The organism is Dactylosporangium sp. NPDC050588, assembly GCF_040654975.1.
GTDB classification, from domain to species: domain Bacteria; phylum Actinomycetota; class Actinomycetes; order Mycobacteriales; family Micromonosporaceae; genus Dactylosporangium; species Dactylosporangium maewongense.
Genome location: NZ_JBFAJA010000030.1, coordinates 1 through 57017 on the forward strand (window position 1 = coordinate 1; position 57017 = coordinate 57017).

Sequence of the window (57017 nt, forward strand, 5' to 3'; positions counted from 1 at the left end):
CTTGCTGTGGAACCTCCTCACCCGATGTGGGCTGTCCCAGCCGCGTAGATCGCCCCTGTCGCCTTGAGTCCGACTACGCCATGAAGATCCTTAGACGCAGCCACGGCGGCCGCAGCAGCGGCGTCTTCCAGCCGGTCGAGAAGTGGCTGCGGGCGCGGCTGCGGCACCCCCGCTACCAGCACGTCTTCCGCGGGCACGTGGTGCGCAAGCCACACGGGCTGCGCGGCTCCGGCTACCACCACCGGCACAACGGCTGGAACCCGCCCGGCGCGCGGGTCCGCCGCGACGCGGACGGCATGGAGATCATCCTGGAGCGCAACCCGTCCGGCACCTACCGCGCCCGGGTCGACGTCCAGGCGGCCGACGGGACCTGGCACCCGAAGGACGGCTCCAGCACGTTCTTCCCCGACAACTGGCACCCCCAGCGCGTCGAGGACGCGATCAAGGACGCCTTCGCCAACCGCACGCCGCACCCCACCAACCCGCGCCGGTGGCGAGGGCAGTCCGACGGCCTGACGATCGAGGGCAGCTACGATAACTTCCCGACGACCAGCTCATGGAACTCGGCCTGGCCGCTCAATTAGGCCGATCGACGAAGACGGGTGTTTGTGCGATGCGCGACCGGGTCACCTTCAGCACCGGCGAATACGGGGTCCCGTCGGCGAAGACCGAGACCGGCCACTTCAACCTCCTCGCCGGCCAGCTGATCAGCGACATCATCCGGTACGCGCCAGACCTGCTGATGCTCCTGGACAAGATCGACCGGGTCCGCGCCGGCGAGTCGCCCGCCGAGGAGTACGAGGGCAACTCCTCGCTCTTCCTCGCCACCCCTGACGGCGTGCAGGTCTCCGACCTCGAGGAGGACGGCGACTCGGCCCTCTACACGTTCGACGAGACGCGCGCCGTGATCCTGCAGTACCTGGACTTCCTCGCCCCCTCGCCCGCGCAGAAGCAGGACGCCGTGTCCCGCTGGGAGGCCGAGGCGGGCCGCCCGTTCCCGGCCCGCGGCGAGCTCGGCCTGTCCTGAGCCACCCCGCCTGTGCACGTCGGACGGTGACCACGCCGTCGCGGGGAGTCGGCGTGTAACGCGGCGCGGGCCTCATCCGCATCTTCCGAAGCATTGATCGTTCGCTCCGGAAGGATCTCCCGTGCTCGATTCCACGCCCTTCCGGTGCGCCGTCGCGCCCGCCGACGGCGCCTGACGTTGCTCACCCCCCGGAAACGCCGGGCCGGCAGAGGTGCCACTGCCGGCCCGGCGCCGGAGCACGGCGACCCCGGTCCAGGACCGGCGAGGAGAGGTGCGGTGACCGACCCCGACATCCGATGGGTGCTGCTGTACCGGACGGCCGCCGAGTGGCGGTTCTCGGTGGGCGAGTCGCCTGAGAACGTGGCCAGCGGCGTCCTGCCGGACACCCCGCTGGACGCCCCGGTCGAGGCCGCCCAGCGCGACGTGCGGGCCCGTCTCGCGCACGGCTGGCCGTCCCCGGACACCCTGACCTGGCGGCAGACCAGCGCCGACTCCTGGGCGGCGGTGCCTTTGTCAGGCCCGTGATCCGGCGCCGCTCTTGGGTGCGCCGCCGTCCGGCATGGTGCCGTCGGGTGCTGTGGTATCGCCTGCGGTGCCGTCGGGTGTGGTCGCGAGGAAGCCGCCGGACTGGCGGGTCCACAGGTCGGCGTAGAGGCCGCCGCTGGCCAGGAGGTCCGCGTGGGTGCCCTGCTCGGCGACGCGGCCCTCGTCGAGGACCACGATCCGGTCCAGGTGGGCGATCGTCGACAGCCGGTGGGCGATCGCGATCACGGTGCGGCCGGCCATGACGGCGGCGAGGGTGTCGTGGATGGCGGCCTCGGCCTCGGAGTCCAGGGCGGACGTCGCCTCGTCCAGGACCAGGACCGGGGCGTCCCGGTAGAACGCGCGGGCCAGCGCGATCCGCTGCCGCTGGCCGCCGGACAGCCGCACGCCCCGCTCGCCGACGTGCGCGTCCAGGCCGGTCCGGCCGTCCGCGTCGCGGAGCGCGGCGACGAACGCGGTGGCGGCGGCGCGCCGTACCGCTGCCGCGATCCGCTCCTCGTCGCACGGGCCGGGTCCGGCGATGTTCTCCCGGACGGAGCGGTGCAGCAGCGTCGCCTCCTGGGCCACCATCGCGATCTGGTCCCGCAGGCTCTCCTGGGTGACGGCGGTGATGTCGGTGCCGTCGATCGTGATCGTGCCGGACTCCGCGTCGTGGAAGCGCAGCAGCAGCCCGACGAGCGTGGACTTGCCGGCGCCGGACCGGCCGACGACGCCGACCCGCTCGCCGGCCGCGATGTCGAGGCTGATCCGGTCGAGCCCGCCCGCTCCCCGGCCGTAGTGGTGGCTGACGTCGGTGAAGGCGATCGCGCCGCCGCGCACCTCGAGCCGGCCCGCGCCGGGCCGGTCGGCGACGGCCAGGGGCTGCGCCACCGTCCGCAGCGCCCGGCGCAGCACGCCGACCGCGCCGAAGAGCGCCGACACGGCGTCCAGCAGCCACTCGCCCATCGCGGTGATCCGGAAGCTGAGCGCCAGCGCCGCCGCGACCAGGCCGATGGGCGCGGCGCCGGTCCGCCACAGCGCGATGCCGTAGCCGGTGAGGCCGACCAGCAGCGCGCCGCCGAGCGCCAGCATGGTGCAGTTCATGGTGACCTCGACCCGCTGCAGGTCCAGGTGCGCCCGGCGGGCCCGCGCGAACACCCGGCGGTCGTGCTCGGTGCGGGCGCCCCGGCCGCCGAGCAGCGCGAGCGTGTCGACGTTGGCGTAGGAGTCGACGAGCAGCCCGGTCAGCTCCGACTCGGCGTCCTGGAGGCGCTCCGACGCGCGCCGGAACCGCGGCACCGCCCAGCGCATGAGCAGCGCGTACGCGACGATCCAGCCGGTAAGCGGCAGCAGCAGCCGGGCGTCGGTGCCGGCCATCAGCCACACCGAGCCCACGACGTACGCGACGACGTGCAGGAGGGTGTGGATCACCGAGTACGCGGCGGTGCTCGCCGCGTCGCCGCCGTCGCGGACCCAGGTGGCGATCCGCCCGGCGAGGTCGTCGCGGAACCAGCCGACCGACTGCCGCGACACGTGCCGGTGTGCCCGCCAGCGGGCGAGCGGCCGCGCGTTGGCCCGGAACGCGATGTCGTCCAGAGCCTCGCTGACGACGGTGAGCAGCGGCCAGACGACGAGCACGAACGCGGCGACGGCGAGCAGCTCCCCGCCGTGCGTGGCCCAGAACGTGTCCGGGCTGCCGGTGGCGAGCAGGTCGACCAGGCGCCCGGCGTAGCCGATGAGCCACACCTCGATCGCCGCGGACAGCAGCGTGCCGGCGGCGGCCGCGGCCACCACCGGTCGCAGCGGACGGAACTCCTCGAGGAGGAACCGCCGTACCCCGGCGGCGGGGGCGCGGTCGTCAAGCGGGAACGGGTCCGTGGGGTTCTCGAACAGACGGAACACGAAGCGCCTTTCGGGCGGGGGAGACGGACGGGAGGCCGGGGTGAGCGCCGGATGCCTGCATGACCGTTCTCCTCTTCGTGTGCCTGTGCCTGTCGGCCGAACCTATCGGTGCCCGCGCGGCACCGCACCTGATTATTCGTTCTGAAGGCACGCCGGAATGGCCCGCAGCGATGCGCGGCGGACCATTCCTTGCATTTCACGGAATTGCTACGTCATTCCAATGTTCAGATGGAGATGGAATAGACGTACACGCCGACTGTTCGGTCAGCGGACGCTGAATATCAGGGCCCGGCCGGTGGCAGGCTGCCGCGCGCCACCAGGAATTCGCGCAGCGACTGCTGCTGCTCGGCGGTCATGAACTGCTGGGGGATCACCGTGTAGGGGAGCCGGCCGGTGAACAGCACCCAGAAGCCGCGGTCCTCGGTGACCTTGGTGACGTCGTCCCAGTCGAGGCTGCCGCGCTCGGTGCCGCTGCGCATCGTCACCGTGTCGTCGTTGATGTCGTAGCCGCCGTCGACCGCGAGGCCGTCGAGGCGCCGGCGGGCGGAGCGGCGCGCCCAGAACGGAAACAGCATCGACAGCACGCCGACGATCAGGATGACGGTGAAGAACGGGCTCGCGTCGAAGTCCCGGCCGCCGATCGGCACCCACAGGCCGACCAGCCCGAAGGCGATCAGCCCGAAGCCGATGTAGCGGTACTTGCGCAGGTAGACGTCGCTGAGCACGGTGGCGACCCGGGCCGCGTACGCGGGGTCTGCCGGGACGTCGAATCGGATGTGCACCCGCGGAACGATACCGCGCTGCAACGCGCGTGCCGGCTTCGGCGTTCACGGGTGTCCACCGGTGTCCACCGGTGGCGCGGACATCGAGCGTGGGGCGGACACCTCAACGGCAACCGGTGGCGAACCGGGGGCGCTCCGCCCGCCCCGGAATCTTGTTCTGGTCAGGCCGCAGGGGCCCGGCGCAAGTACCTGGGGAGATCTTTTGACGTTCGCCACGCTGAACTCCGACCGTGTCCGTCGCGTCGTTCGCCGCCTGCTGCCGATCGGAGTGCTCGCCGCGGGTGTCCTCGCCGGCGCCGGCACCGGCACCGCCGCGTTCGCCGCGGACGCCACGGCCGCGGGCCCGCAGTGCACGGTGGACGCCAAGCTCGTCCCGACCTGCGGCGTGCTGTGGGGCGCGGCCGCCGGCGGCTTCTCCGACGTGCCCCGCGACCAGGCGCTGAAGACCTTCGAGCAGAAGACCGGCCGGACCGCCGCGATCTACCACACCTACCACAAGGGCAACGAGCTCTTCCCGACCAAGGACGAGGTCGCGATGACCGCCGACCCGGCACGGCCGCGCACCCTCATGCTCAACTGGAAGGTCGCGTACGGCTCGACGTGGGCGAAGGTCGCGGCCGGCGCGCAGGACGCCCGGATCGACCGCGAGGCCGCCTACCTGAAGGCCAACTTCACCAAGCCGTTCTTCCTGGTGCTGCACCACGAGCCGGAGAACGACGTCAACCCGAAGGCCGGCTCGGGCATGACCGCGAAGGACTTCGCCGCCATGTACCGGCACACGATCCTGCGGCTGCGCGCCGCCGGCGTCACCAACGCCGTCTCGACGATCGCCTACATGAACTACGAGAAGTGGAACAACTCCCCGTGGTGGGGCGACCTGTACCCGGGCGACGACGTGATCGACTGGATCGGCGTCGACTCGTACCTCAACGCGCAGCCGAACGGCTTCCACAGCGGCGACTTCACCTCGCTGATGAACCGCACCACCGGCAACCAGAAGTCGAAGTACCCCGGCTTCTACACCTGGGCCACCACGAAGCACCCCGGCAAGCCCGTCATGGTCGCCGAGTGGGGCGTGTACGACTCGTCCGCGAAGGTCAACGGCGCCAACAAGGCCAAGACGTTCGACACCGTGCTGAAGAACCTCGCGGCGATGCCGGCGATCAAGGGCCTCGTGTACTTCGAGACCGCCCGCGACCAGTCCGGCCACGACATCCGCGTCGACGACACCCCGCAGGCGCTGACCGCGTTCAAGCGCGTCGCCGCCGACCCGCGCTTCGACGTCAAGCTCTAGGTTTTCCACAACCGCCACGTTTTCCACAGCCGCCCCGGGCCTTCGGTCCGGGGCGGCCGGCGTTTTGGCAGACTGCCCCCATGAGCGACATGCCCAGCGGGATCGTCATCCCCACCGTCGACGGTGCGCCCAGCACGTCCGCACTCGGGCGGGGCGTCGTCGCCGACGCGCTGCGGTCGGTGGCGCCCGACTGGGCCCGCGAGGCGGAGACGACGAAGAACTGGCGCGGTGAATACCTGCGCCACTTCCACCGGCTCGTCGAGGCCGGGCTGCCGTCCCGCGAGGCCGCGCTGGCCATCGCCGGCGACGGGCTCTCGTCGTTGCGGTCGCGGATGCGGTACCGGGCTGCGCCGGACGCCGACGAGCAGCCCCTGGACAGCGCGTTCGACACGCCGGCCGGCGAGCCCCTGCGGACCGCCACCGTCGCCGGGACGGGCGAGGCACGGCGCTCGCTCGTCGTGCCGTATCGCGGCGAGCGGCTCGAAGGCGACCGCCTGCTCCGGCAGCTCGACGCGTGGGTGGCCGGCGGCGTCATCGAGCCGTCGTGCGCGGAGGCGGTGCGGACCGTCGCCGCCAACCCGTCGTGGCTCACCCTCGAAGGGCGACCCGTCGTGGTGCTGGGCGCCGGGGCGGAGATGGGGCCGCTGACGGCGCTGCTGCGCTGGGGCGCCGACGTCGTCGCCGTCGACCTGCCCCGCCCCGCGATCTGGCAGCGGCTCCTGGAGACCGCGCACCGCTCCGGCGGGCGCCTGCACGTGCCCGTCGCCCAGGAGGGCGCCGACCTGGCCCAGCACGCGGGCGCGGACCTCCTGCACGACCTGCGGCGGGTCGCGGACTGGCTCGGCGAGGTCGACGGCGCGCCCGTGCTCGGCAACTACGTCTACGCCGACGGCCCGCTGAATGTCCGGGTCGCGGTCGCCGTGGACGCGCTGACCGTGCGCCTGCGGCAGGCGCGGCCCGACCTCGCGCTCGCGTTCCTCGCCACGCCGACGGACGTGTTCGCCGTGCCGGACGACGCGGTCGACGAGTCCGGCCGGCGGTATGCGACAGCCAAGGGCATCGGGCGGCTGCGCGGGCCGCTGCGGGTCCTCAGCGGCGGGCGGCTGCTCGCGCCCAACTACCCGGGCACCCTCCCGGGCATCAACGACAGCCTGGTGCCGCAGCAGGGCCCCAACTACGCCCTCGCGAAGCGGCTCCAGCGGTGGCGGGCCGCGCACGCCCGGGCGGACGGCGCCACGGTGTCGCTGACCGTCGCGCCCGCGACCCGGACCCGCAGCGTCCTGAAGAACCGCCTGCTCGCCGCCGCCTACGCGGGCGCGCACCGCTTCGGCATCGAGATCTTCGAACCGGCGACGAGCAACACCCTCATGGCCGCGCTGCTCGTCCACGACCTGCACGTCCCGCCGTCGCCGGGGACACACCCGTGGCAGGACGAGGCGTTCGCGGCGGCGCACGGCGGGCTGTGGCGGCAGCCGTACGCACCGCGCAGCGCCCTCGGCATCGCCGTCCTCTTCGGCTTCGGCACCGCCCGCGGCTGAGACCGGCGCGCGGCGACCTGCCTTGTATCCGCCCGGTATGACGACGCGGCGGTTGTAGCCTGGTTGTCCGGGCTTTCGTACGTTTGGGTGGTGGCAGGGTGTCCGACCTCGAGCGGATCGCCGCCGCCGCGGCGGGCGACGCGGGCGGGCTGGACCCGTCGCTGCTCGGCGGGTTCCTGACCGCGGTCGTCGCCGCGACCGCCGACGGCCGGCGGCTGCGCCGCCGTGAGCTGGAGGCGTGCGCGGCGTCCGGGCGACGCGCGGCCGTGCAGGGCGTGGCGCTGCGCGCGCTGGTGGACCTGTACCTGTCGGCGGCGTGGCGGCTGTGGCGCGACGCGCCGGACGTGGCCGGCGGGGACGCCGCACGGGTCCGGGGCTCCGCCCTCGCCGTGCTGCGGGCCGCCGACGACGGCGTGGCCGCGCTGGTCGAGGGGTTCCAGCTCGCCCGGGCCGACGTCATCCGGCTCCAGGAGGCCGTCAAGCACGACGTCATGGAGGCGCTCCTCGCCGGCGGCCAGCAGGCGATCGAGGCGACCGGCCCCGCCGCCGACATCGGGCTCACGCTGTCCGGGCCGGTCGCGGTGCTGGTGGTCCGCCGGCCCTCGGGCTTCGGCGGGCCGGACACGGCCGCCATCCCCGGCCGCCTCGAGCGGGCGCTGCAGGGCCGCCACGGCGACGCGCAGCCGCTCGTGCTGATCCGCTCCGGCGAAGTGGTGTGCGTGTTCGCCGCGCCCGACGCCGCGGCGGTCGCCACGGTCCGTGACGTCGTCACCCGCGAGCTGGACCGGGCCGTCCGGGGCCCGGGGCGCGCCTGGCGGGGCGCGGTCAGCAGCCCCCGGATCGGGGCCTCGGCGGTGCGGACCAGCCACGACGAGGCGCGGTATGCCCTGGACCTCGCCGACCGGCTCCGCCTGGAGCAGCCCCTCGTCGACGCGCGGGACCTCACCATCTACCGGGTGCTGCTGCAGGACCTGCCGGCCGTCCACGACCTGGTCCGCAGCACCCTCACCCCGCTCACCCGGGCCCGCGGCGGCGCCGGCCACCTGGTCGAGACCCTCGACGCGTACTACTCGACCGGGTGCGTCGCGACCGAGACGGCGGCCCGGCTGAACCTGTCGGTGCGGGCCGTCACGTACCGGCTGGCGCGCGTGGCGGAGTTGATCGGGAGGGACCCGGCCGATCCCGCCGAGCGGCTCACCCTCCACGCGGCGGTCACGGCCGCGAGACTGCTCGACTGGCCGTCGACACCCCTCGACTAGCGGTCCTCAAGCCGCTCTTTCTTGCCGGTCGTCGGCAACGTTCACCCGGCCGAATGTCCTGCGGCCGACGCAGCGGGAGGCCCGGGTCGCGGGTGACGCTTGAACCCGGACAGCTTGCTATCTGGAGGGATGGTTCATGCTCGACGTACCGATCTGGCTGTGGGCGACGTTCGGCATCGGTGTCGTCGTCATGCTCGCGGTCGACCTGCTCGCCCACCGCAAGGAACACGTGATCGGCTTCCGCGAGGCCGCCAAGTGGAGCGCGGTGTGGGTGGCGCTGTCGCTGGCCTTCGCCGGCCTCGTCTGGGCCACCCTCGGCGCGGAGGCGGGCGTGGAGTTCACGACCGCGTGGCTGCTGGAGAAGAGCCTGTCGGTCGACAACCTCTTCGTGTTCGCGCTGATCTTCGGCTACTTCGCGGTGCCCAAGCAGTACCAGCACCGCGTCCTCTTCTACGGCGTCATCGGCGCCCTCATCTTCCGGGCGATCTTCATCGCGGCCGGCGTCGCGATCATCAGCAAGTTCACGGTCGTGCTGTTCGTCTTCGCGGCGATCCTGCTGTGGAGCGCGTACAAGCTGATGAAGGACGACGAGGACGACTACGACCCGAGCACCAACATCGCCGTGCGCCTGGTGCGCAAGGTGCTGCCGGTCCAGGACGAGTACTCCGGTGCGAAGTTCTTCGTCAAGCAGGGCGTGAAGTGGGTCGCCACCCCGATGCTCGTCGTCGTGGTCGCGATCGAGGCCGCCGACCTGGTCTTCGCCGTCGACAGCGTGCCGGCGGTGCTCGCGGTCAGCGACGACACGTTCATCGTCTACTCCTCCAACGCCTTCGCGATCCTCGGCCTGCGGGCGCTGTACTTCCTGCTCGCCGGGATGCTGGACCGCTTCCGGTACCTGTCGAAGGGGCTGGCGATCATCCTCGCCTTCATCGGCGTGAAGCTGGTCCTGCAGGCCGCGCACAAGACGATCAGCACCTCCGTGCCGGAGATCCCGTCACTGGTGAGCCTGGCGGTGGTCGTGACCGTGCTGGCGGGGTCGGTGCTGCTGAGCCTGCGTCACGCGCCGGAGCCGTCCGCTTCGCCTTCGGAGCCTTCTCTGGAGGGCGGGCCGGAGGGGCCGTCGCTGGAGAAGCCGTCGGACGCCAGGAGCGACCAGATCTCGAGGTCGTGACGGATCCCCTTGTACGGGTGAACCTCCCGCAGCACGCCGTCCCGGCGCATACCGAGGCGGCGTGCTACGGCGCTGCTGGCCGTGTTGTCCGTCCGGCAGCGCCACTCGACGCGGTGGATGCCGCGGGTGTGCACCGCCCAGTCGATGAGCACCCGCACCGCCATCGTGATGAGCCCCCGCTTCTGCCCGGCCGGCTCCAGCCAGCAGCCGATCTCGCAGGTGCCGGCCTGCGCGTCGAACGCGACGAACATCGTCCCGCCGACGAGCGTCCCGTCGAGCCAGATGCCGAACAGCCGGCCGGCGTCACGTGCGGCGAGGTCCGCGTACCGCTGCAGCGTCGCCCGTGCCGTCTCAAGATCCGTGCTGACCCCGGCCCACGGGATCCACGGGTCGACGGTCTGCCTGGCGCGGTCCATGTGGGCGAGGAACTCCCCGGCCTGCCACGGCTCCAGCGGCCGTAGCTGCGCTGCTTCGGTGAGGGCGACGCTGAACATGATCCCTACGCTATCGTCCCCCGATTTTTTGTCGGGGGGTGGCGTTATGGTGACGGCGTCGGGGGGTGCTTGATGTCTGTTCGCCAGTTGCTCGATGAAGCGTTGCCCGCGGTGCTCGGGCACGTCGAGACGCCTCCGGAGATCGCCGCCGCTCCCGCGTCCTCGCCGCTCAGGCTCGCGGTCGCCGTCGCCGTGCTCGCGCGGCGGCTCGACCGGTTTCCCGAGTCCGAGTTCGACGCCCTCGTCGACACCTGGGTGGCGGCCCACGGGGCCCGGCACGTGGCACGGGCGGTGGCCGAGCTCGCCGGCCTCTACGCCGGCGCGGGCCGCACGGGCGCGACGGCGTTCGTCACCTGGTCCACGCCCGCCGGCCCGCGCCAGGCGTTCCTCCGCGACGCCTGGGCACGGTTCGCCCTGCGGCTGCGGCCACACCTTCCCGCGCCACTCACGACCACCTCCACGCCGGCGGCGCCGCTCACGGCCGAGGCTGCGGCGGTGGTGGTGGATCTCGTCGCGCTGCGGTCCGATCCGCGGCCGCTGCGGCGGGTGACGGCCTCACTGCTCGCGCCGGCCGTGACGGCCTGGGTCGACGAGGACTGCGCGACCTTCGCCGCGGCCGGCGACGAGACGATGTGCCGGCTGCTGCTGCCGTCGGTCCGCAGCCTCGACCAGCTCGACGTGCTCCTGCGGGTCGTCGCGCCGCACTGGCTGTTCTGGGACGAGCCGACGATCTCCGGCCTGGCCGCGGCGATCGGCCCCGCCATCGAGCCGCACCTCACGCACTGGCTGCGCACCGAGCCGCTGACCGCCGACGCCGTCGCGTGGACGGCGGGGATTCTCGCCACGTTCCCGACCGATTCCGCGTTCGACACTCTGGTCTCGTGCTCCGGCGAGCGCCGGGTGCGTCCGGCCCTCGCCAAGGCGATCCAGCGCTTCCCCGACCGGGCCCTGCACCGCCTCGCCGAGGCCCCCGCCACACCGACGATCGACGTGCTGCTCGCCGCGCACGTCCGCGCCGACCCCGCCCGCGCCGCCCGCCTGCTGCCGGCCCTCAGCCCACCCGCCGCCGCCCGCGTCGGGGCGATGCTGCGCGTGGAGTCCGCACCGCCGGCCGCCGTCCCGCCGATCCTGGCCACCCCACCCTGGACCACCACCGCGCCTGCGGCCCCCGTCGTCCCCGGCCTGGTCTGCCCCGACCTGCCGGCCGTCCCCGGCGGCGGCCCCTGGGCCGCGGCGAGCGCCGACGCACTGCTGGACCGGGTCGGCCCCGACGTCGCGGCATGGATGGCAGGCTGGTTCGCCCGCTCGACACAGACCCGGCCCGTCGCCGAGCAGTGGCTGCGCCGCCACCCGGCCGAGGCCGCGTCCGCGCTGATCCCACCGGCGCTGGCCCGCCCCGGCACGGCCCGCCGCGCCGCCTCCGCCGCCCTGCGGTTCCTCGTCCGAAGTGGACACACCGCCACCGTCCTCGCCGCAGCCGACCGCTACGGCCCAGCCGCCCTCGCCGGCGTCCAGGCCCTGCTCGCCGCCGACCCGCTGCACCTGCTCCCCGCCCGCATCCCCACCACCCCCGCCTGGGCCGACGCGCTGCTCCTGCCCGCCCTCCGAGTCCGCTCCACCCAGCCCGCCGCCCCGCCCCACCCCGCTGATGCGGCCCTGCCCACCGATTCGGCCAGGCCCGTCGACGCGGTCGTGCCCACCGATTCGGCCAGGCCCGTCGACGCGGTCCTGCCTGCTGATCCGGTCCTGCCGGCCGATCCGGCTCCGCCTGCCAGTTCGGCACGGTCTGTCGACGCGGTTCTGCCCGTCGACCCGGCACGGTCCGACAACTCGATCCCGCCAGCCGCCCCGGCGCGGCCTGCCGACGCGGTGCTGCCTGCCGACGCGACCCGGCACTTCGTGACGATGCTGGCCATGTCGACCCTCGACGACCCGTACGCGGGGGTTGCCGTCGTCCGGCAGGTCTGCGACCCGGGGAGCCTGGCCGAGTTCGGCTGGTCGCTCTACCAGGGCTGGCGCGCCGCTGGCAGCCCCGCGTCGCAGCGGTGGGCGTTTACGGCGCTCGGACTCATCGGCGACGACTCGACGGCGGCGCGGCTGGCCCCGCTCGCGCTCGCCTGGCCCGCCGCGGGTGAGCTGACCAACGCCCGGGTCGCCGTCGACATCCTCACCTCCCTGAGCACCGCGCCCCCCGACCTCGACTCTCCAGCGGCCGGTCCGCCGACGGCCGGCGCGCCGAGCCTTGCCGGTCCGCCGACGGCCGGCCCGCCGAGCCTTGCCGGTCCGCCGGCGGGTGTCGGGGCGCTCGGCGCGCTGCGGCAGTTGGTTCGCATCGCGGGGAGCGCTCGCGGCAAGCTGAAGGAGCACGCCGTCCGCCGGGCCGCTGAGGCCGCGGCCACCGTCGGGCTCGGTGCGGAGGAGCTCGCGGACCGCCTTGTGCCGGATCTCGACCTCCCCGCCGACGGCGCACTGACCCTCGACTACGGCCCCCGGCGCTTCACCGTCCGTCTTGACGAACAACTCCGCCCGTATGTCCTCGAAGACGCCACCCACCACCGCGGCGACCAGAGCCGTGGCGAGCCGCGTCGCCGGGAGCTGCCGAAGCCCGGGGCGCACGATGATCCGATGCTGGCGCAGGCGGCGTACGCCCGGTTCGCCGAGCTGCGCAGGGACGCCCGCACCGTCGCCGCCGAGCAGACCCGCCGCCTGGAAGTCGCCATGGTCGATCAGCGGCGGTGGTCTGCCGCCGGCTTCCGCGACAGCATCGTCGCCCACCCGTTGCTGCGTGAGCTGGCCCGCCGCCTTGTCTGGGCGACGTTCTCCGCCACCGGCGACGGCCCGGGCGGGGCGTTCCTCGCCGCGTTCCGTATCGCTGAGGACCTCACGTTCGCCGGCGTCGGCGACGAGCCCTTCGCTCTTGCCGGTGACGCTGTGGTGGGGATCGTGCACCCGGTCACCCTGGGGGAAAGGCTGGGTGACTGGGCGCGGATGTTCGCCGACTACGAGATCGTTCAGCCGTTCGCTCAGCTGGGCCGCGCCGTACACCAGCCATCCGCCGAAACGGGAGCACGGGGCGATGGGGTCGCGGTCCTTCCCGGGGAGGACCTTGCCGTGCGGCTCGGTGTGGACGGGCGGACGACCGATGCGCGCCGGCTGTACGTCCTCGACAGGCGTGGCTGGGTCCGCGCACAGGCAGGCGACGGCGGGCGCATCCGGTCGGTGACGCGGCGGGTGCCAGGCGGCTGGCTGGTGGTGGTCGACCTGGAACCTGGCGTGTTCGTCGGCCGGTCCGACGGCAGCGGCGAGCAGACCGTGACGGTCCGTGTCTTGCACGACCATCCCGGAGGGCGGCGGCCGCCGGACGGGGGCGTCGCGCGCGCCGGGAATGCTGCCGGTGTGGCCTGCGCCGCGTGTGCGGCACCGGTCGGGTTCGACGCCGTCACGTACTCGGAAGTCGCCCGCGACCTGCAGGACCTCGTGACATGACCGCAAACCCGCGACCGCCGCGGTCGGGTGTCGTGCCGGTGGGCCGGCAGGTGGATCACGCGCCGCGCAAGGCCCGCTCAGGGCTCGGGCAGGGACCTCCGTATGTGCCGCGGCGGGGTAGGGGAGACTTCAGGGCATGAACGACACCACCTTGCGCGTCGGGCTGGTCGGGTACGGCACGGCCGGCGCGGCGTTCCACGCACCACTGATCAGCACGACGCCCGGGCTGGCCCTGAGCGCGGTCGTCACCGCCAACCCGGAGCGCCGCCGCGCCGCGGCTGAGGCGTACCCCGGAGCGACGCTGCTGGCGGCGGCCGAGGAGCTGTGGGCGGCGGCCGGCGAGCTCGACGTGGTGGTGGTCGCCTCGCCGAACCGGACCCACGCACCGCTGGCCCGGGCGGCGCTGGAGGCAGGGCTGCCCGTGGTGGTCGACAAGCCGCTGACCGCGACCGCCGCTGAGGGTGAGGCGCTGGTGCGGCTCGCGGCCGAGCGGGGGCTGCTGCTCAGCGTGTACCAGAACCGGCGCTGGGACGGGGACTTCCTCACGGCCCGGCGGCTGGTGGAGTCCGGGGCGCTCGGCAGGGTGCTGCGGTTCGAGTCGAGGTTCGAGCGGTGGCGGCCGGTGCCGAAGGGTGGCTGGCGGGAGAGCGCCGACCCCGCCGAGGCCGGTGGGCTCCTGTACGACCTCGGCAGCCACCTCGTCGACCAGGCCCTGCAGCTGCTGGGTCCGGCGACCGAGGTGTACGCGGAGGTGCACACCCGCCGCGCCGGCATCGAGGTCGACGACGACGTGTTCGTGGCGCTGCGGCACGAGGGCGACGCCCGGTCGCACCTGTGGATGAGCGCGCTCGCCGCTTCGCCGGGGCCGCGGCTGCGGGTGCTGGGTGACCGCGGGGCGTACACGAAACACGGCATGGACGTGCAGGAGGACGCGCTGCGGGCGGGCCGTCTGCCGACGGAACCCGGCTGGGGCGAGGACGACCCCGCCCGCCACGGCGTGCTCACCGTCGACGGGCAGGACCAGCCGGTGGCGACCGAGCCGGGCGCGTACCAGCGCTTCTACGAGGGCCTCGTCCTCGCCCTCCGCGACGGCGCGCCGCCGCCGGTCGACCCCGCCGGCTCGATCGCGACACTCGCCGTGCTGGAGGCCGCCCGCCGCTCCGCCGACGACCGCCAGGTGGTGAAGCTGGCCTGACCCGCCCCGTGCCGCTTCTCCGTGGCGACCCTGACGCAGGCCGGCACCGCACCCAGCCTGCGGTCCGCGGACGCCACGAAGGCGGGGTGGGCTGGAGGGTGCGGTCCGTGGGCGGTGGGTTGCAGGGGTGCGGTCCGCGGACGCCACGAAGGCGGGGTGGGCTGGAGGGTGCGGTCCGTGGGCGGTGGGTTGCAGGGGTGCGGTCCGCGGACGCCACGAAGGCGGGGTGGGCTGAAGGGTGCGGTCCATGGGCGGTGAGTTGCAGGGGTGCGTCCGTGGGCGCCACGGAGTGCCGGATGGGTTGCAGGGTGTGGCCCGTGGGCGCCGCGAAGGGCCGGGTCCGTTGAAGGGTGCGGTCCGCGGCGGCGGGCGTCAGGTCGCGGCGGGGCCCGCCGGTCCCGGTCGGACGGGTCGCGGGGGTGCCGCCGTCGTGAGCGGGCCGGTGGTGGACTCGCGCTGGCGAGGCACGGCGGAGCGGCCGCCCGGGTTCCAGGGCACGGTCTTGTCGAGGATGCCGCGGGCCATGATGTACAGGCAGGCCGCCCCGTTGACGAACGACGCGACGACGTCACTCGGGTGGTGCATCCCGCGGTACATCCGCGTCAACGCCACACCGAGCGGGATGGCGACCAGCGCCCACGCGGCGGCCCGGGTGAAGGGGCGGGTGGCGGCGCGGGCCAGCAGGAACGCCAGTCCACAGTAGAGCGCGACGGCGGCGGACGTGTGCCCCGACGGGAAGCTCGACGTGGGCAGCGAGCCGTCCATGCGCTCCACCGCCGGCCGCTGCCGGTGGATCGCGAGGGTCGTGAACAGGAACACCGCCGCCTGGGCGCTCACGGCCGCGCACAGGAACAGTGGCTCGCGCCAGCGGCGCAGGAGAAGGACCAGGACGGTCGCGGCGACCGCCGTGACGGCGATGATGGCCGGTGTACTGGCGATGGTGCTGAACACGAGCGAGACGTCCGTGCGCGGGCCGGTGCGCTCCGCCGCCAAGGCACGGTTGACGCCGTCCTCGACGGTCAGCGGCCACACGCCGGGTAGCGCTCTCGTCACGAGGAGTCCGAGTCCGACGAGCAACCCGTACAGGAGCAGCACCGGCAACAGGAGACGGACGGCGACGAGTGACGCGAGGCGCATGCCGGTGCTGGTACCCGTCGATGCCGCCCGCTACTCGCTGAGCATGACGACCAGGCCGATCAGGCCTGCGATCGTGACGACGGCACCGAGGACGGCGCTGAGCATGTTCAGGCCTTTGCCGGTGCCCAGGTTCGCCTCGAGCTTGGCGACGTGCGGGGCCTTGGGGTCGTAGAGGACGGCGACCGGTGTGCCGGGCCGGAAGCGGGGCGGGTTCGCCCCGACCGGGTCCGTCGCGCGCATGGGCCGGCCTTCGCGGGTGTGGTACTGGAAGACGGGCATCCCCAGCTGGACCCCGCTGGCGGTGAGGACGGACTCCCAGCTGACGTCGACGACGACGCCGGGCACGCGGACCGCACGGGCCAGGAACCGCCGGTCGCTGCCCGAGGAGCGGACCCCCTTGACGAGGTGCACCACCCCGACGAGCAGCATCACCACGAACCCCACCATCACCATGTGCGACCACCCTCGGACCGGGCCCCGCTCGACGAGGGCAGCGTGACCCGGGCCGCGTGCAGTTCTCGTGCAAGCGCCTATCGGCGCTGCGGCGGGGTGATCCGGACCCGCTCCTGCTCCGGGCGGCGCTCGATGTCGTCCAGCTGGGCGCTGACCGTGGCGCGCAGCTCGTCGTAGTCGTCGAACGAGTAGTCGCCGAACAGCGTGTAGCCGGCCCACATCAGGTTGGCGCACACCTGCGGCGGCACCTTGCCCGTGGCCGCGCCCATGCCGACGAGCGCTACCGACGTGATGCTGCCGGGCTCGGCCGCGTTCTGCATGTGGATCGCCTGGAACGCCGCCGCGCACGCGAGGGCCACGTTGAGCGTCTCGCGGACGTTCTGCACCGACTGCGTCATCGTCGGGGTGGAGATGAGGAACCTGGGGGTGGCGGCGCCGGACGGGACACACACCGCGCTGCCGATCGGCAACGTGCCGGCGAACCCGTCGCGGATGGCCCGCTGCACCCGCAGCTGGATGCCGGCGCCGAGGTGCCGCTTGACGACGGCGTCGACGCCGCCGTCCATACTGCCCTGCGAGTTTGTCGGGCTGACCCAGGCGTCGACCCGCTGGTTGAGGATCGAGCCCTTGACGATCTCGACTTCGGGATTGTCCTGGAACGCCGACCGCCAGGCCTGCACGACCTTGGCGTTGACGTCGCTGAGGACCACCTTGAGCTGCGTGTTGGTGGCGCTTTCGGGCATGGCTCGCTCCGATCGGACTTCGGCTGTGGCTTCGGTTTCCGCCGGGACCGTACCGGGTGCGCTTCGGCGGAAAAAATGTCAGAGGTCGGTGTTAGTCTCCGGGCGTTTTCGGGGCCTGGCCCCATCGACGGCGACCTGGGGGCATCATGAGCGACGACGAGTTGGGCCTTGCCGAGCTGTTCAGCGGCGGCGGCGAGCCGTGGCTGCCGCTGCTGAAGCCGGTCATCGAGGCGCAGCCGGCCGCGGCCTCGTTCATCGGCCCGGGCCGCAGCCCGAAGGTCGTGCCCGTGCGGGAGCTGACGTTCCAGGCGCTGAAGCCCAACCCTCCGCACAAGTGGAAGGTCGTCGTCTTCGGGCAGAATCCTTACCCACGGCCGGAGAGCGCCACCGGCATCGCCATGTTCGACAACACGTTCCACGACTGGGACGACAGCCAGTTCGGCAAGGTCATCTCCATCCGCTGCATCATCAAGGCAGCGGCGATGTGGAAGCACGGCATCCCGAAGAAGACCCCGATCGCCGACATCCGCAAGCTGCTGCGCGAGCACGACACCGTGCAGCCGCCCGAGTGGTTCCAGGCGATGCTCACCCAGGGCGTCCTGCTGCTCAACGCGTCCCTGACCGCGAGCAGCGACGGCGCGATGGCCACCGACCAGCACACCGCGTTCTGGCGTCCCGTCGTCGAGCGGCTCGTCGAGGAGATCCTCAAGGCCAAGCAGGACGCCGACGAGCCCGACCGCAGCGTCGTCTTCGCCTGGTGGGGCGCGCACGCCCGCAGCCTGAAGAGCGTCGTGCAGCGCCTCGAGAAGCGCTACCCGGGCGTGCGGGTCCGCCACATCGACCACGCCAACCCGGCCGCCCAGGGCGACATCTTCTGCGACGGCGAGCACTTCGCCACCGTCAACGCGGCGCTCGACGACCTCGGCGCCGACGAGGTCGACTGGCTGCCGAGCAAGGGGTGGAATGCGTCGGCCGCCGCCGCCGACCGCATGGGTGCCTTCATCGCGTCCACAATGGAGCTGCACCAGCTCTACCTGGAGCGGCTCGCCAGCGTCAAGGACGAGGGCCTCGCCCTCCCCGCCATCACCGGCGTCTTCGACACGCCGCTCATGGACTTCCGCGAGGCGATCGCCCCCGCCGCGAAGGTCCTCGCCGGCCTCGACTGGCACGTCGAGCAGTCGCACCAGTTCGGCACGTCCCGCGCCGACACCGACGGCCTGTCCGCCGACGAGGTCGCCGCCCTCTACCTGTACACCTGCGAGTCCGCCTTCTACCGGCAGATCAACGCCAGCCTGCGCAGCCCCGACCGCTCCCGTGTCGTGCCCTACCTGCCGTATCTGCGCCTGCTGTTCTCCGCCGTCTCGCGCCTGCCCGCCCGCACCGAGCCCCTGTGGCGCGGCGTGTCGATGGACCTGCGCGCGCAGTACCCGGCCGGCCAGACCGTCACCTGGTGGGGCGTCTCCTCATGTACGTCGAAGCTCAGCGTCGCCGAGTCGTTCCTGGGCCGCCGCGGCAAGCGCACCCTCTTCGAGGTCCACCCCACCCGCGCCGTCGGCATCCGCCGGTTCTCCGCCTTCACCGGCGAGGAGGAGTTCATCCTGACCCCGGGCACGCAACTCCAGGTGACCGACGTGCACGCGGACCGCGGCGGCCTGTGCACCATCCGCCTGACCGAGCTCGCAAACCAGCACCAGGTCAGCTGACCCCCGGGCCCTCCCGCCCCACGCGACTCGGGCGGCGCGGCCTGGGGTGTGGCTTGAGCGGCACGACTTGAGCGGTGCGGCACGGCGTGAGCGGGTGCGGCCTGCGCGGCGGGGTGTGCCTTGAAGGGAGGCGGTCTGCGCGGCACGACTTGAGCGGTGCGACTTGAGCGGTGCGACCTGAGCGGTGCGGCATTGGCGGCGCGGTGCGGCTTGGGTCAGCGCGGCGCATTGCGGTCCTGAGCGGTGTTGTTCCTGGACGGTGCGGCTTGAGCGGTGCGGGGCGGTCTGGTCGGTGTGGCCTGGGCGGCACGGTCCTGAGTGTTGTGGCTGGGGCAGTGTGGCCTGGGTGGTGTGGTTTGGGCGGCGTGGCTTGGGTGGCGCGGTTCTGAGTGGTGTCGCCTGGGCGGGTCCGGTCTGGGCGATGTAGCCAGGGACGGCGGGCGCATGGTTCGGGTCGCGTCTGCTGTCCCTGGCGCCGCGCTGGGTGTGAGGTTCGCGCACGACACCGGACCGGCCAAGTTCCCCCGGAGCGGCGCCGGACATTCGCGGGGATGGTCATGAGGTGGCCATGTCGGGGCTTGGCTGGAACGTCGATCGCAGCGAGTCGACGCTGCGGGCGGCGGGGTGGTTCGGAACGTGTGGCTGGCGTTCGTCCGGTGTTTCGGAAGGCGTTGGCGGGGTGGCGCAGAGTGGGGCGACGGGCGGATCCAACTCTGGGGAGGGTTCATGGTCACTCGGCGTCAGGTGCTCACCACGACGGCGGTCTCGGCCGGGGCGGTGGTGTTGCCGTTGACGGCGGCGGACCCGGCCGTGGCGCACGGTGGGTCGTTGCCGGGGCACGCGGGGGTGTTCGCGCTGGGGGTGGCGAGCGGCGATCCGCTGCCCGACGGGGTGATCCTGTGGACCCGGCTGCTGCGGGCGGCAGGGCCGCCGGCGGCGCGGCCGGTCAGGGTCGACTGGCAGGTGGCGTCGGACGAGCGGTTCCGTGATGTGGTGCGGTCGGGGCACACGGTCGCCGTGCCGCAGTTGGGGCATTCGGTGCACGTGGACGCCCGGGGGTTGCGGCCGGGGCGTGAGTACTTCTACCGGTTCCGGGCGCTGGGGGAGCTGAGCCCGGTCGGGCGGACGAAGACCGCGCCGGCGCCGTCGGCGGACCGGGGTGGGCTGCGGTTCGGGATCGTCAACTGCCAGGACTTCCAGAACGGCTACTGGCCGGCCTACGCGGGGCTGGCCGCCGAGGACTTCGACGTGGTGCTGCACCTCGGGGACTACATCTATGAGTACGACCCGCACAGCGCGTACGCGGACCGGCAGCACACGACGCCGGCCACGCCCGGGCTCGACCAGCTGCGGACGCTCGACGACTACCGGGCCCGGCACGCGCAGTACAAGAGTGACCCGCTGCTGCAGGCGGCGCATGCCGCGTTCCCGTGGATCGTGACGTGGGACGACCACGAGACGGAGAACAACTACGCGTCGCTGACGGACGAGATCGACGACACGGGCGGGCAGCACCAGTCGCCGGAGGTGTTCGCGCGGCAGCGGGCGGCGGCGTACCAGGCGTACTACGAGCACATGCCGATCCGGGCGAACCTGAAGCCCGGCAGCGCCGACCTGCGGATCTTCCGGCGGTTCGACTTCGGGCGGCTGGCGCGGATCAACGTGCTCGACACGCGGCAGTACCGCACGGACCAGCCGGGCGGGTTCCCGGGCGACTTCGGGCTGCCGGGGGCGGGGACCGCGAACACGGGCGGGACGCTGACGGGTGAGGACCAGGAGCGGTGGCTGGCCAGGGGGCTGGACCACTCGCCGGCGCGGTGGAACGTCATCGCCCAGCAGGTCATGATGAGCCGCGTCAAGTTCCCGAACCCGACCGGCGGGGTGCCGCCGATCGTGGCGAACCTCGACCAGTGGGACGGGTACGCCCCGCAGCGCGACCGGCTGCTGCGGCACCTCGTCGACGCGAAGGTCGCCAACCCGGTCGTGCTCGCCGGTGACATCCACTCGACCTGGCTCAGCGAGCTCAAGCTGGACTTCGACCGGCCCGAGCAGCCGTCGGTGGCGGTCGAGCTGACCGCGACGTCGATCAGCTCGGACTTCCCGATCGCGTTCGACGGGCCGCTCAAGGCGGTCAACCCGGCGCTCAACCCGCACGTGCGCTACTTCGACGGTTCGAAGCGTGGCTACCTGCGGTGTGAGCTCGACCGGTACGGCTGGCGCACCGACGCCCGCACGGTGGACACGATCGCGAGCCGGACGGCACCGGTGAGCACCAGCGCGTCGTACGTCATCGAGGCCGGCACCTCGACCCTGCAGAAGGCCTGACCCGAGGGCCTGTCATGGAGGCCTGACCCGAGGGCCTGTCATGGAGGCCTGACGCAAATGGGCCACAAGGCATGGCGCGTGACCGGGAGGACCGGTCACGCGCCGTGGTAGAAGAAGCCGCCCAGGCCGACGGTGAAGGTGAGCAGGGCGTAGGCGGCGTGCTCGACGGAGACCACGAACAGGGAGCGGGTCTGCTGGTAGCGGCGGGCGAACAGCCAGCCACCCGCCAGGGTCAGCACGACCGCGAGGACGTTGCCGAAGATGATGTGCGCGAAGCCGAACGCGAGCGCGCCGGCGAGCGCGGCGGCGGCCGGTGAGGGGAACAGCGGTGCGTACCGGTGCAGCAGGAACGCCCGGTAGAGCAGCTCCTGCGGGTAGACGGAGGCGAGCGGGTAGAACACGACGATCGCGGCCCACAGCAGCGGCCGCTCGCGGGGCAGGTCGAACAGCCGGTCCGGGGCGAGCCACGCGACCAGGCCGGTCATCGCCACGGCGGTCGCGCACCAGAGCGCCAGCATCGGCCGCCAGACGTCCCGGGCCGGCAGCGCGCCGGGGCGCCACAGGTCGCGGCGGTCGAAGCCGGGCTGCCGCCGCAGGTAGAGCACGGCGACGACGGCGAGCAGCACCAGGACGGGGATCGGGCCGCCGGGCGGTGCCGCCACGGCGTACACCGCGATGAGCACGAAGAACACGAGCCCGAACTCGGCGGCGAGCCGGACCCGCATCAGGCGGCGCCAGGGGCACGGCGGACGCTCCAGTCGAAGGTGCCCTGGCACACCACGACGCCGGCCTCGTCGGTGATGTCGGCGGTGGTGGCGATCCGGACCCGGTTGGCGACGCCGATGAACACCTCGGCGAGGGTCTCGCGGGCGTCGGGGTCGAGCCGGCAGGTGGCGGTCAGGTGCCCGCGGGCCGGCGCGAGGAAGCGCATGGTCGCGGCGGCGCCGAGCGGGAGGACGCCCTGGACCGCGTCGGGGGTCGGGCACGCGGAGATGATCGCGGCGAGGCCGGCCGCGTCGGCAAGGGTGACGAGGCCGCTGGAGTGCAGCGAGCCGATGACGTTGGCGAGGGCCGGCGGCGCCGTCACCGTGACCACGCCGACGCCGTTGACGGCGCGCACGACCTCGAGTCCCACGGTGCGGTGCGCCGGGATGGGGTCCAGCAGCGACCTGGCCAGCGCGGTGGCGTCCATTCCGCGACGGTGCGACGTCAAGATGACGGCCGTGTCACGCCCGCACCACGGCCGGGTGACGGTCAGCAGGCCGTGTCGCGCGGGAACGGCCAGAACCGGATCGCGGCCTCCACCAAGGTGGCGCTGGTGGGGTGCAGCTCGAACGCGACCACCCGGCCGGACGCCGGTCGCGTGGCGCAGAGCGGCTCGGCGGTGGCGACGGTCCAGCCGTTCGCGGCCAGCAGGTCGGCGTGCCGGGCCCGGACGTCGGCCCAGCCGGTGCCGGCGGCGAGGGCGCGCTCGACCGTCACCGACCCGCGCGTCTCCTCGCCGGGGTCGCACGGGTTGCTCCGGTGCCGGGTGGTGATCTCGGTGCCCGGCACGTCGGCGGTCAGGACCGGGTCGCCGGCGAGCAGGTCGAGCAGCTCCGGCGGCGCCGTCCGGCAGCCGGCCCCGGGCGAGTAGGTGGGGACCGCGCAGGCGGCACACAGGACGCCCAGCACGATCAGCCGGCGACCCAAGGGCTGACCCCCATCTTGCCGGTGTTGCCGGGGTCGGTCGACAGCGTCAGCGTGTGCCGCGCCTGACCCGGGGCGGCCGCCACGGAGATGTACTCGCCCTTGGCGACGGTCGCCGCGTCGGTGGTGAGGTTGCGCCACACCAGGACCGCGACGGCGGTCCCGCCGGGCGGCACGTCGAGGCGCTTCGGGCGGACGCCGTCGTAGCGCTCGATCGTCGCGACGTTGGCGGTGCCGTCGAGCACCGCGACGTCGAGCGGCCGCTGCCCGGCGTCGAGGACGGCGATGTCGGGGTAGCCGTTCAGGGTGTACACGGTCGTGCCGCAGTTGCGCAGCGTCACCCCGACCGCGCGCAGCCCCATCGCCGCGTCGACCTCCCCGACGGACAGCGCCACCCCGGCGGCGTCGCACGTCGGCGCGGGTGTCGGCACCGGCGTCGGCGTCAGGGATGGCGACGCCGACCCGATCGCCGGGATCGACACGTCGGGCCGGGCCGCGGGCGGGTGGGCCGGCGTCGTGCCGCACCCGGCCAGCGCCGCCACCGTCACCGCCACCGTCGTCAGCCGTCGTGCGCTCATCCCGCCGATCATGCCGTACCGCCGCGACCGCCGCCGACCCGCGCCGGTCCCTGCACAAGGCCCTCACAAGGCCCTCACAAAGGCCCTTGCGCCGGCATGGAACGATCCGGCCCGTGACCGACGACGACCTCTTCAGCCGCCACGACGCGGCATCCGCCCTGGTCCCCGCGGTGTTCGGCGACGGCGACGGGGCGAAGGCCCGCGCCCGTGTCCGGGCGGTCCTGAAGGCGCTCGGCGCCAAGATCAAGGGCGACCCGCCGCAGGCCGGGGACGGCCCGCCGTACCTCCTCGTCGTGCACACCAGCGACTACAACTACGAGAGCACGGTCTACGCGGTGCCGGACGACGCGGTCCCGCCGGCCGTGCGCGAGGCGCTGCGGGTGGTGCCGGAGTGCTTCGCCGCCCCCGACGACGCGTACCTGGCGTGCTGGGGCGGCATCCTGCGGCTCCTGGCGGTGTGGGGGCTCGACGGCCTCACCGCGGCCGCGTTCCACGACGTGATGGTCGAGGACTTCGGCGCCGCGCACGGGCACCGCGACCTGCCGGACCTGGCGGAGATCACCGCGCTCGGCGGCTCCTGGCGGGCGCACGAGGTGGCCCGCCTCGACCAGGGCGGCACGACACGCGTCGACGCGTCGGCGCCCTGGCTCGGGCACCGCTACCGGGAGTTGTACCTGTTCCGCCAGAGCATGTGAGTCACCGGCCGTTCAAGGAGGCGCCGGCGGCCACGCTCATCGCCGACCGGACGAACGCCGCCACGGCCGGTGAACGGGAGTCCCGCGGCCACGCCACCACCAGGGTGTTGGGCCCGAGGCCGTCGACGGGCCGGTACGCGATCTCGGGCCGCGGGTGCCGGCGGGCCACCGACTCCGGCGGGAACCACACCATGCCGCCCAGCGCGACCAGGTTGAAGATCTGCGCCAGATCCAACCTGGACGCAGGAAGCGCGCCGGGTGCGCAGCGGGCCGGCTGGTCGCCGCCGAGGTCGGCCGGCGCGCCGTCGGGCAGGACCCGGCCGGCCAGATCCGCCAGGCACAGCCGCGACCGGGCCGCCAGGGGGTCGTCCGCCGGCAGCGCGACGAGCCGGGGCTCGGTCAGCAGCGGCTCGCGGTCCAGACCCCGGTCGTCGAACGGCAGCGGCAGCAGCGCCACGTCCGCGCTGCCCTCCCGGAGCGCCGGCGCCTGCTCGCCCTTGCCGCCCATCAGCAGCTCGACGGGCGGCGCCACCGCCCCGTCCCCGAACGACGCCTGGAACGCGGCGAGGATCCCCGGCAGCAGCCCGGCGTCGTAGTCGGCCTTCAGCGCGACCCGCAGCCCCGGCTCCGGCTGCCCCGCGTGCCGGGCCTGCCGTCGTTCATGGACAACCTGCTCGACCAGGCCGCGTCGCTGCGCGACCAGGGTGTGCTGCGCTCCACGCTCGCCGGGGACCTGGCCGTCCCGACCTGTGCGACCCGCGACATCGCCGCCGTCGCCGCCCGCCTGCTGCTCGACCGCGCCTGGACCGGCACCGGCAGCGTCGCCGTCCTGGGCCCCGAGGACCTGTCGTTCACCGACATGGCCCGGATCCTGTCCGACGTCCTCGGCCGCCCCGTCCGCTACGAGCGCACCCCACCGGACGCGTTCAAGGCCGTCCTCCTCGGCCACGGCGCGTCGGAGCCGATGGCCCAGGCGATGGTCGACATGTTCCTCGCCAAGGACGCCGGCCTCGACAACGCCGAACCCCGCACCCCGGCCACCGCCACCCCGACCACCTTCCGCCAGTGGTGCGAGGAGGTCCTGAAGCCTGCCCTGGAGAGCTGAGCGGTCACTGGGCGGCGGCGGTGGCCGGGGCGTGCGCGAGGACGGCGGCCGCCGCGACGGTGGCGGTGACGGCGGTGACGGCGACCGGCGCCCAGCCGGTGCGGACGTCGTCGCCGAAGAGGAGGACGCCGGCGGCGGAGGGGACGATGACCTCGACGATCCAGAGCAGGGCGGTGACGGGCCCGACCTGGCCGTGTTCGAGGGCGTGGGCGTACAGGAGCATGCCCGTCACCCCGAAGACGGCCAGGGCCCACACGAGCGGCTCCAGCAGGAACGCGCCGGAGAAGCCGACGGCCCGGGCGCAGAGGGCGGCGCCGCCGAAGGCGAGGCCGGCGACGGCGCCGGCGAGGTTCGGGGCACCGCGCCGGGCGGCGGCCCAGCCGGCGAGGGCGACGGGGACCGTGGCCAGGGCCAGGGCGAGCCGGATGGCGGTGGGCGGCGCCGCCGGGACCTGCGGGCCGGCCGCGGCCGCGAGGGCGGCGAGCGCCACGACGGTGACCGCGACCGCCGCCACGTCCCGCCCGCGGAGGCGGGCCTTGAGCATGACCCGGGCCGCGACGACCGTGACGGCGAGCGAACCGGCGAGCACCGCCTGCACCTGGTACACCGGCAGCACCCGCAACGCGGCGAGGGACAGCAGCCAGGAGACGAGGTCCAGGCAGATGCCGGTCAGGTAGGCCGGGGCGCGCAGGGTCTGCAGCATGCCCGGGGAGCGCCGGGCGCCGGAGGCCTGCAGCACCGACGCGACGCCGTAGCCGAAGGCCGCGGCGAGCGCCAGGAGCAGGCTCATGAGCGGTTGAGCAGACGGCCGATCACGGGCAGCTCGGAGACGCCTTCCGCCCCGGCGACCGCGACGCCCTGCGCGGCCAGCTCGGTGCCGCTGAGCAGCAGGTACCTGGGGCGCCACAGCGGCTGGTACTTCTCGTTGAAGTGCCACAGCGACTCGATCTGCATGCTGCCGGAGAAGCGGTGCAGCAGCCGGCGCTGCAGGTCGTTGAGGTGCCCCTCGCCGCGCTCGCCGGCCAGCACCTGGCGCATGACGGCGAAGTTGAGGCCGAGGCCCCACGAGCCCAGCGAGCGGAGCCGCTCGATGGTCTCGACGATGATGAAGTCGGTGAGGCCGTTGGGCAGGTCCGGGTCGGTGCCGCGGCGCATCACGTCCAGGGACCAGCCGGCGATGTCGGCGGCCGGGATCCAGTGGCAGAAGCCGGCGGCGCGGCCGTCGGGGCCGTAGGCGACGGCGAGGAGCAGCCCGGTGTCCCGCGGGTCGAACAGCCGCGACAGCGTCATCGAGAAGCCGCGCTCGACGTCGCCGCGGCGGCTCTGCGTCATCAGCGCCCGCAGCTCCTCGCGCAGGCCGTCGGGGAGCGCGGCGGGGTCGTGGAAGCGGACGGTGAAGCCGGCCCGGCGGACCCGGTTGCAGGCGCCGCGCAGCCCCTTCATCGCCCGCCCGTCGAGGGTGAACGCGCCGCAGTCGACGATCGCCTCGTCGCCCAGGTAGACGGGGCGCAGGCCGGCGCAGCGGTAGACCGGCAGCCAGCCCTCGGCGGCGCCGACGACGCTCACCGGCCAGCCGTGCCCGTCGGCGAACGCCGTGAACTCCGCCCACGCCGCCGTCCACTGCTCGGGCGGCCCGATCGGGTCGGGGGAGACGAGGCACACGCCGTCGCGGACCGCGTAGGCGACGACGCAGTCGCCGGTGAAGAACCACGACTTGTCGTCGCGCAGCGCGAAGTAGGCGAGCGTGTCGCCGCCGTGCTCGGCCACGATCCGGCGGGCCCGTTCCAGGTCCGCCCGGTGCTCCGCGGCGCTCGGCGGCCGGTGCAGCCGGGGTTGTACGAGCATCCACCCCACCAGCAGGAGCAGGCTGAGCCCGGCCGCGTACAGGGCGGGCGCCAGCAACGGCACGGCCGCCGGCAGCGGCACGACCCGGTCGCCGACGAGCCGGTCGGCGACGGCGCGGGCGGTCAGCCCGGCGTCGTGCCCGGGCCCGGCGCGGCCCCGCTCACCGGCGGCGAGGACCAGCGCCGCCGACACCGCCGCGACGAGCAGCCCGCCGGCGAGCAGCGCCACCGTGGCCCGCCGGACCTGCCGGCTCCCGGGCCGGGACGGGAACGCGCCCCGGTGCCACACCAGCCACCCGGCGACCACCACGGCGAGGGCCGCCTCCTCGACGTCGATGCCCTTCACCACGTGCAGGACCGCGGTCGCCGCGAGCAGCAGCACGGTGGCCGTCCAGGCGAGCCGCCGCCCGCGCCGCAGGCCCCAGGCGAGCAGCAGCAGCGCGGTGCCGGAGAAGACGACCGTTGCCGCCGCCGCCTGCGGTACCTCCACCGGCAGCCGCTCCAGGAGCGCCGCGAGCCGCCCCCGCAGGGGTGTCGTCAGCGCCGACACCAGGCTCAGCACCGCGACGGCGGCGACCGCCCACGCGGCCACGCGCCGGGTCCGCTCGTCCCTGACCCGCTGGTCGAGCCCGGTGTGGTGCAGCGGCCAGCCCGCCGCGCCCGGCAGGCTCGCCACGACCCTCGGCGTGCCCGGCGGCACGCCGGTGGCGGGCCGGCGGCGGGCGGCGAGCCGCTCGAGGCGGGCCTGCCCGCCGCCGTCGGACTCGCCGACGACCAGGTCGACCTGGATGTCGCGCCCGGCGGTCACCTCGACCCAGGAGCGGCGCAGGACCGGGGCGAAGACCGGCGGCAGGAACCACCGGGCCGGCCGGGCCTCGACGCACCGCACGCCGCAGCCGCTGTTGGCGTAGAACCCGCCGGGGACCGCGGCCAGCTCCGGCTGGTGGGTGTGGCCGGTGACGAGCCCGGCGAGCCCGTCGGCGCACAGCGACGCCGCGACCGCCCGCGGCGTGCCGTTGAGGTGCATGCCGCGGGGGCCGAGCCGGCTGCCGGCCATGGCCGTGTAGAGGACCCGGGACGTCAGGACGGCGAGCAGCACCAGCAGCGCCGCCTGCGCGATCAGTCCCGCGCCGGCCAGCGCCGTCCATCTGGGCAGCCGCCCCAGCACGCTGGAGTGCGTCAGCAGCTCCGGTACGCGCAGCAGCACCGCCGCGAGCAGCGGCAGCAGCAGCCACCAGGCACGCGGGCCGAGCCTGCGGTACACGAGCCGCGACGCGACGTACTGCCCGATGGCGTTGGGATCGGCGATCGCGGTGAGGTCCGCGAGCAGCGGGGTGTGCCGGACCTCGGGCAGCACCTCCTGCACGATGTGCTGCCCGAGGGGCGAGTCGAGCGGGTTGCGCGGGTCGCGCAGCGCGTTGGCGGGGTCGTAGGCGTGGCCGTGCTCGACCCGCACGACCCTGCGCCCGGCGGGCGTCTCGACGTCCAGCTCCACGGCCAGGGCGCAGCGGGCGCCGGCCTGCCGGGCGAACGTCTTCGCGGACACGCCGTCCCAGGCGATCGCCGCGTCGTGGTTGCCGACGACCACGACCACCTGCCGGCCGGGCGCCGCCGCGAACGCCCGCAGCGCCCCGGTCAGCCGCGGGTGCGCGTCCAGGGCGGCCTCGACGGTGCCGCCGGGCTCGCCCCACAGCTCGATCACGTCGCCGTTGAGCACGACCGCGCCCGGGCCGTCACCCCATCCGTCGAGACGGTCCGCGAGGTCGCGCTCGATCTGGGCGGACGCGTCGGTCGGGTGCGGCGCGAGGTGCAGGTCGCCGCAGACGAGCGCCTTCGCCCCCGGCGGCAGCGGCACCGTGATCAGGTCCGGCACCGCGTCGTCGGCCGCCTCGACACCGTCGGCCGCCTCGACGAACTCCGCGCCGGCCGACCCGTCGTCGAACTCCTGATCAGGCGACTCGTCAGCGTCGGGCGCGGCGGCGTCGGGCGCGGCGGCGGTCACGCCGGCAGGGTCAGGCAGGCGACCCGGGGCCCGGCGTCGCCGGCCTGCCCGTCAGCGGTCTTCGTCGCCGTCGCGTGGATGACCAGGGACCTCGGCGCCGGGTCGAACGTCCACGGGTGGGTGGCGACCGCCGACCCCCGGCCGTCGGCGCGGGTCGTCACGTCGAGCCACACCTCGTTCTGCGGGTTCGCGTACGAGGGGTCGGCCTTCATCGGGGTGGCCGGCGTCTCCGGTGGCGTCACCGGCGGCGACGCCGTTTGCGGCGGCGACACCGGCCCGGGCGGCGACGGTGCGTTGGGCTTCGAGCCCGGCGGGTGCTGGTGCTCGTAGTGCGGCCCGGCGGCGTCGGGTGTCGCGCCGCACGGGTTCGTGTGCAGGTGGACGCCGTAGGTGCGGTTCGGCAGCAGCCCGGCGACGGTGAACCAGACCCGACTGTCCGACGACGTCTCGGTGATGCTGAGGGTGGCGACCGCCCCGTCCGGGACGAGCGCCGGGTCGTACGTGATGGCGGTCGCGCCCGGTGTGTAGGGGGCGAACGTGCCGGTCGCCGACGACACCCGCGGCGACGGGGCCGGCGCGGCGCCGCCGGCGGAGCTGGTGCACCCGCCCGCGAGGGCGACGCACACGAACGGCAGGATCTTGGTGACGCTGTGCATGGCCTCAGCGTCGTCCGGGCCGGGGTGCCGGATATGCCAACTGCGCCCGTTTCACCCCATCAGTCAGTATTGGCCGGGAGGCGTACCTCCACGGGCGGACCGCCACCTCGCCGGTCGGTGGCGGTCATGATGCCCGGGTGCGGACGATGGGCCTGGGGCCTACTTGACGGCCATCGCGCCGTACATGGAGACCTCGGCGGGCGTCGGGTGCCCGGCGGCCTCGGGGCGCCACTCGCTGATCGGCACGATGCCCGGCTCGACCAGCCGCAGCCCGTCGAAGAACCGCGCGAACGTGTCCCGGTCCCGCGGCCAGGCATCCACCAGGCCCCGCGCGAGGAGCTGGTCGTACATGGCGGCGACGGACGGCTCGACGAAGTCCTTCGTGGAGTTCGTCGCGACGAGGTAGCTGCCCGCCGGGACGGCCGCGAGCAGCTCCGTCACGACCTTCCGCGCGTGCTCGTCGTCGCGGATGAAGTGCAGCACCGCGTACAGCAGGATCCCCACCGGCTCGCCGAGGTCGAGCGTCGCGGCCACCTCGGGCGAGCCGAGGATCGCGGCCGGTTCGTTGAGGTCCGCGTCGACGTAGTTGGTGATGCCCTCCGCGGAGCCGATCAGCAGCGCGCGGGCGTGGGCGAGCACCATCGGGTCGTTGTCGACGTAGACGACCCGGGTCTCCGGCGCGATCGCCTGCGCGACCTCGTGCGTGTTGTGCGGCGCGGGCAGGCCGGTGCCGATGTCCAGGAACTGCCGGATCCCGGCCTCGCGGGCGAGGAAGCGGATCGTGCGGTTGTGGAACGCGCGGCCCTCCTGCGCGGCGGTGCGGATCGCGGGGTATGCGCCGGCGATCCGGTCGCCGGAGTCCCGGTCGACCTGGAAGTGGTCCTTGCCGCCGAGCCAGTAGTTCCACCGGCGAGCGGGCGACACGGCGCCGGCGTCGAGGCGCGGGTCGGGCTGTGGCTGGTCGGGGTGCACGGCGGGAGCCTCCAGACGGCAGTCGATACGGCGGCATCGTAGCGGGCTTGACACCGATCGCGCATCGCCCGGCTGCTCGCCGAGCGGGGCATGACGCTGACCGACCTCGCGACGAAGGTGGGCATCACGCTCGCGAACCTGTCGGTGCTGAAGAACGGGCACGCGAAGGCGATCCGCTTCACCACGCTGACCGCACTCTGCGAGGTCCTGTCGTGCCAGCCGAGTGATCTGTCCACCGTGCGGATCAGTGAGCAAAGCGAATGATAAGGAAACCGAACGGTGCCCTTGAGGTGCGGAGAGTGACCCTGAGAGCGCTCTCTCCATAGCGTGGTCGGTGATCAGTCCCCAGACCTTTCGGGAGCATCTGTGCGCACCTCCACCCGGCGCCGGCTGACGGTGATCGCGACCGCCCTCGCGCTCGCCGTCGCCGGTCTGGTCGCCACCACCCTGCACGACACACCCGAGGCGTCCGCCGGCATCGGCAACCTCACGTGGTCGGACGAGTTCAGCGGCCCTTCGGGCGCCGCGCCGGACGCGTCGAAGTGGAAGCACGACGTCGGCGGCGGCGGCTTCGGCAACAACGAGCTGCAGTACTACACCGACGGCGCGGCCAACTCGGCGCTCGACGGCGCCGGCCACCTCGTCATCACCGCCCGCAAGGAGAACCCCGGCAACTACAGCTGCTGGTACGGGCGCTGCACGTACACCTCCTCCCGGCTGCTGACCGCGGGCAAGTTCACGCAGAAGTACGGCCGCTTCGAGGCGCGCATCAAGATCCCGCGCGGCCAGGGCCTGTGGCCGGCGTTCTGGATGCTGGGCGACGACATCGGCACCAACCCCGTGGCCCAACAGCGGCGAGATCGACATCATGGAGAACGTCGGCAAGGAGCCCGGCACCGTCCACGGCACGCTGCACGGCCCCGGCTACTCCGGCGGCAACCCGCTCACCGGCTCCACCGTGCTGTCCGGCGGCCGCGCGCTCGCCGACGACTTCCACACCTTCTCCGTCGACTGGGCGCCCGACTCGGTCACCTGGTACCTCGACGGGGCCCAGTACTTCCGCCAGACCCCGGCCGACACCCGCGGCAACAAGTGGGTCTACGACCACCCGTTCTTCATGCTGCTCAACGTCGCCGTCGGCGGCAACTGGCCCGGCTCGCCCGACGGCGGCACCACCTTCCCGCAGACGATGACGGTCGACTACGTGCGGGTTTACGCGTACACCACCGGCGGCGGCACCACGACCCCGCCGCCCGCCACCGGCAACCGCATCACGGGCATCGGCGGCAAGTGCGTCGACGTCAACGCGGCCAACACCGCCAACGGCACGCAGGTCCAGCTCTGGGACTGCAACGGCACCGGCGCGCAGAAGTGGTCCCGCCCCGGTGACGGCACGATCCGCGCCCTCGGCAAGTGCCTGGACGTCAACGCGGCCAGCTCCGCCAACGGCACCAAGGTCCAGCTGTGGGACTGCAACGGCACCGCCGCGCAGAAGTGGACCGCGAACGCCGACGGCACGGTCCGCGCCCTCGGCAAGTGCCTGGACGCCAAGGACGTCTCCTCGGCCAACGGCACCCCGCTGCAGATCTGGGACTGCGCCGCCAGCACCAATCAGCGGTGGACCTTCGCGTAACGCCCGCCCGCCTCAGGCCGCCCGGTCCCCGGGCCGGGCGGCCTGCCCGTGTCCGAGGGTCTCGAAGGCGGCGAGCGCGGCGTCCGGGTCGTCGGCGAAGCAGCGGACCGTCCGGACCTCGCAGGTCGCGCCGAGCGGGCGGACGGCCGTGACCGGGCCGGTCAGCTCCAGCTGCAGGTTGGCCTGGGACGACACCGCCACGGTGAGGGTGCCGCCGTCGACGCGGACGCTGCCTTTCTCGTTGTACGCGCGGATCCGGCGCACCGAAGCGACCTGCTCGCGGGGGACGCTCAGGTCGAAGAACGCGCCGGAGCGGATGCGGACCTCGGTCGCGGAGACGACGTGCGGCCGGGTCACGTAGGCGGCGATGACCGCCAGTGCCAGCATGATCGAGTACCCGTCGAGCGCGAGCAGGACCGCGCGGACGGCGAAGGGCGCGCCGAGGGAGCGCAGGACGACCTCGACGACGAAAAATTCGACCACCATCGCGCCAAGGAAGACCAGCAGCGCGGGGGCCTGGGCGCCGAAGTACGGCACGGGCACGGCGCCGGCGGGCACGCCGTGCCGGCGGCCGGTCAGCCACAGCGCCAGGCTCACCGCACCCTTGGCGTCGAAGCCGATGATCCGCCGCAGCCGCAGCGGCACGAGACGTTCGTACGCGGCGCGCATCAGCCACGCTCCCGCAGCAGGTCCAGCAGCCGGCGGAACACCTCGGCCTGCGCGGCGGACATCTCCGCGGTGATGGTGTCCATCCAGTGGCCGGGCCCGGCGCCGGTCATCGCGGCCGCCATCCGCGGCGGCAGGTAGTCGGCGAGCTCCTCGGCGAGCGCGCCGACCCGCGGGTCGGCGACGTCGGCGGCCGCGAGCTCGTCCATCCTCGCGTAGAGGGACGCGCCCCGGGCCTGCGCCTCCGGTGAGGTCAGCGGGCGCAGGAGGTCGGCGAGGTCCGAGCCGGCGTTCGTGTCGATCATCGCCAGCAGCTCGCGGTCGAGGGCGCCGAACGCCGACGCGCCGGCCGGCAGGTCCCGCAGCACCGCGGCCATCTCCGGCGACACGGTCGAGTCGGGGCCGAGGTCGGGGGAGGCCAGCAGGGCCGCGAGGCGCTCCCGGCGGGCGGCGAGGGCGGCCTGCTGCCGGGCCAGGTCGTCGTCCAGCTCCCGCAGCACCTCCCGCAGCTCGCGGCCCTGGTCGTCGGCGAGCACGTCGCGGATCTCGTCGAGGGACAGGCCGAGCTCGGCGAGGCGTCGCACGCGGGCGAGGGCGACGGCGTCGCGCAGCCGGTACTCGCGGTAGCCGTTGACGAGCCGCTCGGGCTCGGGCAGCAGGCCCAGGTGGTGGTAGTGCCGCACGGTACGGGTGGACACCCCGACCAGCGCGGCGAGCTCGCCGATCCGCATGCCCCAAGTAGAAACGTTGACGCTGCGGCAAGGTCAAGCCCGGTCAGGCGCCGTCCAGCCAGGTGCGCAGGGCCCACCAGACGCGCACGGTGTCGAGGACCCCCTCCACGGGCGGCAGCCCGGTGACCTCCTGGAGCCTGCGCAGCCGGTACCGCACGGTGTTGGGGTGCACGTGCAGCGCCGACGCCGCCTGGTCCAGCCGCTGCCCGTGATCGAGGTACGCCAGGGCGGTGCAGGCCAGCTCCCGGTGGAACTCGTCGTCCTGGCGCAGCCCGCCGAGCAGGGTGTCGCTGAGCATCGCCGCCAGCCGGGGCTGCATGGCCAGCGCGGTCCCGGCGGCGAGCCCGGTGACGTCGTGCACCCCGCGCCGCCCGTCCCGGACGGCGGTGGGCAGCGCGTCGAGACACAGCGCGTACGCGGCGGCGGCCTCGGCGAGCGGCACGGCGGGGGACACCACGACCAGTGTCCGCGGACCGACCTCGGCGTCGGCGGGGCGCCGCGGCGTCAGCCCGGAGGGCCGCCCGTCGACGGACCCGAAGAGCCCGCCGCGCTGGTCGATCGCGCAGGACGCCACGAGGCAGTGGTAGCGGCCGGCCGGGTGCAGCCGGAAGCGGGCGAGGTCCGCGCTGTCGGCGGGCTCGCCGGCCAGGAGCCGGCGCAGCAGCGCGGCGCGCTCGTCGTGCCCGTCGCGGCGCAGCTCGAGCTCGGCGGTGCGGTAGCCGGCGATGACGTGGCGTTCGAGGGCGCCGGCGTACCGGTCGAACTCCAGCGCCGCGGTGAGGAGGACCTCGTCGCGGATGCCGGCGGCCCGGCCGCGCACCACCGCGATCTCGAACGCCCGGGTGCGGCCGGCCTGCACGGCGCTGAGCAGCGCGCTGAGCGGCACGCCCTGCGCGGCCCGGTCCGCGCCGAGCCGGGTCGCCTCCGCGAAGTCGTCGGCGCTGGGGTCGGTGAGCCGCTCGAACGCGGCGAGCCCGGCCATGAGCAGCACCGCGATGTGGCGCCGGTTCTCCTCCTCGGGCAGCCGCGCCACCTCCGCCGAGCACGCCCGGGCCGCGGCGACGAGCTCCTCGACGATGCCGGGGTCCCCGGCCATGTCCCGCAGCAGCGGCCCCAGCGACACCGTCCCGCCCCCCGCCGTTGTGGCCCGCGCACAATCCACCCGCCGGGCGTTGCACTCTGACGACTATCGATGCGTTTGTACCGCGGCTTTCCTGTTACCGCAAGGTAACAACGCCCCCGTCGTCAGGAGAGCCCCGTGACACTCCAGCGAGCCCGCCGCGCGCTCGTCGCCGGTCTCGTCGCCGCCGCCACCCTCGTGCCGATCACCGCCCCCGTCACCGCCGCCGTACCCGCCGCCGCTGCCGCCCTGCAGCAGGTGATGTTCGTCGGCAACAACTGGGACGGCACGGTCGACGTGATCCGGCCCAGCGGCGCGTACACCAGACTCGGCCGGGTCAACGTCGTGCCGGACAAGACCCAGCGCCTGTGGGAGATCTACCTCAACCCCGTCAAGCTCGCCTTCTACCTCGGCGTCCAGCAGGGCCCGGGCGAGGGCCACGACCAGCTCGTCGACGACATGTACACCACGCCCGACGGCTCCGCGCTCGTCGTGTCCCGGCCGAGCTTCGCCGACGTGGTCTCGATCGACCTGCGCACCGGCGCGCTGCGGTGGCGCTTCCCCGTGTCGGGGTTCCGCTCCGACCACATGGCCGTCTCGCCCGACGGCACCCGGGTCGCCGTGTCGGCCTCCACCTCCAACACCGTGCACGTGCTGGACATCGTGACCGGGCGGCAGGTCGGGTCCTTCGGTACCGGCGACAAACCCCACGAGAACGTCTACACCGCCGGCGGCAGGTTCCTGTGGAACATGTCGATCGGTGAGGTCAACACCGCGCTGGACGACCCGTGGCTGGACTGGACGAAGGGCGACCGGCACATCACGGTCGTGGACACCGCGACCTTCCAGACCGCGAAGGTGATCGACATGCGGCAGCGGCTCGACGCGTACGGCCGCACGGACCTGTCCGACGCGGTGCGCCCGGCCGTGTTCACGCCGGACGAGTCGACCCTGTACTTCCAGGTGTCGTTCTTCAACGGGTTCGTCGAGTACGACGTCGCCGCCGACCGCATCACCCGGATCGCGACGCTGCCGAAGAACCCCGCCACCAGCGAGGACCGCACCACGTGGGTGAACGACTCCCGCCACCACGGCCTCTCGATGAGCCCCGACGGCGGCAGGGTCTGCGTCGCCGGCACGATGGACGACTACGCCACCGTCGTGGACCGCTCGACGCTCACGCCGGGCCCGCTCGTGACGGCGAGCAAGCCGTACTGGGCGACCGTCAGCGCCGACGGCCGCGACTGCGTCATCTCCGAGTCCGGCGCCGACCAGGTCACCGCGATCAGCTTCGCCACGGGGCAGAAGGTCGCCTCGGTCGCCGTCGGTGACCACCCGCAGCGGGTCCGGCTGGGCCGCGTCGCCACCGACTGGACCGCCCCGCGCTAATGGTCGCTCGTGCCCCCGGCGTTAGGGTCGGGGGCATGATCCTTGTTCTGGGCGGGGCGGGGGTGGACACGGTGGTGTCCGTGCCGAGCCTGCCGCTGCCGTTCGCCGACAGCTACCTGGTGCCGGCGATCCAGACCCGCGCCGGGCAGACCGGCGACGGCGTCGCCCTCGGGCTGCACGCGCTGGGGCTGCCCACCACCCACCTCGACGTGCTCGGCGACGACCCCGAGGGCCGGCTGGTGCGGGACCTGCACGAGCGGCGCGGCGTGCGGTTCGTGGCGGTGCCGACGCCCGCCGGCACGAAGCGCGCCGTGAACCTCGTCGACCCGCTCGGCCGGCGCCTGTCGCTCTACGACGGCAGCCGCCAGGACGACGCCGCCCTCTTCCCCGGCGAGCTGCTGCTGTCGCTGGCCCGATCCGCCCGGCACGTGCACGTGTCGATCACCCACCCGTGCCAGCACGCCGTCGAGGTGCTCGCCGGGCTGCCCGTGACCGTCTCCACCGATCTGCACGACTGGGACGGGGTCAACGCGTATCACGAGCAGTTCGCCCGCGGCGCGGACATCGTCTTCATGTCGGCGGCGGCGCTGCCGGACGTGCCGGGCACCCTGCGGCGGGTCCTCGCGATGGGCCGCCCGCGGATCGCGGTCGCGACGGCCGGCGCGGACGGGGCGTACCTGCTCGAGCGGGGCGCGCCGGACGTGGTCCACGTGCCCGTCGCCGAGCTGCCCGCGCCCGCCGTGGACTCCAACGGCGCCGGCGACGCGTTCGTGTCCGGGTTCCTGTACGGCCACCTCGCCGCCGCCCCGGCCGCGACCTGCGCCCGGTACGGCGCGGTCGCCGGCGCGCACGCGTGCACCGTCCCCAGCACCCGGGTCGACCCGATCACCACCGCCGACCTGCTCCGGCGCGCGTCCGGGCCCGCCTGACCGCCCCGGCGCGCCCGGTCCCGCCCGACCGCTCCGGCGGGGTCTTGCGCCCGCCCGGCGGCTTGACACCCGCCGGGGTGCGCGACTTCGATGGTCGGACGGCACAGGGGAGGAGCGGGGTCAGCGGTGGAGCTCGGCGTCGACCTCGGCACGTCCAGCACCGTGGCCTTCCTGCGCCGCGACGGCGGGCCGCCCGAGCCGGTCCTCTTCGACGGCGCGCCGCTGCTGCCGTCCGCGGTCCTCGCCGGCGACGCCGGGGACCTCCTCGTCGGCCGGGACGCCGTGTACGCGGCCCGCGCCCGCCCCGAACGCTTCGAAGGCAACCCGAAGCGCCGCATCGACGACGGTGTCGTGCTGCTCGGCGCCGAGGTGACGGTCGAGGCGCTGCTCGGCGCGCTACTGCACCGCGTCGTCACCGAGGCGCGGCGCATCGGCGGCACGGGCGTCACCGGCGCCACCATCTGCCACCCCGCCGCGTGGGGTCCCGGCCGCCGCGCCACGCTCCTGCGGGCCGCCGCCACCGCGGGCCTCGACCCCGCCCGCGTCAGGCTGGTCCCGGAGCCGGTCGCCGCGGCCGCGTTCCACCTGCGGCGGCACGGCCCCGCGCCCGCCGACCTCCTCGTGTACGACCTCGGCGCCGGCACCTTCGACGTCGCCGTCGTCCGCCACGGCCCGGTGAGCGGCAGCCCGGGCACCGGCGGGATGGAGGTGCTGTGCAGCGCGGGCCTCGACGAGACCGGCGGCCAGGACGTCGACGCCGCGATCGTCGACCTGCTGCGCCGCCGGTCCGGGGCGCCGGAGCTGTGGGCCCGTCTGGACAACCCGGCGACCGTCGCCGACCGCGCCGCCCGCCGGCAGCTGTGGGACGACGTCCGCAACGCCAAGGAGATGCTGTCCCGGACCAGCTCGGCGCTGCTCTACCTGCCGCTGCTGGACACCGACCAGATCCTCACCCGCGAGGAGCTGGACGGCCTCGCGGCGCCGCTGATCCAGCGGACGGTCGCCGCGGTCGCCGCCACCCTCGCCGAGTGCCCGGTGCCGCTGCGCCCGCTCGGCGCGGTCATCCTCGTCGGCGGCGCGAGCCGGATGCCGCTCGTCGCCACGATGCTGCACCGCGCGCTGGGCATCGCGCCGACCGTCATCGACCAGCCCGAGCTGGTGGTCGCCGCCGGCAGCATCGACCCGATGGTGACCGGCCTGCCGCCTTTGGGCCCGCCGGTGGGTCAGCGCCCGATCGGCTGGACCGGCCCCGTCCCGATCTCCGGCGGCGACACCTCGGGCGCGGTGCCCCAGTTCCCGCAGGCGCCGGCGGCCTGGCAGCACCCGGCGCCGACGTCCGGCCCGCCGCAGCCGCTGCCCACGTCCGGTCCGCCGGTGCCGGGCCAGGTCCAGCCGGGGCCCGTGCCGCCCGGACAGCCGCAGCCGGCCGGATGGCAGCAGCCCGCGGGATGGCCGCACCACCAGGCCGCACCGCAGCAGTTCCCACCGCAGCAGTTCCCACCGCAGCAGCCGCCCGCCCCGCAGCAGCCCGCGGGGTGGCCACCGCATCCGCCCGCTCCCGTACAGCCCGCTCCCGTACAGCCCGCTCCCGTACAGCCCGCTCCCGCACAGGCCGCTCCCGCACAGCCCGCGGGATGGCCGCCCCAGCAGCCCGTCCCGCCGCAGCAGGCGCCCGTCGCGTCGCGGCCGCAGTGGGTGCCGCCGCAGCACCAGTGGCCGGCGCCGCCCGTACACCTGCCGCAGCCGCCACAAGGGCAGCCTCCGGCGTGGCAGGGGGAGCGGTCTTGGCAGGTCCCGCGGCCGGACGGGCCGGTCTGGACGGCGCCGCCGGGGTCCGACGGCACCGTGCTCGTCAACGTCGAGCTGATCGAGCTCGTCACCCCGCGCCTGCAGGGCGTCACGCTGCGCGGGCAGCTGCACGGCGGTGACGCGTTCGAGCACGTGTTCGCCGCCGACCCCGACGGCCGCCTGCTGCTCTTCCCCGACACGGCCGCGCTCGCCAGGCACGCCGCCGCCGACCCGTCCGACCGGCTCATCGCGACGCCGCCGTGGCAGGTGCGCACCGACGGCGGCGACGAGCTGCACTTCGACCTCGAGCTGCTCGTCGAGCACCTCAGCGGCCCGCCGCAGCGCTGGCTGCCGTCCTTCGTCTGCCGCTGCCGCGACCTGTGCGCCCAGCTCGTCGTGTACCTGGACCTCGACGACGCCGAGGACCTGCTCGGCGAGCACTCCACCATCGACCAGGTCGACGACGTCCTGCGCCGGCACCTCTCCGACGCCACCGCCGGCCGCGGCGCGCAGCGCCGCCTCGCCCGCATCGACCAGGCGCAGCTGATCGAGGACTGGACCGACCTCATCGCACTGATCGAAGAGAGCTCGGTCAGCGCACCGTAGCTGTCAAGGGCTTTCGAAAGCTTCCGAAATTCATTCCCGGGCCGGGAATCGGCGGATATCAACGAAGCACCCCGCCGCCAACCCGCCACCCGGAGGGCCCGTGACCCATGTGGACAGCCGCGCCGCCGACGGCTACGTCGCCCTGACGTATGACGACGGGCCGAACCCGGCGACGACGGGCGCGCTGCTGGACGCCCTGCGGTCGGCCGGGGTGCGGGCCACGTGCTTCAACGTCGGCCGGCACGTCCAGGCCGAGCCGGCGCTCGCCCGGGCGCAGCGGGCGGCCGGCATGTGGGTCGCCAACCACAGCTGGACGCACGCGCACCTGACCCGGCTCGACACCGCGCGGATGACCTCGGAGCTGGCGCGGACCCAGCGGGCCGTGCGCCGGGCGACCGGCACCACGCCGAGGCTGTTCCGGCCACCGTACGGCGAGACGAACGCCGCCCTGCAGGCAGTCGCATCCGGGCTCGGGCTGACCGAGGTCCTGTGGAGCGTCGACTCGCAGGACTGGAACGGCGCGAGCCCGGACCGGATCGTGCGGGCCGCCGCGACGCTCCGGCCGGGCGGGGTGCTGCTCATGCACGACGGCCACCAGGCCACGATCGACGCCGTGCCGCAGATCGTCGCGGACCTCACCGCCCGCGGCCTGCGCGCCGGCATGATCTCCACCGCCACCGGCCGGGCGGTCGCGCCCGACGGTTCACCCTGAAACGGAGCATGCATGCGATTGCGAAGACTGGTGCACGCGGGCGTCCTCGCCGTCGTGGCGGTCGGCTCGCTGGGCACCGTCGCGGCGTCGGCGCACGACGCCACGCCGGCGAAGCCGCAGGAGCAGACGCTGCGCTCGCTCGCCGCGCGGCACGGGCTGTACTTCGGCACGGCCGTCGACCCCGCCGCGTACGCGGCCGACGCCACCTACAAGACGATGGTCGACACCCAGTTCTCGACCGTCACCGCCGAGAACGCGATGAAGTGGGAGAGCCTGGAGCCGACCCGCGGCACGTACAACTGGGGGCCGGCCGACGCGCTGATCGACAACGCCGTGCGCAACCGGCAGCTGGTCCGCGGGCACGTGCTGGTCTGGCACAGCCAGGTGCCGGGCTGGCTGAGCGCCGGCATCAACGACGGCTCGATCGACGGCCCGCAGCTGCGCGCGCTGCTGAAGCAGCACATCACCGCCGTGGTGACGCACTTCAAGGGCCGGATCTGGCAGTGGGACGTCGTCAACGAGGCCGTCAGCGACCCGTGGGAGACACCCAGCGCCATCCACCTGGGCGGCAGCGCCGGGTCGTTCAAGCAGAAGTGGGCCGACCTGCTCGGCCCCGACTACCTGGCCGAGGCGTTCCGGGCGGCGCGGGCCGCCGACCCGAAGGCGCTGCTGTTCTACAACGACTACAACATCGAGGCGTTCGGCGACGGCGGGGCCGGCGACAAGACGCAGTTCGTCTACGACATGGTCAAGCGGCTGCGGGCCGGCGGCGTGCCGATCGACGGCGTGGGCAGCCAGGGGCACCTGGCGACCCAGTACGGCAACTACGACGTCTTCCAGGTCGCCGACGCGCTGCGGCGCTTCACGGACCTGGGCCTCGCGGTCGCGCTCACCGAGGTCGACGCGCGCAGCCTCACCCAGAACGCCGACGACCAGACGCTGCCCGCCAACAGCGCCGACGTCGCCGCCCGGGACCAGGCGGCCGCGTACAACTACCACGTGCTGCTCCAGGCGTGCCTGATGAACCGGCACTGCCTGTCGTTCACGGTGTGGGGCTTCACCGACAGGTACTCGTGGATCCCGGGCTGGTTCAAGAACCCGCCGGAGGGTCTCGGGTGCCTGTGGGACGCCTCGTACAACCCGAAGAAGTCGCTGCGGACGGTGCAGGGTGACCTGGTGGCGGCCGGGCCGCCGCTCGTCCAGCCGCGCATCCCGCAGGCGCCGCGGCAGCTGCCACGGCGGTAACCCCGGGACCGCTGTCCGGCGTTGCGGCGGCGACGCCGGACAGTGCGGCCCCCTCCGGAAGGTACGCCGGAGAGCGCTCTCTCAAGTTTGGCTTAGACTTTGATGAAGTCGGGTTCTCCGGCTTGACGTGCCCGAACGCATCGGCGAGCTTGAGCGCATGAAGCTCCATCGGACCGTCCGCCGACGGACCCTCGCGCTCATCGTCTCGACCGCCGCCGTCGCCGCGCTCGGCGTGGTCGGGCTCGGTTTCGGGCTCACCGACGCCGCTGCCGCCACCGCCGGGCCGATCACCGGGATCGGCGGCAAGTGCGTCGACGTCGCCGGCGCCAACTCCGCCAACGGGACCGCGGTCCAGCTGTACACCTGCAACGGCACCGGCGCGCAGCAGTGGACCGTCGAGTCCGACGGCAGCGTCCGCGCGCTCGGCAAGTGCCTCGACGTGGCCGCGTCCGGCACCGCGGACGGCACCAAGGTCCAGCTGTGGGCGTGCAACGGCACCGGCGCGCAGCGGTGGACGGCGAGCAGCGGCCGCCTCGTCAACCCGAACTCCGGCAAGTGCCTGGACGCGTCGGGCAACAGCTCCGCCGACGGCACCCGCCTGCAGATCTGGGCCTGCACCGGCGGCGCCAACCAGGCCTGGAAGCTGCCCGGCGGCACCACCACCCCGACCACCCCGACGACCCCGCCCGGCTCGTCCCAGCCGCCGGTGACGGCGAAGAAGAAGGGCGTCAGCACCTGGGAGTTCCCGGGGCTGTCGCAGGCCGTCACGAACGTCGGCGCCGGCTGGTACTACAACTGGTCGCCGAGCAACGACAGCATGCCCGCCGCCGCGGAGTTCGTGCCGATGATCTGGGGCGCCGCCAACGTCACCGACGCGACCCTGGCGAAGGCGAAGAGCGAGGGCAAGGTGCTGCTCGGCTTCAACGAGCCGGACCTGGCCGGGCAGGCCAACATGACCGTCGAGCAGGCCCTCTCGCTGTGGCCGCGGCTCGAGTCGACCGGCATGCGGCTGGGCAGCCCCGCCGTCGCGTACGGCGGCAACACCCCGGGCGGGTGGCTGGACCGCTTCATGACCGGTGCGCGGCAGCAGAACCGGCGGGTCGACTTCATCACCCTGCACTGGTACGGCTCCGACTTCAGCGACGCCGCCGCCGGGCAGTTCGCCGGCTACCTGCAGGCCGTGTACGACCGGTACCGCCTGCCGATCTGGGTCACCGAGTACGGCCTGATGAACTTCTCCGGCACGCCCAAGTTCCCGAACACCGCGCAGATCACCGCGTTCATCACCGCGACGACCACCCGCATGCAGGCGACGTCCTACATCGAGCGCTACGCCTGGTTCTCGCTGCCGGCGGTCGGCGACTCGCTGCCCTACGGCCTGTACAAGGACGGCACCACAGCGACCCCCGCCGGGCAGGCCTACCGCGCGGCCGGCTGACGGCCACCTCGCCGCGGTGGGGCCATACCACTGCCCGGCGGCCCGTGTCAGCGGTTCGCCGTCAGTGAACCCCCATGAGTGAAGTCAGAAAACCTGGTACGTCGACGCTAGATTTTCGTGGTGGGCGGGGGTAGCGTTATTGGGGTCAAGAGAGTCGGAAAACGACGCTGACGATGCCACCCCTCCGAGGGTGAAGGGACAGAGCCGCGACTGGCTGCGACTCGTCCGGCACGATTGGAAGGGAACGACGAGAGAAAGGGGAGGGTTCACACCGTTGGATCGCCCGCTGTGGACCGTGCACACGGTCCGGCGAGCACCGCAGTATCCATCGAACGAGAGGTGGTCTCCGGTCTGGCAGATGCGATCCCCGCACCGTTGCCGCACGTCGCGGCAGGTGTGGACATGACAATCCGGCATTCGTGTCGGTAGATGGTGTAACGACCCAATACCCTGGGCCCCGGCGCGAGAGCGCCGGGGCCCTCGACGCGGAGGTGACGTGTCCCCCTCGGACCATCCTTTAGACGACGACGACTTCCCCGCCTACACCATGGGCCGCGCAGCGGCGATCATCGGCGTCTCGCACGACTTCCTCCGCCGTCTCGGCGACCTGAAGCTCATCAGCCCGCTGCGCTCCGACGGCGGGCACCGCAGGTATTCCCGGCACCAGCTGCGGCTCGCCGCCCGCGCCCGCGAGCTGTGCGACCGCGGCACCCCGCTCGAGGCGGCGTGCCGCATCATCGACCTCGAGGACCAGCTCGAAGCCGCGCAAGGCACCATCCGGGACCTGCGATCCGAGGAGATCGATTAGAGTCCACCTCATGCGTGTGCTGTTCGTGTCCGCGCCGCTGCTGGGCCACATGCTGCCGCTCGTGCCGCTCGCCGAGGCGCTCCGGCGGGCCGGGCACGACGTGCTGATCGCCACCGCCGCCGACGCGCTCACCGCCGGACGGACCGCGAAGCTGCCGGTCGTCGACGTCGCGCCGGGCTTCTCCTTCGCCCGGATCGCCCGGCGGACGATGCTGCGGCACCCGTTCATCGCGCGCGCCGAGCTGGCCGGCACCGGCGGGACCCGCGGCGTCGGCCTGCTGTTCGGCACCGTCAACGAGCAGCTCGTCGACGGTGTCGCGGCGACCGCCGACCGGTTCCGCCCCGACCTGGTGGTGCACGAGCCCCTCGCGGTGGCCGGGGCGGTCGTGGCCGCGCGGCGCGGGGTGCCCGCCGTCCGGCACGAGAACAACCTCTTCGACGGCGCCGTCCTCACCGCCGTGACCGCCGGGCCCGCGCTGCGCCGGCACCGCGTCGACGGCCTGCCCGACCCGGCGGCCGTGGTGCAGATCGCGCCGGCCGAGCTCGTGGGGGAGCGGCCCGGCCTGCCGATGCGGCGCCTGCCGGTCGGGGCGTCCCCGAACCGGACCGGCTCGCTCGCCCACCCGCGCGGCCTGTCCGCTGACCTGGGCGGTTCCGCCGCGCAGCCGGGCGGCCCGTTCGCCGGCCCGGGTGGACCCGCCGCCGGCGTGGGCGGCCCGTTCGCCGGCGTGGGCGGTGCCGTCGTGCGCCCGGGCGGTTCGGCGGGCCCCGGTGGCGAGCCGGTCACGCCGCTGCCGCCCGCCGGGACGCGCCCGCGGATCGCGGTCACCCGCAGCACCGTGGAGGGGCCGGGCAGCGGCGGCATCATGCGCGCGATCGTCGCCGTCGCGGCCGGCGTCGACGCCGACATCCTCCTCGTCCGGCCCGAGCGCCGGCTGCCCGACTCGCTGCCCGGCAACGTGTACACCACCGGCTGGGTGCAGCTCGACGCGCTCATGCCGACCCTCGACGCCGTCGTGCACCACGGCGGCGCCGGCACCGTCCTCGGCGCGCTCGCCGCCGGCGTCCCGCAGCTCGTCGTCCCCGGCCCCGGCGACCGCCGGCACAACGCGGGCGTGGTGGAGCGCTCCGGCGCGGGCTGGGCGATGTCGGCGTCCGCGATCACCGCCGACCAGCTGCACCGCCTCCTGTCCGACTACGGGCTGCGGATGACCGCCGGCAGGTTCAAGGCCAGCATCGCCGCCCGCCCGCACCCCGACGAGGTCGCCGCCCAGCTGGCCGCCATCGTGTAGCGCCGCCCCAGCCGGGCGTCCCGTGCCGGCCGTGCGCGGCGACGCCGACGGCCGGCGGACGCACTGCGTCGGTCAGCTACGCGGCGGCCGATGCCGGTGGGCCTCCCGCCGCGGTCACGTGCGCGACGGTCGATGTCCGGTGGATGTCTCGCGTCGGTCGGGTGCGCGGCGGCGTCGATGTCCGGTGGCTGTCCCGCGGCCGTGCCGATGGCCGGTCGGCGTTCCGCGGCCGTTGCGTGCGCGACGGTCGATGTCCGGTGGATGTCTCGGGTCGGTCGGGTGCGCGGTGGTGCCGATGGCCGGTGGGTGTCCCGCGGCCGTGCCGATGGCCGGTCGGCGTTCCGCGGCCGGTGCGTGCGCGGCGGTCGATGGGTGGCGGGCGTACGCTGCTGGTCGTGGACCGGATCGCCATCGACCTCGGCACCTCCAGCACGGTCGCGGTGGTGTGCGGCGCCGACGGCCGGGTCCGGCCGGTCCTGTTCGACGGCCGGGAGCAGCTGCCGTCCGGGGTCCACGCCGGCGCGGACGGTGCCCTGGTCGCGGGCCTCGACGCGGAGCGCCTGGCCCGCGCCGACCCCGCCGCCTTCGAACCCAACCCGAAGCGCCGCATCGACGACGGCACCGTCCTGCTCGGCCCGCACGCCGTCGCCGTCCCCGACGCCCTCGCCGCGGTCCTCCGCGTGGTCGCCGCCCGCGCGCCGGGCGGTCACGTGGTGCTGACCGTGCCCGCGGGGTGGGGTGCGCCGCGGCGGGAGGTGCTCACCGAGGCGGCCGCGCGCGCCGGGCTCGGCGCGGTGGACCTGGTGAGCGAGCCGCTCGCCGCCGCCGCGTACCTGACGGCGGCGGGTGCCCCGGTGCCGCCGGGCGCCGCGCTGCTCGTCGTCGACCTCGGCGCCGGCACCGCCGACCTCGCCGTGGTCCGCGACGGTCAGGTGGTGGCGCAGGGCGGCCTGGACGTCGGCGGCCTCGACGTCGACGCCGCGCTGGTCGGCGTCCTGGGTGCCGTGGTGTCCGCGGCCGCGCCCGCCGCCTGGCAGCGGCTGGAGTCGCCGGTGACCGCCGCAGACCGCCGCGACCGGCTGCTGCTGTGGCAGGAGGTGCGGGCGGCGAAGGAGAGCCTGTCCCGGCTCAGCGTCGCCCCCGTCCACGTCCCCGGCTACCCGTCGGACCCGCACCTGACCCGCGAGGAGCTGGAGTCGGTCGCCACCCCGCTCCTCGCCCCGGTCGCCGAGCTGGCCGCCGACCTCGTCGCCGGCACTGTCGCCGGCACCGTCGCCGGCACTGTCGCCGCGCCCGGCGCCGGGGGTGGGGAGCTGGCCGGGGTGCTGCTCGTCGGTGGGGGCAGCCGGTTGCCGTCGCTGGCGCGGTTGCTGCACGCGCGGCTCGGCGTCGCGCCCACCACGGTCGAACGGCCCGAGACCGTCGTCGCCGAGGGTGCCCTCCATGCGACCGCGCCGCCGGCCGTGGCCGGCCCCGCCGCGCACCCGCCGCCGGTGGCGGGACCGGCGGCCACGCCGCTGCGGCGCAGGTGGCTGAGCCCGGCGACGGTGCTGCTGATCCTGCTGTGCTTCGCGCTGCCGTTCGCGACCGTCTCCTGTGGACTCCCCGACGGCTACGGCCGCGCGAAACCCGGCGGCACGACCCAGTACACCGGCTTCGACCTCGCGTCGGGCGGGACCCCCGACGTCGCGTCGGACCAGCTCCGCCCGGACGACGAGCGGCGGCCGGACCGGCTCGCGCCGCAGCCGTCGTACATCGCCGGACTCCTGCTGCTCGGTGCCGTCCTCGCCGTCACGGTCGGGCTCGCGCAGGACCGGCGCCGCCGGGTGGCCGCCGCCGTCCTCGCCGGGCTCGCCGCCGTCGCCCTCGTCGCGGGCCAGCTGCTCGTCACCGACCGGCTCGCCGCCGCCGTCGCCGGGCAGAGCCGCCTGCCGGAGGGCAGGACACCCGGCGACATGGTCGGCACCGGCCCGGGCTTCTGGCTCGCGGTCACGCTGCTGACCCTCCTCGCCGCCGGCAACCTGGCCGCCCTCCGCACCCGCCGGTGACGCCCGCCGCGCCGGGGCGGGGTCAGTGGTTGCCGAACGGGTGGATGAGGCGGCAGATGCGGCGCTGCGAGCGGACGTGCTCCAGGTAGGCCGCCCAGGACGCGGACCAGGCGGGGCCGAAGCCGGCGATGAGCTCGCCGACGCGGCGCAGCTGGCGGCTCGAGGCGCGGGTCGCCCAGCGCAGGACGGGGGCGGTCAGGACGGGGCGGAGGCCACGGCTGTCGTTGTTGTGCATGAGGTGGTAGGCGATGACCGCGTGCCGCTCGTCGCCCGGCTTGCGGAGCAGGTCGCTGAGCAGGGTGACGTAGTGCTCGACGACGCCGGGGTGGCGGCGCAGGACCGCGAGCAGCTCGCGGGGCGGGGCGCTGCGGGCGAGGGCGGCGGCCACGCCGGGGGCGTGCAGCGTGACCAGGCGGGCCGGCAGCTCCTCCAGCTCGTGCAGCAGCGCGACGACCGGCCCGTCACCGAGCGGCCTGCCGGCCGGACCGGCGGGGGCCGTGGTCAGGCGGCGCACCACGGCGCGCAGGACGCGGTCGTCGGCGAGCAGCTGGAAGAGCCGGCGGTGGCGGGGGACCAGTCCGGCGTCGACGAGCCGGTGGGCGACGTCCACGTCCTCGTGCGCCAGCGGCGCGTCGCCGACCAGCCGGCCGATGAGCCCTTCCAGGGTCTTCGCCGGCAGCACCACACCGGCCGGCGCCAGGCGCTTGAGCAGCCGCAGCTCGTCCACGGACGGGTCGGTCAGGCTCCACAGGGCGGCGGCCGTCGACAGGAACCGGTCGGGGTCGTGGGACGCCGCGGTCAGGTGGTGCTCGACGAGGTCGGCGCGTTCGGCGCTGTCCGCGTCGTCGCCGACCGCGCCGGCGAGGACGGCGTCGGCGAGCGGCGGCTCCAGGGTGGTGATGCGCGGCAGGAGCCACCGCCACCAGCCGGCGGCGATGTCGTGGCGGCGCACCGGGACGGCCTTGACCCGCCGGGTCAGCTCGTCGACGAGCGCCGCGGTGAGCCGGTCGCCGCACGGCCACAGCCCGGGGTCGAAGCCGGCCCGCGGGTGCCCGGCCCAGAACTCGACGAGGTCCCGCCCGCGGTCGGCGAGGTCGGACGGCTGGACGTCGATGCCGAAGCGGCCCGCGACCCGCAGCAGCGCCTCCGACCCGAGCGGCGCGGGCCCGGCGTTGAGGGCGGCGAGGACGAGCCGGCGGGCCGTGGTGTTGTCCGCGGCCGTCCACTCGCCGTCGGGCAGCGCGGGCGGCACGCGGGTGGCGACCTCGGCGCGCAGCGCGGCGGCGTCGGTCTCGCCGCGCAGCAGCGCCAGCCGGACGGCGGCGGCCCGCCCCGGCAGGAGCCCGTCGGCGGCGGCGTCGTCCAGCGCCTCGAGGACCGGTCGCGGCCATGGCGTGACGGAGCTGGTGAACATGTCGGTGATGCCGCCGGTGTACGCGCGGCGAAGCGCCTGCGGGCCGTCGCGCAGCCAGCCGGCGATCGCCGCGGCGTGCGCCAGAGCCGGCTCGCGGCGCAGCACGGCGGCGAGGCCGAGCTCGGCGGCGGCGTCCGGCTCGAGACCGCAGGCGGCGGCCAGGTCGAGCGCCTCGACGACGGCCCGCGGGTCGTCCTGCAGGAACCCGCCGACCCATCGCAGCGCGTGCGCCGTCGGCGTCGTGGCCGGGAACGCGCCGGCCGCCAGGTCGAAGACGGCGTAGCCGCGGCCGGTGAGCCCGGCGGCCGTGGCGGGGTCGACGCCGACCACGGGGACGCCCGCGGTGGCGGGGTCGCCGGCGTTGACCTCGAAGCCGAGGGCGAGGGCCCGCGCCGGCGGCAGCAGCAGCGTGCCGGCGGTGATCCACTCGACGATCCGGGTGGCCTCCGCGCCGACGAGCACGACCACCGGCGCGTCCGGCTCGCCGGCCCGGTCCAGCGCGGACACCAGCGCCAGGAGCATCGCGGCGCCGCCCGGCTGGGCCGCGACGCGCTCCCGGACCAGCGCCGGGGTCAGCGTCGTCGCCGGCCCGCCGCCGGCGAGAGCCCCGCCCGGGACACGCGGCACCGGCAGGCCGGCCGGGTAGGCCAGGGCAGGACCGCCGAGCGGACCCGGCGGCGGTGACAGCGGTGACGTGGGGGAGTCCTGCGGCACGGCAGCCGGCGGGACGGACCCGACCGGCGGAGCGGCCTCGACCGGAGGGGCGGACCCGACGGGCGAGGTGGGTGCGACCGGCGGGGCGGAAGCGAGGGGCGGAGCGGACGCGGGGGGCGGGGACCACAGCGGGGCGCCGAAGAGCTGCGCCGGCCGCAGCGTGCCGTAGTCGGCGGGGTCGTCGGTGACGATGCCGTGGCTGACCTGGCCGGCGTCGCCCAGGTGCCGGCGGAGCGTCGTGGCGAACGAGCCGCCGGCCGCAACGTGGCGGAACGACGGCTGCGGCGGGTCCCCGGCACCGGGCTCGTCCCGCCCCGCCGGCTCGTACAGCAGCACCGTGCGCACGGCGCGGGTCCCCCCGCGGAAGGTGGCCGCGGACCGCTCCCGCCGCGTCTCGTCGTCCATGCCGTCGCTCCCATCCTCGCCGCCCACGGTTCGGCGCTCTCTGACGGACCGGTCCGTCAGAGAGAAGGGAGCGGTGGGTCTACAGGTCCTCGACGACGGCGAGCACCGCGGCCACGATGTCCCGGATGCGGCCCTGGTCTCGCAGGATGCGGCCGACGTGGTCACCCGCGGTGTCGCTCAGGCGGGGCCCGCCGTCCAGGGCGGGCACGGCACCGTCACCGAAGGCGACGGCGATGACCTCGGCGACGACGGTGCCCGGGTCCTCGCCGGCCCGCAGCCGGGTGCGCATCGCGGTCATCGCCAGGTGGGCGAGCTCCCGCATGTACAGGTCGTCGCGCTCGCCGACGTCGATGAGGCTGAGGGCGGGGGTGTCCTGGTCGCCGGCGGGGCACTCCGGGGCGTACCGGGGCACCGGCACGTGCTTGTGCCCGAGGGGGCCCTCGACGTAGCGCTCGTACCACTCCCGCTTCGCCCGCATGACCCGCAGCACCGCCTCGATGTCGTGGCGCACGTCGACGGAGCCGTCCCAGTCGCCGGTGAACCGGCAGCGCAGCGCCGTCCAGCTGTCGACGGGCCACACGTTGGTCCCCGCGGTGACGGGGTTGCCGACCCAGTTGAGCATCTGCACGGCGAGGTGGACCAGCCAGCGGTCGCCGCCGAGCCCGTCGACCAGCCATTTCGGGGCACGGGGGCGCTGCAGGGCGCCGATCTCGCCGCGCCGGCGGCGGTGCCCGTTGACGGTCGCGGAGTTGATCAGGCCGCAGATCCACGCGTCGAGGTTGTCGATGGGGGCGGTCGCCCGCCGGACGACGTCGTGGACGACCGCCTCGACGTCGTCGTGGAAGCGGTCCAGGCAGTCGTCGGTCAGGTGGCGGACCGACACCGCGCACGCCGGGTGGCCGCGCCTGCGCTCCATGGCCTGGGTGAGCCCCGTGTAGACGACCGGGTAGACCACCGAGTAGGCGCCGCCGGTCAGCCGGAGGCGCTCCGGCTCGTCCGCTCCGGCGACGGTCGCCGCGAGCGTCCCGAGCCTGGCCAGGCTGCGGACCTCATCGGCCGCCGTCGCCAGAAGTCGAGGCATGACGATTCCCCTTCGACAATTTCCAGGCTCGCGTGAGCGGGCAGGCAGGATGTGATGCTGCGCCGAATCGCCGTGTTGCACGCACATGTCAGTCTGGCATTGCATATTTGCAAGGGAACGGCACGAACCGGCGAATCGGAGATCGATCAGACCGGTGCGGCTCGGCCTTTCGGCCACCGGTTCCGTCGATCGGCACCGCGGCGTCAACGGTTCGCCTTCCGCCGTTCATGAACGAACGACCCTGCCCGGGCGGCCGGGCCGCCGCTGCGGTGCGTCGGGACCGACGGTGCCGGCCAATGCGTGCGGTTCGCCCGCTTTGAGGTCATGTGATCGTCGATGGTCAATGTGATTTCGCGTGCCGTCCGTCAAAGAACATCCGGGCCGTGAGGGCGCGCCCGAGGACTGAGCGTGGAGGGGCGTCATGCGCGGTTGCACCTGGCCGGCAATTCCGGTCGCCGGTGGGAGGGCCGCCGGACCGGCGTCCGCGCGGCGGTCCCCGGCTGCGGCCGACCCTTCGGGCGCCGGTCTGGGAGCATAGGGGCATGGCCACCCCGCCCACGGACCCGCCGGCTGACCGGATCACCGAGCTGCTGCACCGGGAGCTACGCACCGCGCGGTCGGCGGCGATGGAGGAAGGGGCCAGCCCCGACGAGATCACCGCGGACCTGACCGAGCGGGTCGCCCGGCTGCGCCGCCTCAACGAGGCCGGCTGGCGCCCTGGCCGCGGCGGCGACCCGTCGCAGGCCGCGCCGGACGCTCCCGACCCCGCCGACACCCCCTGACCGGGTGCCGGCCCGGGTTCCCAGCGAATTCGCAGCAACGCCCGCGGGCCTGCGCCAAGCGCCGCCGCCGTCGCCTTCCCGATCGGTAAGCTCGGCCGTGACCTGCGACGACGTGGACCGTGCCGGCCCCTGGCGGGGCCGGGTCCGTGTGGGAGGTTGATCAGGGGCTTGGGGGCAGCCACTACACTCGCACATGAATTTCCGGTGCAATCGATAGCTCCTGTCGTCGGCGGCTCCACTGATCTGCGACTCTTTTCGCGGCAGTCGGCACGTTCATGGCGGCCTTTCGAAATGGTCCGGACGGTTCGGACCGCATTTGCAACAGCGGGGGATGCCCCGCATACCGAGTAGTTGGAGGAGTTCGTGGGAGTCAGCCTCAGCAAGGGCGGCAACGTCAGCCTCACCAAGCAGGCGCCCGGCCTGACGGCCGTGTCCGTCGGTCTGGGCTGGGATGTCCGGACCACGACCGGCGCCGAGTTCGACCTGGACGCCAGCGCGATCATCTGCGGCGAGTCCGGCAAGTCCCTCTCGGACAAGCACTTCGTGTTCTTCAACAACCTCGCGTCGCCGGACGGCACGGTCCAGCACCAGGGTGACAACCTCACCGGGGAGGGCGAGGGCGACGACGAGCAGATCAACGTCAACCTGGCCGGCATGGCCGCCGAGGTGAGCAAGATCGCCTTCCTCGTGTCGATCTACGACGCGGACGGCCGCTCGCAGTCCTTCGGCCAGGTGTCCAACGCCTACATCCGGGTCGTCGACCAGAACACCGGCGCCGAGCTCACCCGCTACGACCTGTCGGAGGACGCGTCGACCGAGACCGCGATGGTGTTCGGCGAGCTCTACCGCAACGGCGGCGAGTGGAAGTTCCGCGCCGTCGGCCAGGGCTACGCGTCCGGCCTCGCCGGCATCGCCCGGGACTTCGGCATCAACGTCTGACCCTGACGGGTCCCAGCACCACCGCCGCGGGTCGCCCATCCTCACGGACGGACGGCCCGCGGTTCCGTACCCACCGGTCCGTTACGGGCAGCGACCGCAGGCTCACGCAGTCCGATATCCGCCACGGGGGTTTTCAGGTCCATGCCGCTCGAATTCACAAACCTGACCTAAGGTCCAGGTCGCGCGGCGGCACCGCAGCACGCAGTCCCGCCCGGGTCAGAGAAGAAAGGACACCGAGTGCGCTACTTCTCCCACCTGGACGGGTTGTCCGCCGGGGCCCTGTTCCACCGGCTGCCTGCCACGTTCTCCCAGGACAGTCCCCCCGACGTGCTCGCCATGGCGCTCGGCGCCACCCTGTACTCCCCGGCGGTGCGTCCACGCCTGGCCGAGGACATCCTGCGCTGCCACGCCGAGGGCGTGATGAGCATGGTCGGCTGCCTCGAGGACTCGATCCGCGACAGCGAGGTCGACGAGGCCGAGCTGAACCTCGCGCACCAGCTGCGCCTGCTCGCGCGCATGGAAGCGGGCGGGCCGCTGGTCTTCGTGCGGGTCCGCCACTGCGACCAAATCTACCGGCTCGCCGACCGGCTCGGTGACGACCTGCGGATCCTCAGCGGGTTCGTGCTGCCGAAGTTCCGCCCCGACGAGTCCGGCCAGGCGGGGCTGAAGGCGGTCCGGGAGATCGCCGACGGCAGCGGCCTGCCCCTGTACGCGATGCCGGTCCTCGAGACCCCGGAGATCGCCTACGCGGAGACCCGGATGCCGACCCTGCTCGCCGTCCGTGACATGCTCGATGGCAACCGCGACCGGGTCCTGGCCGTCAGGGTCGGCGCGACCGATCTGAGCAGCATCTACGCCCTGCGCCGGACGGCGGAGCTGACCGCGTGGGACGTCAACGTCGTGGCCGGCATCCTGACCGACATCGTCAACGTGCTGGCCCGCCGGAGCGGCAGCGGCGGCCCAGGGTCGCCCACCGCGGGAGCAGGGTACGAGGTGACGGGTCCGGTGTGGGAGTACTTCTCCGGCGGCGAGCGGGTGCTCAAGCCGCAGCTGCGGGTCACGCCGTTCGAGGACCACGACCCGATGCTCCGCACGAAGCTGGTGCGCCAGTCCCTGGACGGCCTGATCCGCGAGATCGTGCTCGACAAGGCCAACGGCATGGTCGGCAAGACCGTCATCCACCCCAGCCACGCGGCGGCCGTGCACGCGCTGAGCGTCGTCAGCCACGAGGAGTACTGCGACGCGAAGGCGATCTGCGAGGACTACGCCGGCGACGGCGGCGGCGGGGTGCTGCGCAGCGTCTACATGAACAAGATGAACGAGGTCCGGCCGCACCTGTCGTGGGCGGAGCGGACCCTGGTGCGCGCCGACATCTTCGGCGTGGCCGCCGAGGGCCTCGACTTCGTGGACTTCCTCGAAGCCTCGGTCAGCAGCAGGGAGCCGGTGGCGTGAGCGAGATCTGGTCCGGCACGTGGGTGACGGAGCGCCTCGACGTCCGGCTCGTCGACGCGGACGCCGGCAACCCGCGGGTCGCGGACCTGGCGGGGCTCGCCGTGCGGCGCAACCCGCGGCGCGCCCACCTGGTGGTGTCGCAGGTCCTCGGCAAGCACGTGCCCGCCGACCCGCACACGATCTACGCCGCGGGCCGGCTCCTCGGCCTCCGGGCGGCCGCCGTCCTGGGTGCCGAGACCGACCCGGCCGCCGGCTGGGACACGCGCGACTTCGACGAGGTCAAGGTCCCCGACGGTCCGCCGCTGGTGGTCGGGTACGCCGAGACGGCCACCTCCCTCGGGCACGTCGTCGCCGACACGTTCGCCGACGCCGACTACCTGCACTCCACCCGCCGGTCCGTGCCCGGCGTGGCGCTGCTGGGCAGGTTCGACGAGGCGCACAGCCACGCGACCGAGCACCTGCTGCTGCCCGCCGACGCCGGCTGGCTCGACCGTGACGGCCCGCTCGTCCTCGTCGACGACGAGCTGACCACGGGCCGCACCGCCCAGGCGACGATCCGCGAGCTGCACGCCGTGCGCCCCCGCGACCGGTACGTCGTCGCCGCCCTGCTCGACCTGCGGACCGCCGCGGACCGGACCGGCTTCGCCGCGCTCGGCGAGGAGCTCGGCACCCGCATCGACGTGGTGTCCCTCGCCGCCGGTGAGGCCCTGCTCCCCGGCGACGCCCTCGAGCGCGGGCGGGACCTGGTGGCGGCCCTGGACGTGCCGCAGCCGCCGCAGCGACCCGGCGACGCCCCCGTGACCAGGATCGACGCCGAGTGGCCGGCCGGCCTGCCCGAGGGCGGCCGGCACGGGTTCGCCGCCGTGCACCGCCCCACGCTGCTGGACATCGCCGACCGGCTCGCGTCGCTGGTGTCCGCGGGGCTGCCCACCGACAGCTCCGACGCGCCGGTGCTGGTCCTGGGCAGCGAGGAGCTGATGTACGCGCCGCTGCTGCTGGCCCGCGCGCTCGCCCGGCACCGGCCGGTCCGCTTCTCCTCCACGACCCGCTCGCCGGTCCTGCCGGTCGACACGCCCGGGTACGCGATCCGCACCAGGCTCACGTTCGCCGCGCACGACGGCACCGACACCGACAAGCCCCGCTTCGCGTACAACGTGCGCGGCTTCGACCGGATCGTGCTCGTCGTCGACCGGACCGGCGATTCTCCCGCACTGTGGGAGGACGGGGGGCTGGTGGCGGCGCTGCGCGGAGTCTGCCAAGGTGTCACGGTCGTGGTCATCCCGGACCTCCGGCCGGCAGTCACCCGAGCAACGGATCCGCAGGAAGGTACCCGGTGAACGTCCAACCCCCACCGCCGCTGCACGGCCCGGACTTCTCGTCCTACGCCGCGTCCGAGGTGAGCTGGCTGCTGACCGACCTTTCGCACGTGACCCTCGAGGCGCCCGCGGAGGAGCGCGAGGCGATGATGCAGGCGAAGGCCGGCCACTACGCCGAGTCGCTGCCGATCGAGTACCAGCCGACGGGGGAGTACCTCGAGCTGTTCCACGAGGCCCTGGCCGCGTCGGCGGCGCGGGTCGCGCACGCCGTCGGCGTCGTCACCGAGCTGGTCATCAAGGCGCGCTCGTCGGATGCGGTGCTCGTGTCCCTCGCCCGGGCCGGCACGCCGGTCGGGATCCTCATGCGCCGCTGGGCGCAGTTCGCGCACGGCGTGGAGCTGCCGCACTACGCGGTGTCGATCGTGCGCGGCCGTGGCATCGACGGTGAGGCGATGCGGCACCTCGCCCGGCACCACGACCCGGCCCAGGTCATGTTCGTCGACGGGTGGACCGGCAAGGGCGCGATCTGCCGCGAGCTGCGCGAGGCCGTCGCGGGGCTGCCCTTCGACCCGACGCTCGCGGTGCTGGCCGACCCCGGCGGCTGCACGGAGATCTTCGGCACCCGCGACGACTTCCTCATCCCGTCCGCCTGCCTCAACTCGACCGTGTCGGGCCTCGTGTCGCGGACGGTGCTCAACGACCGGTACATCGGGCCCGGCCAGTTCCACGGCGCGAAGTTCTACCGGGAGCTGGCCCCCGGCGACGTGTCGAACCTGTTCCTCGACGCCGTCGAGGCGCACTTCCCGGCGGTCGCCGCCGGCGTCGCCGCCGACTGGCCCGTGCTCGCCGCCACCGACCGCACCCCCGACTGGAGCGGCTGGAACATCGCGGTGCGGCTCGCCGCCGAGTACGGCCTCGACGACGTCAACCTGCTCAAGCCCGGCGTCGGTGAGACCACCCGGGTGCTGCTGCGCCGCTCCCCGTGGCGGATCCTGATCCGCCCGGACGCGCACGCCGAGCTCGGCCACATCCTGCTCCTCGCCAAGGACACCGGCGTCCCCGTCGACGAGGTCGCCGATCTGCCCTATGCGTGCGTCGGCCTGATCCGCCCCAAGGGCCCCAGCGGGTTCAAGGGGGCCACGCAATGACGACCGTGGTCGCCACGGACCTCGACGGGACCGTGATCTTCTCCGAGAAGGCGATGTCGCACGGGCCGGTCCGCCCCGCCGACGAGGACCTCGTCCCCGTCGACGTCGACGGTGACCGGATCTACGCGTACATGACCACCAGGGTCGTGCGGCAGTGGACCGGGCTCGCCGACGCCGGCGTGGTCGTGCCCGCCACGACCCGCTCCGTCGAGCAGTACCAGCGGCTGCGCCTGCCCGGGCAGCGCCCCGCGGCGGCGGTCGTGTGCAACGGCGCCCGCCTGCTGGTCGACGGCGAGTCCGACCCGGCCTGGGAGCGGCAGGTGCGCGGGCGCCTCGGCGCGGGCGGCGCGTCGTTCGACGACGTGTGGCGGCAGGCGCAGCGCTGGCGCGACCAGCGCGGCTTCGACGCGGTCCGCGCGGTCGAGGACTTCTTCATCTACCTCACCGTCAAGGTCCGCGAGCTGTGGCTGACGGACTTCGCCGAGGAGACCGCCGGCTGGGGGCGGATCAACGGCTGGAGGGTCTCACTGCAGGGCCGGAAGCTGTATCTTCTGCCCACCGGGCTGGACAAGGCCGCGGCGGTGGCGCATGCCGCCGAGCGGCTGGGCGCGGACCGGGTCGTCGCCGGCGGGGACTCCCTGCTGGACGCCGACATGCTCCGGGCGGCGCACGCGGCGATCCGGCCGGCGCACGGAGAGCTGCACCTCACGGGCTTCACCTCGCCGCACTGCCTGACCACGGCCTCCGCGGGGGCGGCGGCCGGCGACGAGATTCTGGACTGGTACGTGGC

At 74.2% G+C, this 57017-nt stretch carries 50 protein-coding genes and 2 pseudogenes (1 of these 52 running past the window's edge); 32 read left to right on the forward strand and 20 right to left on the reverse strand.

Annotation, left to right across the window (positions count from 1 at the left end):
* The first annotated feature begins 80 nt into the window (after nt 1-80).
* The 3 genes from AB0I21_RS21900 (at nt 81) to AB0I21_RS21910 (ending at nt 1552) form a co-directional block, all read left to right on the forward strand.
* Nucleotides 81-584: an EndoU domain-containing protein gene (locus AB0I21_RS21900; RefSeq protein ID WP_360563637.1), complete on the forward strand. Its 504-nt coding sequence runs from the start codon at nt 81-83 to the stop codon at nt 582-584.
* Between the two features lie 29 nt (nt 585-613).
* Nucleotides 614-1027, forward strand: coding sequence for a hypothetical protein (locus tag AB0I21_RS21905; protein ID WP_360563639.1), 414 nt, complete (start codon nt 614-616; stop codon nt 1025-1027).
* 276 nt (nt 1028-1303) lie between these two features.
* Entirely contained in the window at nt 1304-1552 is a 249-nt protein-coding gene (locus tag AB0I21_RS21910) for a hypothetical protein (RefSeq protein WP_360563640.1), read from the forward strand.
* Here the strand turns inward: AB0I21_RS21910 and AB0I21_RS21915 are convergent.
* Together AB0I21_RS21915 and AB0I21_RS21920 are read right to left on the reverse strand one after the other, a co-directional pair.
* Complete coding sequence (locus AB0I21_RS21915) at nt 1541-3451, reverse strand: ABC transporter ATP-binding protein (RefSeq protein WP_360563641.1); 1911 nt, start codon at nt 3449-3451, stop codon at nt 1541-1543. The two genes, AB0I21_RS21910 and AB0I21_RS21915, sit on opposite strands and share 12 nt — an antisense overlap.
* Nucleotides 3452-3732: 281 nt before the next feature.
* Nucleotides 3733-4233, reverse strand: a complete 501-nt coding sequence (locus AB0I21_RS21920; RefSeq protein WP_354904311.1) for a YcxB family protein — start codon at nt 4231-4233, stop codon at nt 3733-3735.
* Nucleotides 4234-4435: 202 nt separating this feature from the next.
* On the opposite strand from AB0I21_RS21920, the gene AB0I21_RS21925 reads away from it, so the two are divergent.
* The 4 genes from AB0I21_RS21925 to AB0I21_RS21940 all read left to right on the forward strand — a co-directional run bounded on the left by AB0I21_RS21925 (nt 4436) and on the right by AB0I21_RS21940 (nt 9495).
* The gene (locus AB0I21_RS21925; protein WP_360563642.1) at nt 4436-5527 is read left to right on the forward strand and encodes an endoglucanase; all 1092 of its coding nucleotides are present in this window, start codon (nt 4436-4438) and stop codon (nt 5525-5527) included.
* An 80-nt stretch (nt 5528-5607) separates the two neighbouring features.
* Nucleotides 5608-7065: a hypothetical protein gene (locus AB0I21_RS21930; protein WP_360563644.1), complete on the forward strand. Its 1458-nt coding sequence runs from the start codon at nt 5608-5610 to the stop codon at nt 7063-7065.
* Nucleotides 7066-7163: 98 nt separating this feature from the next.
* Nucleotides 7164-8324, forward strand: a complete 1161-nt coding sequence (locus AB0I21_RS21935) for a helix-turn-helix domain-containing protein (RefSeq protein WP_344504482.1) — start codon at nt 7164-7166, stop codon at nt 8322-8324.
* 136 nt (nt 8325-8460) lie between these two features.
* Nucleotides 8461-9495, forward strand: coding sequence for a TerC family protein (locus AB0I21_RS21940; RefSeq protein ID WP_360563646.1), 1035 nt, complete (start codon nt 8461-8463; stop codon nt 9493-9495).
* On the opposite strand, the gene AB0I21_RS21945 is transcribed toward AB0I21_RS21940, so the two are convergent.
* Complete coding sequence (locus AB0I21_RS21945; protein WP_360563648.1) at nt 9381-9989, reverse strand: GNAT family protein; 609 nt, start codon at nt 9987-9989, stop codon at nt 9381-9383. The two genes, AB0I21_RS21940 and AB0I21_RS21945, sit on opposite strands and share 115 nt — an antisense overlap.
* A gap of 87 nt (nt 9990-10076) precedes the next feature.
* Between AB0I21_RS21945 and AB0I21_RS21950 the strand changes: the two genes are divergently transcribed.
* Both AB0I21_RS21950 and AB0I21_RS21955 read left to right on the forward strand, forming a co-directional pair.
* Nucleotides 10077-13475: a DUF4132 domain-containing protein gene (locus AB0I21_RS21950; protein ID WP_360563649.1), complete on the forward strand. Its 3399-nt coding sequence runs from the start codon at nt 10077-10079 to the stop codon at nt 13473-13475.
* A gap of 136 nt (nt 13476-13611) precedes the next feature.
* A complete protein-coding gene (locus tag AB0I21_RS21955) occupies nt 13612-14670 on the forward strand; it encodes a Gfo/Idh/MocA family oxidoreductase (RefSeq protein ID WP_360563651.1) in 1059 nt (352 codons plus the stop codon).
* Between the two features lie 372 nt (nt 14671-15042).
* Here the strand turns inward: AB0I21_RS21955 and AB0I21_RS21960 are convergent, their stop codons facing one another.
* The 3 genes from AB0I21_RS21960 to AB0I21_RS21970 all read right to left on the reverse strand — a co-directional run bounded on the left by AB0I21_RS21960 (nt 15043) and on the right by AB0I21_RS21970 (nt 17003).
* Nucleotides 15043-15807: a phosphatase PAP2 family protein gene (locus AB0I21_RS21960; RefSeq protein ID WP_360563653.1), complete on the reverse strand. Its 765-nt coding sequence runs from the start codon at nt 15805-15807 to the stop codon at nt 15043-15045.
* 30 nt (nt 15808-15837) lie between these two features.
* Nucleotides 15838-16260 (reverse strand): DUF3592 domain-containing protein, encoded by a 423-nt coding sequence (locus tag AB0I21_RS21965; RefSeq protein WP_360563655.1) that lies wholly within the window; start codon nt 16258-16260, stop codon nt 15838-15840.
* 77 nt (nt 16261-16337) lie between these two features.
* A complete protein-coding gene (locus AB0I21_RS21970; RefSeq protein WP_360563657.1) occupies nt 16338-17003 on the reverse strand; it encodes a macro domain-containing protein in 666 nt (221 codons plus the stop codon).
* 146 nt (nt 17004-17149) lie between these two features.
* On the opposite strand from AB0I21_RS21970, the gene AB0I21_RS21975 reads away from it, so the two are divergent.
* Nucleotides 17150-18706: an ADP-ribosyltransferase domain-containing protein gene (locus tag AB0I21_RS21975; protein WP_360563658.1), complete on the forward strand. Its 1557-nt coding sequence runs from the start codon at nt 17150-17152 to the stop codon at nt 18704-18706.
* A gap of 726 nt (nt 18707-19432) precedes the next feature.
* Nucleotides 19433-21031, forward strand: coding sequence for an alkaline phosphatase D family protein (locus AB0I21_RS21980; RefSeq protein WP_360563659.1), 1599 nt, complete (start codon nt 19433-19435; stop codon nt 21029-21031).
* Between the two features lie 95 nt (nt 21032-21126).
* Here AB0I21_RS21980 and AB0I21_RS21985 read toward each other — a convergent pair whose 3' ends face one another.
* From AB0I21_RS21985 to AB0I21_RS22000, 4 genes are all read right to left on the reverse strand, one after another.
* Entirely contained in the window at nt 21127-21756 is a 630-nt protein-coding gene (locus tag AB0I21_RS21985; RefSeq protein WP_360563660.1) for a CPBP family glutamic-type intramembrane protease, read from the reverse strand.
* Nucleotides 21756-22223, reverse strand: a complete 468-nt coding sequence (locus tag AB0I21_RS21990) for a DUF4442 domain-containing protein (protein ID WP_360563662.1) — start codon at nt 22221-22223, stop codon at nt 21756-21758. The genes AB0I21_RS21985 and AB0I21_RS21990 overlap by 1 nt, the downstream gene beginning before the upstream one ends.
* Nucleotides 22224-22285: 62 nt before the next feature.
* Nucleotides 22286-22723 (reverse strand): hypothetical protein, encoded by a 438-nt coding sequence (locus AB0I21_RS21995; RefSeq protein ID WP_360563664.1) that lies wholly within the window; start codon nt 22721-22723, stop codon nt 22286-22288.
* Nucleotides 22708-23298, reverse strand: a complete 591-nt coding sequence (locus AB0I21_RS22000; RefSeq protein WP_360563665.1) for a DUF4232 domain-containing protein — start codon at nt 23296-23298, stop codon at nt 22708-22710. Before AB0I21_RS22000 ends, AB0I21_RS21995 begins: the two co-directional genes overlap by 16 nt.
* Before the next feature lie 113 nt (nt 23299-23411).
* Here AB0I21_RS22000 and AB0I21_RS22005 point away from each other — a divergent pair, with 113 nt between their 5' ends.
* A complete protein-coding gene (locus AB0I21_RS22005; RefSeq protein WP_360563667.1) occupies nt 23412-23993 on the forward strand; it encodes a hypothetical protein in 582 nt (193 codons plus the stop codon).
* A gap of 1 nt (nt 23994) precedes the next feature.
* On the opposite strand, the gene AB0I21_RS22010 is transcribed toward AB0I21_RS22005, so the two are convergent.
* Complete coding sequence (locus tag AB0I21_RS22010; protein WP_360563777.1) at nt 23995-24696, reverse strand: LysR family substrate-binding domain-containing protein; 702 nt, start codon at nt 24694-24696, stop codon at nt 23995-23997.
* Between AB0I21_RS22010 and AB0I21_RS22015 the strand changes: the two genes are divergently transcribed.
* A complete protein-coding gene (locus tag AB0I21_RS22015; protein ID WP_360563787.1) occupies nt 24634-25098 on the forward strand; it encodes a hypothetical protein in 465 nt (154 codons plus the stop codon). The two genes, AB0I21_RS22010 and AB0I21_RS22015, sit on opposite strands and share 63 nt — an antisense overlap.
* Before the next feature lie 4 nt (nt 25099-25102).
* On the opposite strand, the gene AB0I21_RS22020 is transcribed toward AB0I21_RS22015, so the two are convergent.
* The 4 genes from AB0I21_RS22020 to AB0I21_RS22035 form a co-directional block, all read right to left on the reverse strand.
* Entirely contained in the window at nt 25103-25888 is a 786-nt protein-coding gene (locus AB0I21_RS22020) for a hypothetical protein (RefSeq protein ID WP_360563668.1), read from the reverse strand.
* Nucleotides 25885-28944, reverse strand: a complete 3060-nt coding sequence (locus AB0I21_RS22025) for a phosphatidylglycerol lysyltransferase domain-containing protein (RefSeq protein ID WP_360563670.1) — start codon at nt 28942-28944, stop codon at nt 25885-25887. Before AB0I21_RS22025 ends, AB0I21_RS22020 begins: the two co-directional genes overlap by 4 nt.
* Nucleotides 28941-29600, reverse strand: a complete 660-nt coding sequence (locus tag AB0I21_RS22030; protein WP_360563672.1) for a superoxide dismutase — start codon at nt 29598-29600, stop codon at nt 28941-28943. Before AB0I21_RS22030 ends, AB0I21_RS22025 begins: the two co-directional genes overlap by 4 nt.
* A gap of 159 nt (nt 29601-29759) precedes the next feature.
* Nucleotides 29760-30572, reverse strand: coding sequence for an SAM-dependent methyltransferase (locus AB0I21_RS22035; protein ID WP_360563673.1), 813 nt, complete (start codon nt 30570-30572; stop codon nt 29760-29762).
* 72 nt (nt 30573-30644) lie between these two features.
* On the opposite strand from AB0I21_RS22035, the gene AB0I21_RS22040 reads away from it, so the two are divergent.
* The 4 genes and pseudogenes from AB0I21_RS22040 to AB0I21_RS22055 all read left to right on the forward strand — a co-directional run bounded on the left by AB0I21_RS22040 (nt 30645) and on the right by AB0I21_RS22055 (nt 32205).
* Nucleotides 30645-30836, forward strand: coding sequence for a helix-turn-helix transcriptional regulator (locus AB0I21_RS22040; protein WP_360563779.1), 192 nt, complete (start codon nt 30645-30647; stop codon nt 30834-30836).
* A gap of 132 nt (nt 30837-30968) precedes the next feature.
* Nucleotides 30969-31256, forward strand: a pseudogene (locus AB0I21_RS22045) (1,3-beta-glucanase); the annotation flags it as partial.
* Nucleotides 31257-31398: 142 nt separating this feature from the next.
* Nucleotides 31399-31719, forward strand: a pseudogene (locus AB0I21_RS22050) (glycoside hydrolase family 16 protein); the annotation flags it as partial.
* A gap of 42 nt (nt 31720-31761) precedes the next feature.
* On the forward strand, nt 31762-32205 hold the full coding sequence (locus tag AB0I21_RS22055; protein WP_360563781.1) for a ricin-type beta-trefoil lectin domain protein: 444 nt from the start codon (nt 31762-31764) through the stop codon (nt 32203-32205).
* A gap of 12 nt (nt 32206-32217) precedes the next feature.
* Here the strand turns inward: AB0I21_RS22055 and AB0I21_RS22060 are convergent, their stop codons facing one another.
* From AB0I21_RS22060 to AB0I21_RS22070, 3 genes are read right to left on the reverse strand one after another with little or no spacing between them, the layout of a single operon-like run.
* The gene (locus AB0I21_RS22060; RefSeq protein WP_360563674.1) at nt 32218-32874 is read right to left on the reverse strand and encodes a hypothetical protein; all 657 of its coding nucleotides are present in this window, start codon (nt 32872-32874) and stop codon (nt 32218-32220) included.
* Nucleotides 32874-33602 carry a MerR family transcriptional regulator gene (locus AB0I21_RS22065; protein ID WP_360563676.1) on the reverse strand — a complete coding sequence of 243 codons (729 nt, stop codon included), beginning with the start codon at nt 33600-33602 and terminating at the stop codon, nt 32874-32876. The genes AB0I21_RS22060 and AB0I21_RS22065 overlap by 1 nt, the downstream gene beginning before the upstream one ends.
* A gap of 43 nt (nt 33603-33645) precedes the next feature.
* Nucleotides 33646-34725, reverse strand: coding sequence for a helix-turn-helix domain-containing protein (locus tag AB0I21_RS22070; protein WP_360563678.1), 1080 nt, complete (start codon nt 34723-34725; stop codon nt 33646-33648).
* A 135-nt stretch (nt 34726-34860) separates the two neighbouring features.
* Here AB0I21_RS22070 and AB0I21_RS22075 point away from each other — a divergent pair, with 135 nt between their 5' ends.
* The 9 genes from AB0I21_RS22075 to AB0I21_RS22115 all read left to right on the forward strand — a co-directional run bounded on the left by AB0I21_RS22075 (nt 34861) and on the right by AB0I21_RS22115 (nt 46976).
* Nucleotides 34861-36111, forward strand: coding sequence for a YncE family protein (locus tag AB0I21_RS22075; protein ID WP_360563680.1), 1251 nt, complete (start codon nt 34861-34863; stop codon nt 36109-36111).
* Nucleotides 36112-36146: 35 nt separating this feature from the next.
* Nucleotides 36147-37040: an adenosine kinase gene (locus AB0I21_RS22080; RefSeq protein ID WP_360563682.1), complete on the forward strand. Its 894-nt coding sequence runs from the start codon at nt 36147-36149 to the stop codon at nt 37038-37040.
* 126 nt (nt 37041-37166) lie between these two features.
* Nucleotides 37167-39434 carry an Hsp70 family protein gene (locus AB0I21_RS22085; RefSeq protein ID WP_360563683.1) on the forward strand — a complete coding sequence of 756 codons (2268 nt, stop codon included), beginning with the start codon at nt 37167-37169 and terminating at the stop codon, nt 39432-39434.
* A gap of 100 nt (nt 39435-39534) precedes the next feature.
* Nucleotides 39535-40146: a polysaccharide deacetylase family protein gene (locus AB0I21_RS22090; RefSeq protein WP_360563685.1), complete on the forward strand. Its 612-nt coding sequence runs from the start codon at nt 39535-39537 to the stop codon at nt 40144-40146.
* A 12-nt stretch (nt 40147-40158) separates the two neighbouring features.
* Nucleotides 40159-41391, forward strand: a complete 1233-nt coding sequence (locus AB0I21_RS22095; RefSeq protein ID WP_360563687.1) for an endo-1,4-beta-xylanase — start codon at nt 40159-40161, stop codon at nt 41389-41391.
* Between the two features lie 157 nt (nt 41392-41548).
* Nucleotides 41549-42829, forward strand: a complete 1281-nt coding sequence (locus tag AB0I21_RS22100) for a glycosyl hydrolase (protein WP_360563689.1) — start codon at nt 41549-41551, stop codon at nt 42827-42829.
* 547 nt (nt 42830-43376) lie between these two features.
* Nucleotides 43377-43637 carry a MerR family transcriptional regulator gene (locus tag AB0I21_RS22105; protein WP_360563783.1) on the forward strand — a complete coding sequence of 87 codons (261 nt, stop codon included), beginning with the start codon at nt 43377-43379 and terminating at the stop codon, nt 43635-43637.
* Nucleotides 43638-43647: 10 nt separating this feature from the next.
* The gene (locus AB0I21_RS22110) at nt 43648-44928 is read left to right on the forward strand and encodes a glycosyltransferase (RefSeq protein WP_360563691.1); all 1281 of its coding nucleotides are present in this window, start codon (nt 43648-43650) and stop codon (nt 44926-44928) included.
* A 395-nt stretch (nt 44929-45323) separates the two neighbouring features.
* On the forward strand, nt 45324-46976 hold the full coding sequence (locus tag AB0I21_RS22115; RefSeq protein WP_360563693.1) for an Hsp70 family protein: 1653 nt from the start codon (nt 45324-45326) through the stop codon (nt 46974-46976).
* A 22-nt stretch (nt 46977-46998) separates the two neighbouring features.
* Here the strand turns inward: AB0I21_RS22115 and AB0I21_RS22120 are convergent, their stop codons facing one another.
* Both AB0I21_RS22120 and AB0I21_RS22125 read right to left on the reverse strand, forming a co-directional pair.
* Nucleotides 46999-49509, reverse strand: a complete 2511-nt coding sequence (locus AB0I21_RS22120) for a GTPase-associated protein 1-related protein (protein WP_360563694.1) — start codon at nt 49507-49509, stop codon at nt 46999-47001.
* A gap of 79 nt (nt 49510-49588) precedes the next feature.
* On the reverse strand, nt 49589-50590 hold the full coding sequence (locus tag AB0I21_RS22125) for a hypothetical protein (protein ID WP_360563696.1): 1002 nt from the start codon (nt 50588-50590) through the stop codon (nt 49589-49591).
* Nucleotides 50591-51132: 542 nt separating this feature from the next.
* Between AB0I21_RS22125 and AB0I21_RS22130 the strand changes: the two genes are divergently transcribed.
* The 6 genes from AB0I21_RS22130 to AB0I21_RS22155 form a co-directional block, all read left to right on the forward strand.
* Entirely contained in the window at nt 51133-51372 is a 240-nt protein-coding gene (locus AB0I21_RS22130; protein ID WP_360563698.1) for a hypothetical protein, read from the forward strand.
* A gap of 363 nt (nt 51373-51735) precedes the next feature.
* A complete protein-coding gene (locus AB0I21_RS22135) occupies nt 51736-52311 on the forward strand; it encodes a TerD family protein (protein ID WP_344504522.1) in 576 nt (191 codons plus the stop codon).
* 237 nt (nt 52312-52548) lie between these two features.
* Nucleotides 52549-53763, forward strand: coding sequence for an HpcH/HpaI aldolase/citrate lyase family protein (locus tag AB0I21_RS22140; RefSeq protein WP_360563700.1), 1215 nt, complete (start codon nt 52549-52551; stop codon nt 53761-53763).
* On the forward strand, nt 53760-55100 hold the full coding sequence (locus tag AB0I21_RS22145) for a phosphoribosyltransferase family protein (protein ID WP_360563702.1): 1341 nt from the start codon (nt 53760-53762) through the stop codon (nt 55098-55100). Before AB0I21_RS22140 ends, AB0I21_RS22145 begins: the two co-directional genes overlap by 4 nt.
* Nucleotides 55097-56227 carry a cysteine protease StiP family protein gene (locus AB0I21_RS22150; RefSeq protein ID WP_360563704.1) on the forward strand — a complete coding sequence of 377 codons (1131 nt, stop codon included), beginning with the start codon at nt 55097-55099 and terminating at the stop codon, nt 56225-56227. The genes AB0I21_RS22145 and AB0I21_RS22150 overlap by 4 nt, the downstream gene beginning before the upstream one ends.
* Nucleotides 56224-57017 carry the 5' portion of a hypothetical protein gene (locus tag AB0I21_RS22155; protein ID WP_360563706.1) on the forward strand. The gene runs 25 nt beyond the window's last position, so only the first 794 of its 819 coding nucleotides appear in the window; its start codon is at nt 56224-56226; the stop codon falls past the right edge of the window. Before AB0I21_RS22150 ends, AB0I21_RS22155 begins: the two co-directional genes overlap by 4 nt.

Excerpts from the sequence above, each read along its gene's own strand:
- AB0I21_RS21900 (WP_360563637.1), top strand. The coding sequence starts at position 81 with ATGAAGATCCTTAGACGCAGCCACGGCGGCCGCAGCAGCGGCGTCTTC.
- AB0I21_RS21905 (WP_360563639.1), top strand. The coding sequence starts at position 614 with ATGCGCGACCGGGTCACCTTCAGCACCGGCGAATACGGGGTCCCGTCG.
- AB0I21_RS21930 (WP_360563644.1), top strand. The coding sequence starts at position 5,608 with ATGAGCGACATGCCCAGCGGGATCGTCATCCCCACCGTCGACGGTGCG.
- AB0I21_RS21940 (WP_360563646.1), top strand. The coding sequence starts at position 8,461 with ATGCTCGACGTACCGATCTGGCTGTGGGCGACGTTCGGCATCGGTGTC.
- AB0I21_RS21945 (WP_360563648.1), bottom strand. The coding sequence starts at position 9,989 with ATGTTCAGCGTCGCCCTCACCGAAGCAGCGCAGCTACGGCCGCTGGAG.
- AB0I21_RS21955 (WP_360563651.1), top strand. The coding sequence starts at position 13,612 with ATGAACGACACCACCTTGCGCGTCGGGCTGGTCGGGTACGGCACGGCC.
- AB0I21_RS21960 (WP_360563653.1), bottom strand. The coding sequence starts at position 15,807 with ATGCGCCTCGCGTCACTCGTCGCCGTCCGTCTCCTGTTGCCGGTGCTG.
- AB0I21_RS21965 (WP_360563655.1), bottom strand. The coding sequence starts at position 16,260 with ATGGTGATGGTGGGGTTCGTGGTGATGCTGCTCGTCGGGGTGGTGCAC.
- AB0I21_RS21970 (WP_360563657.1), bottom strand. The coding sequence starts at position 17,003 with ATGCCCGAAAGCGCCACCAACACGCAGCTCAAGGTGGTCCTCAGCGAC.
- AB0I21_RS21975 (WP_360563658.1), top strand. The coding sequence starts at position 17,150 with ATGAGCGACGACGAGTTGGGCCTTGCCGAGCTGTTCAGCGGCGGCGGC.
- AB0I21_RS21980 (WP_360563659.1), top strand. The coding sequence starts at position 19,433 with ATGGTCACTCGGCGTCAGGTGCTCACCACGACGGCGGTCTCGGCCGGG.
- AB0I21_RS21985 (WP_360563660.1), bottom strand. The coding sequence starts at position 21,756 with ATGCGGGTCCGGCTCGCCGCCGAGTTCGGGCTCGTGTTCTTCGTGCTC.
- AB0I21_RS21990 (WP_360563662.1), bottom strand. The coding sequence starts at position 22,223 with ATGGACGCCACCGCGCTGGCCAGGTCGCTGCTGGACCCCATCCCGGCG.
- AB0I21_RS22000 (WP_360563665.1), bottom strand. The coding sequence starts at position 23,298 with ATGAGCGCACGACGGCTGACGACGGTGGCGGTGACGGTGGCGGCGCTG.
- AB0I21_RS22020 (WP_360563668.1), bottom strand. The coding sequence starts at position 25,888 with ATGAGCCTGCTCCTGGCGCTCGCCGCGGCCTTCGGCTACGGCGTCGCG.
- AB0I21_RS22030 (WP_360563672.1), bottom strand. The coding sequence starts at position 29,600 with ATGCACAGCGTCACCAAGATCCTGCCGTTCGTGTGCGTCGCCCTCGCG.
- AB0I21_RS22055 (WP_360563781.1), top strand. The coding sequence starts at position 31,762 with ATGACGGTCGACTACGTGCGGGTTTACGCGTACACCACCGGCGGCGGC.
- AB0I21_RS22060 (WP_360563674.1), bottom strand. The coding sequence starts at position 32,874 with ATGCGCGCCGCGTACGAACGTCTCGTGCCGCTGCGGCTGCGGCGGATC.
- AB0I21_RS22065 (WP_360563676.1), bottom strand. The coding sequence starts at position 33,602 with ATGCGGATCGGCGAGCTCGCCGCGCTGGTCGGGGTGTCCACCCGTACC.
- AB0I21_RS22080 (WP_360563682.1), top strand. The coding sequence starts at position 36,147 with ATGATCCTTGTTCTGGGCGGGGCGGGGGTGGACACGGTGGTGTCCGTG.
- AB0I21_RS22095 (WP_360563687.1), top strand. The coding sequence starts at position 40,159 with ATGCGATTGCGAAGACTGGTGCACGCGGGCGTCCTCGCCGTCGTGGCG.
- AB0I21_RS22100 (WP_360563689.1), top strand. The coding sequence starts at position 41,549 with ATGAAGCTCCATCGGACCGTCCGCCGACGGACCCTCGCGCTCATCGTC.
- AB0I21_RS22105 (WP_360563783.1), top strand. The coding sequence starts at position 43,377 with ATGGGCCGCGCAGCGGCGATCATCGGCGTCTCGCACGACTTCCTCCGC.
- AB0I21_RS22110 (WP_360563691.1), top strand. The coding sequence starts at position 43,648 with ATGCGTGTGCTGTTCGTGTCCGCGCCGCTGCTGGGCCACATGCTGCCG.
- AB0I21_RS22120 (WP_360563694.1), bottom strand. The coding sequence starts at position 49,509 with ATGGACGACGAGACGCGGCGGGAGCGGTCCGCGGCCACCTTCCGCGGG.
- AB0I21_RS22125 (WP_360563696.1), bottom strand. The coding sequence starts at position 50,590 with ATGCCTCGACTTCTGGCGACGGCGGCCGATGAGGTCCGCAGCCTGGCC.
- AB0I21_RS22130 (WP_360563698.1), top strand. The coding sequence starts at position 51,133 with ATGGCCACCCCGCCCACGGACCCGCCGGCTGACCGGATCACCGAGCTG.